This is a genomic window from Nesterenkonia salmonea (assembly GCF_005771525.1).
In the GTDB taxonomy this organism is placed as follows: Bacteria; Actinomycetota; Actinomycetes; order Actinomycetales; family Micrococcaceae; genus Nesterenkonia; species Nesterenkonia salmonea.
In genome coordinates this window covers 1-55897 of sequence record NZ_VAVZ01000016.1, presented here as the reverse complement: position 1 = coordinate 55897, position 55897 = coordinate 1, and the positions used below count along the sequence as shown (strand labels likewise).

At 62.2% G+C, this 55897-nt stretch carries 55 protein-coding genes, 2 tRNA genes and 2 riboswitches (1 of these 59 cut by a window edge); of the genes, 33 read left to right on the top strand and 24 right to left on the bottom strand.

Features of this window, described 5'->3' with window-relative positions; translation table 11 throughout:
- The 3 genes from FEF26_RS07255 to FEF26_RS07245 all read right to left on the bottom strand — a co-directional run.
- Nucleotides 1–456 carry the 5' portion of a winged helix-turn-helix domain-containing protein gene (locus tag FEF26_RS07255; protein WP_166432949.1) on the bottom strand. It extends 168 nt beyond the left edge of the window, so 456 of the gene's 624 nt are visible here — the first part of the coding sequence; the start codon lies at nucleotides 454–456; its stop codon lies off the left edge, out of view.
- 378 nt (nucleotides 457–834) lie between these two features.
- A complete protein-coding gene (locus tag FEF26_RS07250; protein ID WP_138252874.1) occupies nucleotides 835–1380 on the bottom strand; it encodes a dihydrofolate reductase family protein in 546 nt (181 codons plus the stop codon).
- Between the two features lie 2 nt (nucleotides 1381–1382).
- Nucleotides 1383–1712, bottom strand: a complete 330-nt coding sequence (locus FEF26_RS07245; protein WP_138252873.1) for a YciI family protein — start codon at nucleotides 1710–1712, stop codon at nucleotides 1383–1385.
- Nucleotides 1713–1819: 107 nt separating this feature from the next.
- Between FEF26_RS07245 and FEF26_RS07240 the strand changes: the two genes are divergently transcribed.
- The gene (locus FEF26_RS07240) at nucleotides 1820–2335 is read left to right on the top strand and encodes a winged helix-turn-helix transcriptional regulator (RefSeq protein WP_138252872.1); all 516 of its coding nucleotides are present in this window, start codon (nucleotides 1820–1822) and stop codon (nucleotides 2333–2335) included.
- Here FEF26_RS07240 and FEF26_RS07235 read toward each other — a convergent pair.
- From FEF26_RS07235 to FEF26_RS07225, 3 genes are all read right to left on the bottom strand, one after another.
- A complete protein-coding gene (locus tag FEF26_RS07235) occupies nucleotides 2293–3327 on the bottom strand; it encodes a Gfo/Idh/MocA family protein (RefSeq protein ID WP_138252871.1) in 1035 nt (344 codons plus the stop codon). The genes FEF26_RS07240 and FEF26_RS07235 overlap by 43 nt on opposite strands.
- Nucleotides 3328–3332: 5 nt before the next feature.
- Nucleotides 3333–3806: a GNAT family N-acetyltransferase gene (locus FEF26_RS07230; protein ID WP_138252870.1), complete on the bottom strand. Its 474-nt coding sequence runs from the start codon at nucleotides 3804–3806 to the stop codon at nucleotides 3333–3335.
- A gap of 141 nt (nucleotides 3807–3947) precedes the next feature.
- Nucleotides 3948–4244: a DUF4287 domain-containing protein gene (locus tag FEF26_RS07225; protein WP_138252869.1), complete on the bottom strand. Its 297-nt coding sequence runs from the start codon at nucleotides 4242–4244 to the stop codon at nucleotides 3948–3950.
- A gap of 112 nt (nucleotides 4245–4356) precedes the next feature.
- Here FEF26_RS07225 and FEF26_RS07220 point away from each other — a divergent pair, with 112 nt between their 5' ends.
- The gene (locus FEF26_RS07220) at nucleotides 4357–4971 is read left to right on the top strand and encodes a TetR/AcrR family transcriptional regulator (protein ID WP_138252868.1); all 615 of its coding nucleotides are present in this window, start codon (nucleotides 4357–4359) and stop codon (nucleotides 4969–4971) included.
- Nucleotides 4972–5019: 48 nt separating this feature from the next.
- Here the strand turns inward: FEF26_RS07220 and FEF26_RS07215 are convergent, their stop codons facing one another.
- Entirely contained in the window at nucleotides 5020–5481 is a 462-nt protein-coding gene (locus tag FEF26_RS07215) for a GyrI-like domain-containing protein (protein WP_138252867.1), read from the bottom strand.
- Nucleotides 5482–5595: 114 nt separating this feature from the next.
- On the opposite strand from FEF26_RS07215, the gene dxr reads away from it, so the two are divergent.
- The 10 genes from dxr (at nucleotide 5596) to FEF26_RS15705 (ending at nucleotide 14697) form a co-directional block, all read left to right on the top strand.
- The gene (gene dxr / locus FEF26_RS07210) at nucleotides 5596–6843 is read left to right on the top strand and encodes a 1-deoxy-D-xylulose-5-phosphate reductoisomerase (RefSeq protein ID WP_138252866.1); all 1248 of its coding nucleotides are present in this window, start codon (nucleotides 5596–5598) and stop codon (nucleotides 6841–6843) included.
- A complete protein-coding gene (locus FEF26_RS07205; protein ID WP_138252865.1) occupies nucleotides 6840–8324 on the top strand; it encodes a M50 family metallopeptidase in 1485 nt (494 codons plus the stop codon). The genes dxr and FEF26_RS07205 overlap by 4 nt, the downstream gene beginning before the upstream one ends.
- A 98-nt stretch (nucleotides 8325–8422) precedes the next feature.
- Nucleotides 8423–9577 carry a flavodoxin-dependent (E)-4-hydroxy-3-methylbut-2-enyl-diphosphate synthase gene (gene ispG / locus FEF26_RS07200; RefSeq protein ID WP_424991728.1) on the top strand — a complete coding sequence of 385 codons (1155 nt, stop codon included), beginning with the start codon at nucleotides 8423–8425 and terminating at the stop codon, nucleotides 9575–9577.
- Nucleotides 9552–10463, top strand: coding sequence for a GNAT family N-acetyltransferase (locus FEF26_RS07195; RefSeq protein ID WP_243730470.1), 912 nt, complete (start codon nucleotides 9552–9554; stop codon nucleotides 10461–10463). The genes ispG and FEF26_RS07195 overlap by 26 nt, the downstream gene beginning before the upstream one ends.
- Nucleotides 10464–10473: 10 nt before the next feature.
- Nucleotides 10474–11103: an RNA polymerase sigma factor gene (locus FEF26_RS07190; protein WP_166432948.1), complete on the top strand. Its 630-nt coding sequence runs from the start codon at nucleotides 10474–10476 to the stop codon at nucleotides 11101–11103.
- A complete protein-coding gene (locus FEF26_RS07185; protein ID WP_138252861.1) occupies nucleotides 11096–12331 on the top strand; it encodes a serine/threonine-protein kinase in 1236 nt (411 codons plus the stop codon). The genes FEF26_RS07190 and FEF26_RS07185 overlap by 8 nt, the downstream gene beginning before the upstream one ends.
- Before the next feature lie 82 nt (nucleotides 12332–12413).
- The gene (locus FEF26_RS15915; RefSeq protein ID WP_208012864.1) at nucleotides 12414–13280 is read left to right on the top strand and encodes a hypothetical protein; all 867 of its coding nucleotides are present in this window, start codon (nucleotides 12414–12416) and stop codon (nucleotides 13278–13280) included.
- Nucleotides 13264–13758, top strand: a complete 495-nt coding sequence (locus FEF26_RS07180) for an OmpA family protein (protein WP_208012863.1) — start codon at nucleotides 13264–13266, stop codon at nucleotides 13756–13758. Before FEF26_RS15915 ends, FEF26_RS07180 begins: the two co-directional genes overlap by 17 nt.
- 80 nt (nucleotides 13759–13838) lie before the next feature.
- Nucleotides 13839–14063 carry a hypothetical protein gene (locus FEF26_RS07175; protein ID WP_138252859.1) on the top strand — a complete coding sequence of 75 codons (225 nt, stop codon included), beginning with the start codon at nucleotides 13839–13841 and terminating at the stop codon, nucleotides 14061–14063.
- Entirely contained in the window at nucleotides 14029–14697 is a 669-nt protein-coding gene (locus FEF26_RS15705) for a hypothetical protein (RefSeq protein ID WP_166432947.1), read from the top strand. Before FEF26_RS07175 ends, FEF26_RS15705 begins: the two co-directional genes overlap by 35 nt.
- 132 nt (nucleotides 14698–14829) lie before the next feature.
- Here the strand turns inward: FEF26_RS15705 and FEF26_RS07165 are convergent, their stop codons facing one another.
- Together FEF26_RS07165 and FEF26_RS07160 are read right to left on the bottom strand one after the other, a co-directional pair.
- A complete protein-coding gene (locus FEF26_RS07165) occupies nucleotides 14830–15987 on the bottom strand; it encodes a hypothetical protein (protein WP_138252858.1) in 1158 nt (385 codons plus the stop codon).
- 188 nt (nucleotides 15988–16175) lie between these two features.
- Nucleotides 16176–18008 carry a proline--tRNA ligase gene (locus FEF26_RS07160; RefSeq protein WP_138252857.1) on the bottom strand — a complete coding sequence of 611 codons (1833 nt, stop codon included), beginning with the start codon at nucleotides 18006–18008 and terminating at the stop codon, nucleotides 16176–16178.
- A 51-nt stretch (nucleotides 18009–18059) separates the two neighbouring features.
- On the opposite strand from FEF26_RS07160, the gene FEF26_RS07155 reads away from it, so the two are divergent.
- The 16 genes from FEF26_RS07155 (at nucleotide 18060) to gcvT (ending at nucleotide 36905) form a co-directional block, all read left to right on the top strand.
- A complete protein-coding gene (locus FEF26_RS07155; RefSeq protein ID WP_138252856.1) occupies nucleotides 18060–18644 on the top strand; it encodes a ribosome maturation factor RimP in 585 nt (194 codons plus the stop codon).
- Between the two features lie 22 nt (nucleotides 18645–18666).
- Nucleotides 18667–19635: a transcription termination factor NusA gene (nusA, locus tag FEF26_RS07150; RefSeq protein ID WP_138252855.1), complete on the top strand. Its 969-nt coding sequence runs from the start codon at nucleotides 18667–18669 to the stop codon at nucleotides 19633–19635.
- A 40-nt stretch (nucleotides 19636–19675) separates the two neighbouring features.
- Entirely contained in the window at nucleotides 19676–19963 is a 288-nt protein-coding gene (locus FEF26_RS07145) for a YlxR family protein (protein WP_138252854.1), read from the top strand.
- A gap of 140 nt (nucleotides 19964–20103) precedes the next feature.
- Entirely contained in the window at nucleotides 20104–22896 is a 2793-nt protein-coding gene (gene infB, locus FEF26_RS07140; protein ID WP_138252853.1) for a translation initiation factor IF-2, read from the top strand.
- 92 nt (nucleotides 22897–22988) lie between these two features.
- Entirely contained in the window at nucleotides 22989–23459 is a 471-nt protein-coding gene (gene rbfA / locus FEF26_RS07135; protein WP_138252852.1) for a 30S ribosome-binding factor RbfA, read from the top strand.
- 18 nt (nucleotides 23460–23477) lie between these two features.
- Nucleotides 23478–24503: a tRNA pseudouridine(55) synthase TruB gene (gene truB / locus FEF26_RS07130; protein WP_138252851.1), complete on the top strand. Its 1026-nt coding sequence runs from the start codon at nucleotides 23478–23480 to the stop codon at nucleotides 24501–24503.
- 5 nt (nucleotides 24504–24508) lie between these two features.
- A complete protein-coding gene (locus FEF26_RS07125) occupies nucleotides 24509–24865 on the top strand; it encodes a hypothetical protein (RefSeq protein WP_138252888.1) in 357 nt (118 codons plus the stop codon).
- The gene (locus FEF26_RS07120) at nucleotides 24847–25305 is read left to right on the top strand and encodes a hypothetical protein (RefSeq protein ID WP_208012862.1); all 459 of its coding nucleotides are present in this window, start codon (nucleotides 24847–24849) and stop codon (nucleotides 25303–25305) included. Before FEF26_RS07125 ends, FEF26_RS07120 begins: the two co-directional genes overlap by 19 nt.
- Nucleotide 25306: 1 nt before the next feature.
- Complete coding sequence (locus FEF26_RS07115) at nucleotides 25307–26320, top strand: bifunctional riboflavin kinase/FAD synthetase (RefSeq protein WP_138252850.1); 1014 nt, start codon at nucleotides 25307–25309, stop codon at nucleotides 26318–26320.
- The gene (locus FEF26_RS07110; protein ID WP_138252849.1) at nucleotides 26317–27168 is read left to right on the top strand and encodes a class I SAM-dependent methyltransferase; all 852 of its coding nucleotides are present in this window, start codon (nucleotides 26317–26319) and stop codon (nucleotides 27166–27168) included. The genes FEF26_RS07115 and FEF26_RS07110 overlap by 4 nt, the downstream gene beginning before the upstream one ends.
- 95 nt (nucleotides 27169–27263) lie before the next feature.
- Nucleotides 27264–27530: a 30S ribosomal protein S15 gene (rpsO, locus tag FEF26_RS07105; protein WP_138252848.1), complete on the top strand. Its 267-nt coding sequence runs from the start codon at nucleotides 27264–27266 to the stop codon at nucleotides 27528–27530.
- A 322-nt stretch (nucleotides 27531–27852) separates the two neighbouring features.
- On the top strand, nucleotides 27853–30111 hold the full coding sequence (locus FEF26_RS07100) for a polyribonucleotide nucleotidyltransferase (RefSeq protein WP_138252847.1): 2259 nt from the start codon (nucleotides 27853–27855) through the stop codon (nucleotides 30109–30111).
- A 303-nt stretch (nucleotides 30112–30414) separates the two neighbouring features.
- Nucleotides 30415–30813: a cupin domain-containing protein gene (locus tag FEF26_RS07095; protein ID WP_138252846.1), complete on the top strand. Its 399-nt coding sequence runs from the start codon at nucleotides 30415–30417 to the stop codon at nucleotides 30811–30813.
- Nucleotides 30810–32660: a serine hydrolase gene (locus tag FEF26_RS07090; RefSeq protein ID WP_138252845.1), complete on the top strand. Its 1851-nt coding sequence runs from the start codon at nucleotides 30810–30812 to the stop codon at nucleotides 32658–32660. The genes FEF26_RS07095 and FEF26_RS07090 overlap by 4 nt, the downstream gene beginning before the upstream one ends.
- Nucleotides 32653–32761, top strand: a riboswitch (glycine riboswitch). (Overlaps the previous gene by 8 nt.)
- A 4-nt stretch (nucleotides 32762–32765) precedes the next feature.
- Nucleotides 32766–32851, top strand: a riboswitch (glycine riboswitch).
- A gap of 47 nt (nucleotides 32852–32898) precedes the next feature.
- Entirely contained in the window at nucleotides 32899–35769 is a 2871-nt protein-coding gene (gene gcvP / locus FEF26_RS07085) for an aminomethyl-transferring glycine dehydrogenase (RefSeq protein ID WP_138252844.1), read from the top strand.
- Nucleotides 35769–36905, top strand: a complete 1137-nt coding sequence (gene gcvT, locus FEF26_RS07080) for a glycine cleavage system aminomethyltransferase GcvT (RefSeq protein WP_138252843.1) — start codon at nucleotides 35769–35771, stop codon at nucleotides 36903–36905. Before gcvP ends, gcvT begins: the two co-directional genes overlap by 1 nt.
- An 8-nt stretch (nucleotides 36906–36913) precedes the next feature.
- Here the strand turns inward: gcvT and FEF26_RS07075 are convergent, their stop codons facing one another.
- Both FEF26_RS07075 and FEF26_RS07070 read right to left on the bottom strand, forming a co-directional pair.
- Nucleotides 36914–38152 (bottom strand): acyl-CoA dehydrogenase family protein, encoded by a 1239-nt coding sequence (locus tag FEF26_RS07075; RefSeq protein WP_138252842.1) that lies wholly within the window; start codon nucleotides 38150–38152, stop codon nucleotides 36914–36916.
- Between the two features lie 38 nt (nucleotides 38153–38190).
- Entirely contained in the window at nucleotides 38191–38922 is a 732-nt protein-coding gene (locus FEF26_RS07070; RefSeq protein ID WP_138252841.1) for a response regulator, read from the bottom strand.
- A gap of 94 nt (nucleotides 38923–39016) precedes the next feature.
- Here FEF26_RS07070 and FEF26_RS07065 point away from each other — a divergent pair, with 94 nt between their 5' ends.
- On the top strand, nucleotides 39017–40231 hold the full coding sequence (locus tag FEF26_RS07065; protein ID WP_138252840.1) for a sensor histidine kinase: 1215 nt from the start codon (nucleotides 39017–39019) through the stop codon (nucleotides 40229–40231).
- Nucleotides 40232–40428: 197 nt separating this feature from the next.
- On the opposite strand, the gene FEF26_RS07060 is transcribed toward FEF26_RS07065, so the two are convergent.
- The 11 genes from FEF26_RS07060 to FEF26_RS07010 all read right to left on the bottom strand — a co-directional run bounded on the left by FEF26_RS07060 (nucleotide 40429) and on the right by FEF26_RS07010 (nucleotide 52303).
- Nucleotides 40429–40911, bottom strand: a complete 483-nt coding sequence (locus FEF26_RS07060; RefSeq protein WP_138252839.1) for a hypothetical protein — start codon at nucleotides 40909–40911, stop codon at nucleotides 40429–40431.
- Between the two features lie 48 nt (nucleotides 40912–40959).
- On the bottom strand, nucleotides 40960–41499 hold the full coding sequence (locus FEF26_RS07055; RefSeq protein ID WP_138252838.1) for an NUDIX hydrolase family protein: 540 nt from the start codon (nucleotides 41497–41499) through the stop codon (nucleotides 40960–40962).
- Nucleotides 41500–41531: 32 nt separating this feature from the next.
- Nucleotides 41532–43490 (bottom strand): hypothetical protein, encoded by a 1959-nt coding sequence (locus FEF26_RS07050; RefSeq protein WP_138252837.1) that lies wholly within the window; start codon nucleotides 43488–43490, stop codon nucleotides 41532–41534.
- Nucleotides 43474–44100 (bottom strand): DedA family protein, encoded by a 627-nt coding sequence (locus tag FEF26_RS07045; RefSeq protein WP_138252836.1) that lies wholly within the window; start codon nucleotides 44098–44100, stop codon nucleotides 43474–43476. Before FEF26_RS07045 ends, FEF26_RS07050 begins: the two co-directional genes overlap by 17 nt.
- A gap of 19 nt (nucleotides 44101–44119) precedes the next feature.
- Nucleotides 44120–45163 (bottom strand): pseudouridine synthase, encoded by a 1044-nt coding sequence (locus FEF26_RS07040; protein WP_138252835.1) that lies wholly within the window; start codon nucleotides 45161–45163, stop codon nucleotides 44120–44122.
- 10 nt (nucleotides 45164–45173) lie between these two features.
- Nucleotides 45174–45746: a VOC family protein gene (locus FEF26_RS07035; RefSeq protein ID WP_138252886.1), complete on the bottom strand. Its 573-nt coding sequence runs from the start codon at nucleotides 45744–45746 to the stop codon at nucleotides 45174–45176.
- Between the two features lie 76 nt (nucleotides 45747–45822).
- Nucleotides 45823–50439, bottom strand: a complete 4617-nt coding sequence (locus tag FEF26_RS07030; protein WP_138252834.1) for an ATP-dependent helicase — start codon at nucleotides 50437–50439, stop codon at nucleotides 45823–45825.
- A 43-nt stretch (nucleotides 50440–50482) separates the two neighbouring features.
- A complete protein-coding gene (locus tag FEF26_RS07025) occupies nucleotides 50483–51154 on the bottom strand; it encodes an NADPH-dependent F420 reductase (RefSeq protein ID WP_138252833.1) in 672 nt (223 codons plus the stop codon).
- Nucleotides 51147–51605, bottom strand: coding sequence for a 23S rRNA (pseudouridine(1915)-N(3))-methyltransferase RlmH (locus FEF26_RS07020; RefSeq protein WP_138252832.1), 459 nt, complete (start codon nucleotides 51603–51605; stop codon nucleotides 51147–51149). Before FEF26_RS07020 ends, FEF26_RS07025 begins: the two co-directional genes overlap by 8 nt.
- 69 nt (nucleotides 51606–51674) lie before the next feature.
- Nucleotides 51675–51762 (bottom strand) — tRNA-Ser (locus tag FEF26_RS07015).
- Nucleotides 51763–51817: 55 nt separating this feature from the next.
- Complete coding sequence (locus FEF26_RS07010) at nucleotides 51818–52303, bottom strand: nucleoside deaminase (protein ID WP_424991727.1); 486 nt, start codon at nucleotides 52301–52303, stop codon at nucleotides 51818–51820.
- A gap of 34 nt (nucleotides 52304–52337) precedes the next feature.
- On the opposite strand from FEF26_RS07010, the gene upp reads away from it, so the two are divergent.
- The 4 genes from upp to FEF26_RS06990 all read left to right on the top strand — a co-directional run bounded on the left by upp (nucleotide 52338) and on the right by FEF26_RS06990 (nucleotide 54607).
- Nucleotides 52338–52973 (top strand): uracil phosphoribosyltransferase, encoded by a 636-nt coding sequence (upp, locus tag FEF26_RS07005; protein ID WP_138252831.1) that lies wholly within the window; start codon nucleotides 52338–52340, stop codon nucleotides 52971–52973.
- Nucleotides 52974–53114: 141 nt separating this feature from the next.
- Nucleotides 53115–53915 (top strand): winged helix-turn-helix domain-containing protein, encoded by an 801-nt coding sequence (locus tag FEF26_RS07000; RefSeq protein ID WP_138252830.1) that lies wholly within the window; start codon nucleotides 53115–53117, stop codon nucleotides 53913–53915.
- A 3-nt stretch (nucleotides 53916–53918) separates the two neighbouring features.
- Nucleotides 53919–54437 (top strand): SixA phosphatase family protein, encoded by a 519-nt coding sequence (locus tag FEF26_RS06995; protein WP_138252829.1) that lies wholly within the window; start codon nucleotides 53919–53921, stop codon nucleotides 54435–54437.
- Nucleotides 54438–54530: 93 nt separating this feature from the next.
- Nucleotides 54531–54607, top strand: a tRNA-Arg gene (locus FEF26_RS06990).
- A gap of 529 nt (nucleotides 54608–55136) precedes the next feature.
- On the opposite strand, the gene FEF26_RS06985 is transcribed toward FEF26_RS06990, so the two are convergent.
- Complete coding sequence (locus FEF26_RS06985; protein WP_138252828.1) at nucleotides 55137–55337, bottom strand: hypothetical protein; 201 nt, start codon at nucleotides 55335–55337, stop codon at nucleotides 55137–55139.
- 257 nt (nucleotides 55338–55594) lie between these two features.
- Nucleotides 55595–55789: a GlsB/YeaQ/YmgE family stress response membrane protein gene (locus FEF26_RS06980; RefSeq protein WP_208012861.1), complete on the bottom strand. Its 195-nt coding sequence runs from the start codon at nucleotides 55787–55789 to the stop codon at nucleotides 55595–55597.
- Between the last annotated feature and the right edge of the window lie 108 nt (nucleotides 55790–55897).

Sequence of the window (55897 nt, the reverse complement as noted above, 5' to 3'; positions counted from 1 at the left end):
CGTCAATAATGTGCTAATGGTGCTCATGGCGGAGGCTTCCACCCACTCGGTGTCCTCTTCCGCGAGCCGACCTTGGAAGGTGCTGAGCTTCTCGGCCCGCTCAGCAGTCTGACGCTGAGCTAAAGTGCGTAGCAAATGGGACTCTTGGGCGAGAGCCTGGGCGTCCTCTGGTGCCACATTGAGCCCCTTTGACCGCCACCAGCGCTCCCGGCCAGTTCCCTTGCCCTCTGCCTCTTCAACGAGTCCGAATTTCTCCAGCTGCCTCAAGTGGTACGAGGTCTGTCCCGTCGATTCATTCAGATGGCGGGCCAATGTCGTAGAAGTAGCCTCCTCACGGTCATTCAAGTATTCGAGAATCTGCATCCTCAAAGGATGGGCAAACGCTTTGAGGGTGCGGACATCCTTCACCTGGACACTATCGGCGAAGCGTTCGGCCGTACTACGCGATTCAGACATGTTGCAGAGAAACCTTTGCATAGGTATAGTTGCAGATTAGTACTTGCAAAGAAATCTCTGCAAGTGTTTCTTGGCACTAGTCTACGGAGAAGATCGTCATGGCGCACTTAGCCCATACCGCAACCGCTACCGTCTGCGAACTCAGCCTGATTCAACGCGCCGCCTTGGCGCTTTCAGAAGCTCTGGCTCAGTGGGCCGAGACGTCGGCGCAAAGTCGGCATGCCAGTGCCAATAATGAAGCAAAGGTGAATGCACGACGGCGCCGCCTTCAGGAAGCAGAGGATCGACGCGAGGAAGCCATCAGGCAGAGCTTCCTCATGCCACGTGCCTTCTAGGCAGGCATTATGGGGCGGCTCAATGCCACTGGCACCGCACGGTCTACTTCATGACTCGGAAGCGGCGAGTCATGCCTCCCGAAGGCGATTGATCAATCAGCTCAAGTGGGAACGAACCCTTGGACCCACGCAAAAGTGGAGTACCTCCGCCAAGAAGAATCGGAACCGTGCCGAGGAGAACCTCGTCTATGACACCGACCTGGAAACATTGGCGGGCGACGTCGGCGCCAAGGATGTGAACCATGCCTTGAGCTCCGGCGGCCTTGCGTGCAGTCTCGATCGCTTCCTCTAGGGTGTGAGTGATGGTGAAGCCCTTGGCTGCGGTGTCCACCGACCGGTGGGTCAAGACAATTTGAGGGCCCTTCCACTGGCCTTCAAATGCGCCTTCCTGTTCTGGGTCTCCGGCATTCGGGTCATCTCCGTCAAAAGTAGTCCGGCCCATCAGTAGCGCGGTCACCTGAGGAATCACCTGTTCGAACAGTCGGTCTGGTTCTCTCCCCATATAGGGCGCCAACCACTGCATATCTCCACCCGGGCCGGCAATATATCCATCCACGGAAGCTGTCGCTGAGTAGATGAAGGTTGTCATCACTACACCATGAGCTTCCGAATTTCGGTGGATCCGTATTCCAGATGCGGCATTCGAGCAGCGATGCTCTCAGCCTCAGTGTCGCTTGCGGCCGATAAGGCGTGAATGGCGAAAATCGTCTGTGATGTTGTGGGCTCCGCTGGTTTGCCAATGGTTGTGGAGGGGTCACTTAGTGCCCACCCGGACACTAGTTGGCCGGTGCTGCGCAGTTCTTTGTCAATCCTGTCCCATACCTCCATCTCGGCTTCCAGCTCGGGTGAGCCTTCCTGGGGTCCTGTTCCCGGGGTGTAGCGATGGATCAGAATATGGCTGGGTGTGCTCGCGGTGCTCATGTCGTCTCCTAGGTAAATTCCGGGTGCACTATGCAACCGGTATCCTCATGTGACCATAACTGCCTGTAGAATGCAAGCAGTTGAGGAAACTCTGAGGAAGGAGAGCCATGGCGCAGGCGGAGCAGCACCGTTCAGGCTGTCCTATCAATCTTTCACTCGAGGTGCTCGGTGACAGCTGGTCCCTGGTCGTGATTAGGGACATTATGTTCGGCAACCGGCGGTACTACCGTCAGTTGCTGGGGGAATCTGAGGAAGGCATTGCCTCAAACATTCTCAGCTCTCGCCTCAAGCAGCTCACAGATCAAGGGCTAGTGACTAAGCAGCAGGACCCTGCGCATAAACAGCGACAGCTCTACAGCTTGACCGAGCAGTCGATCCAGCTCGTTCCCGTCCTGGTCCAGCTCGGCTCATGGGGCAGAAAATTCTTACCCGTGAGCCCAGAGCTCAGTGTCCGCGCCAAGGTGCTGGAAGACGGCGGTCCGCTACTGTGGGAGCGGTTCATGGCAGAACTGCGTGTGGTGCATCTGGGCGTTCCCTCTTCTCAGAGCGGGCCGTCAGTTCATGACGATTTAGACCAGGCCTATCGGGAAGCAGTTGCCGCCGGCGAAGCGTCCTCGGGGTAGCGCACGTCGATCTGGCGGCGGATCTCATCAAGGGTTCCCATGATTGCGACTGAATCGTCCAAGGTCATCAGTTCGCCGGAGAGGGTTCCTGCTGAGATGTATTTCTCTGCGGCCAGCGCCTGAAGCTGCATCCCATGGCCTGGCACATCGGAGACGTACTTCTCCACCACGCTGCCTTCAGAGTCGTAATGGGTGAACGTAGCCGGAGTGAACCACATCCGGTCGATCTCAATCCGTCCCTCTGTGCCGACAATATGGGCGGTGTTCGACCCCGCCCCGCGTGAGGAAGCCGAGCAGGTCGACAGCGCACCTGAGGCATGCGTCATCAGCACACCGACTTCAGTGTCTGCCCCGGTCTCCCCGAGCCGTCCTGAAGCCTGAATGGTCTTCGGCGCACCGAGCATGTCCCAGGCGAATGAGACCGGATATACGCCCAGATCGAGCACCGCCCCACCGCCGAGCTCGAGCGCATTAATCCGATGTGCTGGATCTGTCGGCAGGCTTTGGGCATGATCGGCATGCAATGTCCGAATCTCACCAAGACCACCGGAGGTGATGATCTGCCGGATTCGCGCCATATGCGGCAGGTACCTGGTCCACATCGCTTCGCTGGCGTAGAGGCCTTTGGCAAGCGCCGTCTCACGCAGCATCTCAGCCTGCGCTTGGTTGAGGGTCAGCGGCTTTTCCACCAGCACATGCTTGCCGGCCTCAAGGACCGCCATGGCTGCGTCAAAATGGGCAGGGTGCGGTGTTGCCACATACACGATGTCCACGTTCGGGTCGGTGAGCAGCCCAGAGTAGGAACCATGGGCCCTCTCGATGCCAAACGAGTTCGCAAATTCTTGGGCGGACTCCGCCGACCGCGACCCAACTGCGTTGACATTCAGCCCGGCCAGCAGGGCATCGGCTGTGAAGCGGCGAGCGATCCAACCAGTGGCCAAGACGCCCCACCGCAGCGGCGCATGAGAGGTATGGAGTTTCTCGGAAGTCACAGTGCTCAATGCGCCAGTTCGAAGAGTTTCTCGGTGACGACCTGAGCGCGGGCATTAGAGAAGACCTGCTCCTCGCCGATCTCCTTGAAGTCGCGGGATTCCAAAATCTTCAGCGTGCCCATATTGTCAGTTACTACCCGGGCGCGCAGTGGCCGTTCAGTGAACTCTTCTAGGAACTGGTCAAATGCGGTGGTCGTGACACCATTTCCCCAGAATTGCTTATCGGTCCAGAACATCACTTCATGGATATCGCCGTCGCGGAACACCGCAATGGAGCCGGCGGCCTGCCCATCCACATCAATCGTGCGCACCAATGACTTCTTATCATTGAGCAGCTCACCCCAGTGGTGGTCGAAAATGGACCGATCCTTAGGGTTGGTCGGGGCAAACCCGGCCATATGAGCCGCGTCGGCGTCCTGCTGAAAGGCGAAGAACTGGTCCAAGTCCTCGGCCTGCACATCACGCAGAGTAATCTCCATGGAATGCTCCTTCACATCGGCTTGTGGCCGAAACGTCTAAGAGTGGGGTGCACCCAGCCTACCTGCTTGCCGTGTCCCGGCTCACGGGGATCGTCGAGCTTCGGCCCCCTCGGGCCTCAACTGTGCCCGGTGCCTCGGCCTTCACTGTGGAGTGGGCTTGGTAGCTGCCCCGTCTAACCAGAGTGTGGTGGACCCATCCCGGTGTGATCCAGTTGATCCAACATGTTTACTGTCGATCGTCGGTCCCTTCTTGATGACATGGACTACTGCCATGCCGTGACCCCGACCAAGTCCGTATTCACTTTTCAGCCATTCCAGGATTTCGCCCGCCTTGACCTCGGGGGAATCGTAGCCCCGCTCCTGGGCGCGCTGTACCAACTGGCGCGGCGTGAGCCCTGTCTTCTCTTCGACTTTGTCGAGATACGCCTGAAATGACATGAGGGCCTCCCTGGTGAGCATTCGGGTACTAAGTAGTACTGACGGGTACGGTGCCGTCTAGTGCGGTCGATACAAGGCCTCACCAGGTATCGAAGGGATTAGACGACCACATATGAGCAAACGCGACCACATACTTCAACAGGCGTGGGGCGTTTTCGTCACCCATGGATACGTCGGAACGTCTACTGACCAGTTGGCAGCCGCTGCCTCAGTCTCCAAACAGACGCTCTACCGAGAGTTCGGAGACAAGCAGGGGGTTTTCGCTGCCCTGATCGAGTACGCCTGCAACCAGGTCCAGGATCCTTTCGCTCCGCTGGTCCACAACATGCATGAACTGCGATCTGCGCAGAAAGCAGTGCATCTGCTCGCTGAACGTTTGATGCGGTCAATCATGAACCCTCAGGTTCAGCAGTTGCGGCGCCTGGTCATCGCTGAGGCCGGCCGTTTCCCCCATCTTGGTCAGCTCTACTGGGAACGCGGGTTCCTCCGCGTCATCGCTTCCATCAGCACTTCCCTCCAGGTGCTCCACGAAAGACAACTACTGCACGTGGCCGATACAGAATTGGCCGCCCACCACTTCGCAGGGCTGCTCCTTTGGATACCCAGCAATCAGGTGATGTTCACGGGTCAACTGCCTGTGCAGGAAGACGAGATTGCCCGCGTCATCGATTGTGGGGTTTCAGCTTTCATCCGCGCATACTCACCCCCGGACGCTCATGAGGTGTGAGGCGGCGGCAGAGATCGACTCAGAAGGTCACTCAGTCCGAACTCTGCACTAGGCGGTGCGGCGAACCGGCTGCTGAAGCTCCGTGACCCAATGGGACTGATCGGAGGACTCACTGCGAATGTAGAACTCACGGCACGGGCCGAACGGTTCATAGCCCAGGGCTCTGATCTCCTCATGCAGGGCCTGCCAGCTGAGGTGAATACGGCTCATGCTTCCGTGGTGCACGGTGGTCAGAGCCTCCTCCACCGCAGGGAGAGTGACAATCTCGAATTCCGGATGCGGCTCACCGACGTATTCGTAGCCGACAGTGACATGCGTGCCGTCATCGGCTAAGGCGTAGGCCGCGATCGGGGTATCCAACGCTCCCATGGTGCCTCCAAGAATTGAGGCAATCCGGTCAAACGCAGGCCCCACCACACTGGCCATGGTCCGCTGGTCACATACTGTGGCGGTAGCGGCGGCTAGCCGCACCTCAGGTAGGGGTTTGGCTACGATCTCAGCAGTTCCCATTGCGGTGCTCCGTCGCGTTGCAGCGGTGTGGTCTCACCACCTTGATCCTCTTGAGGCATTCCGTCAAGAGGAGAAGAGTTTGGTGCCCGTGGCCAAGCCGGGATAATGGAGCCCATGTCCACACCTCGCCGCGTCGCCATTTTGGGCTCCACCGGCTCCATCGGCATTCAAGCTCTTGAGGTCATCTCCGCGCATCCGGAGTCATTCCGCGTCGTCGCCCTCTGCGCCGGGACCAATGCTGCGCTTCTTGCGGAGCAGGCGCGCACCTTCCGCCCGGAACTGGTGGGTATCCGTGACGACGACGCCGCCAAGGGCCTGGCAGATCAGCTCAAGGGCCTGGGTGCCGAGGTGCTTTCAGGTGTTGAATCGGCTGAACACATTGCCGCACATTCCCAAGCTGACGTGGTGCTCAACGCCGTCACCGGTTCCATCGGGCTCAAACCAACGCTTGCGGCCCTGAGATCGGGTGCCACACTGGCTCTTGCGAATAAGGAGTCCCTGGTGGTCGGCGGTGCTCTTGTCCAACAGGCTGTCCAGCGGCCCGGACAGGTTGTGCCGGTGGACTCAGAGCACTCCGCGCTGGCCCAGGCCTTGGCGTCTGGCCGTCACCAAAAAGGCGTCTGCGCGGTGCCCCGTCCCGGTGAAGGCGAACTCACAGGTGAGACTGAGGTCGCCAAACTGATCCTCACCGCATCAGGCGGTCCGTTCCGTGGTTGGACCGCCCAGGATCTGGCCGCTGTCACCCCGGAGCAGGCGCTGAAACATCCGAACTTTGCCATGGGTGTCATGGTGACCACCAACTCCGCAACCATGGTCAATAAGGCGCTGGAAGTGGTGGAGGCGCATCTGCTCTTCGATGTCCCGCTCGAACGCATTGACACTGTGATCCACCCCCAGCAGTACATCCATTCACTGGTCGAGTTCCACGACGGCTCCACCATGGCCCAGGCTGGACCGCCGCGGATGCTGGTGCCGATCGCCCTGGGATTGAGTTGGCCGGACCGCCTGCACAAGGTCGACAGCCCCATCGACTGGACTCGCCCCATGAGCTGGGAGTTCGAACCCCTGGACCACGGCGCGTTCCCAGCGGTGCAGCTGGCCAAGCACGCGGCCGCAGCCTCCGCAACCCATATGGCGGTGTACAACGCGGCCAATGAGCAGGCGGTTGAGGCTTTCCACACCGGCCGGCTGGGCTTCACCGGCATCGTCGCCACGGTGGAGCAGGTCTTGGCGCAGCACACGGGAGTGTCTCAGTCAGCAGCGGACCTGGATACTGTGCTGGGCGCTGAAGAATGGGCCAGGCAGGCCGCGGAAGCGCTGATTGCTCGGACCACGCCAACAGTCTCAGGAGGGGCACGATGACCGCCCTATTGGTGACCGTCGGTGTCCTAATCATGGCGCTCGGCATCATCATCTCCATCGCCCTGCATGAGGTCGGCCACCTGCTGCCGGCCAAGCTCTTCAAAGTCCGTGTCACCCAGTACATGGTCGGCTTCGGACCCACCCTATGGTCCAAAACCAAGGGAGAGACCGAATACGGGGTCAAAGCCGTGCCGCTGGGCGGATACGTTGCCATGATCGGGATGTACCCACCCCCGGAGCAAAAGTCTGACGACGCCGCCACAACTGCTGACGAGGAGGCCTCAGGTCCAGCCGATCCCTACCTCCAGCAGGTGGGCGCCCAATATATTGCACCCCCAATTGAACGCAGTTCTGCGGCAGAACGAGTGCCCGATGAGCACAAAACCGTCACCTCGCACTCCACCGGGATATTCCAGCAGATGTCCCAGGAAGCACGGGAAGTAGCCTCCGAAGAGCTGCGCCCCGGCGATGAGGATCGGATGTTCTTCCGGCTAGCCACTTGGAAGAAAGTCATCATCATGCTCGGCGGCCCGGCGATGAACGGCCTGCTGGCCCTGCTCCTGACCGCAGGCACAGTTTCACTGCACGGAATGAATACGGCCACCACAGAGGTCGCCGATGTCTTCGAATGCATTACCACCGTGGAGGCCGAAGACGCAGCAGCATCGGTTGATGAGCGTGAGTGCACGGAGAGTGATCCGGCTGGACCCGCATTCGAGGCGGGACTGGAACCGGGAGACCAGATCGTCGCCTTCGGCGGAACAGAAATCGATGAGTGGGATGACCTCACCCCGCTGATCCGTGACGCCGCCGGGACCCCCAACGAATTGGTGTACCTCCGTGATGGTGAGGAGCGCACCACTGAGGTCACCCCAATCCTGACTGAACGCCCCGTGGAAGGACGCATGGGTGCCCCGGAACGCGATGCAGACGGCTCCCTTGTCACTGAACCTGTGGGTTTCATCGGTGTGCTCTCGCTGACTGAGGTCCAACGCCAGCCACCCTGGGAAGCCGGACCGATCGTCTACGAACAGACGCAGGCTGTGGGACAGGTGGTGCTGACCCTGCCGCAGCGCATGTATGACGTGGGTGTCTCAACGTTCACAGAGGTGGAGCGAGATCCGGACGGGCCGATGTCAGTGGTGGGTGTCGGCCGTGTGGCCGGTGAGATCTCCGCCCAGGACCAGATTCCCTGGGAATCACGGTTCGCCACGCTGATGTCGCTGGTCGCCGGGGTGAACATCGCCCTGATGGTGTTCAACCTGATACCGCTGCTCCCGTTGGACGGCGGACATGTGGCCGGGGCACTCTATGAGGCGCTGCGCAGGCGCTGGGCCAAGCTGCGCGGCAAACCCGACCCCGGTCCGTTCGACATTTCCAAGCTGCTGCCGCTGACCTACGTGGTGGCGGTGCTGCTGATCGGGATGGGTGTGATGTTGATCTTTGCCGACATCATCAACCCAATTCGCCTCTTCGAATAGCTGAGCCCAAGATCAGCCAAGGGTGAAGCGGGCCCGCGGAGGCGAGCAGGCGGCGTCGTCATCGGTACCATGGAGGGGTGAACGCGATTAATCTCGGTATGCCCACGGTAAAGGAAGAACCTCCCGTCCTGGCTCCTCGGCGCAAGACCCGCAATTTCATGGTCGGAGATGTCGGTGTGGGCAGTGACCACCGGGTATCGGTGCAGTCCATGACGACCACCAAAACCCATGACATCAACGCCACTCTCCAGCAGATCGCAGAACTGACTGCCTCAGGGTGTGACATTGTGCGAGTGGCCTGCCCCACCGACAAGGACGCGCAGGCGCTGCCGATCATTGCCATGAAATCCCAGATCCCCGTGATCGCAGACATCCACTTCCAGCCCAAATACGTCTACGCCGCGATCGAAGCTGGATGCGGCGCCGTCCGGGTGAACCCCGGCAACATTCGCAAATTTGACGACCAGGTCGGCGAGATCGCCAAAATGGCCAAAGACCACGGCGTGAGCCTGCGAATCGGCGTCAACGCCGGATCCTTGGACAAGCGCGTAATGGACAAATACGGCAAGGCGACCCCGGAGGCTCTCGTGGAGTCCGCCGTGTGGGAGGCCAGCCTCTTCGAGGAGCACGACTTCCACGACTTCAAGATCTCGGTCAAGCACAGCGACCCCGTCGTCATGGTGCAGGCCTACCAGATGCTCGCCGAGCGCGGTGACTGGCCTCTGCACCTCGGTGTGACAGAAGCCGGCCCAGCCTTCCAAGGCACCATCAAATCCGCGACCGCATTCGGTGCGCTGCTCTCCCAGGGCATTGGGGACACCATTCGGGTCTCCCTTTCCGCCCCGCCGGCCGAAGAAGTCAAAGTCGGTAACCAGCTGCTGGAGTCGCTGAACCTGCGGCCACGCAAGCTGGAAATCGTCTCCTGCCCCTCCTGCGGCCGTGCCCAGGTGGACGTCTACAAACTGGCCGACGATGTCACCGCCGGACTCGAAGGCATGGAGCACCCCCTGCGGGTCGCCGTCATGGGCTGCGTGGTCAACGGACCGGGTGAGGCACGCGATGCCGACCTGGGAGTCGCCTCCGGCAACGGCAAGGGCCAGATCTTCGTCAAGGGAGAGGTCATCAAGACCGTCCCCGAGGACCAGATCGTAGAGACTCTGATCGAGGAAGCCAACCGGCTCGCCGAACAGATGGACTTCGACGCTGAGGGAGAGGACGCCTCTTCCGGTGCCCCTGTGGTCTCCGTCAGCTAGCCCAGACGGCAAAGTCTCCCGCGCCACCGGTGGAAGAGTCCGTGTCCTCACCGGCGACGACACTCGTGCGCTCCACAAGCTTTTGGACGCTGACCCGGTCGGTAACACCTCCGTGGCCGCAGCCCTGCAGCAGCGCGGAACGGCCGCAGTCGGCAAGGGCCGGCAGAGTGCGCTCCTGCTGGGCATTGACGCCGCAGAGCCGCACAGCGGCGCCGACCGTCGGCTGATCTCCGCCTGCTGGTTGGGTTCCAACATCATCCCGGTGGGAGCCGATCCCACGACCGCAAAGCAGTTCGGCCGTGCCGCCCGTGCCCTGCGCCGCAGAGTCTCCTCCATATACGGGCGCTCCGAGGCCGTGCTTGCACTCTTTGAGGCAACCGGATGGTCCAACCACCGTGAGGTGCGGGCCCACCAGCCACTGATGGTGATGTACCAGGAGCCTGAGATGAGGCCGCTTCCAGGGGTGCGGCCCTCCAAACCCGAAGAGTTCAGCGCGGTCGAACAGGCCTGCGCGGCCATGTTTACCGAAGAGCTGGGATTCTCCCCATATGACCACGGGGCAAGCCAGTACCGCGACCGAATCCGCGGACTGATCCAAGCCGGACACTCACTTATTGCAGTGGACCCAGAGTCCCGCCAGATCACCTTCAAGGCAGAGTTCGGGTCCGTCACCGAACAAGCGGTCCAGGTACAGGGAGTCTGGGTCAACCCGCTCTGGCGCGGCCGCGGAATGGCGGCCCCAGGCATGGCCGCAGTCGTTAACTATGGGCTGAGGCTCGCGCCACGGGTGAGCCTCTACGTCAATGGGTACAACACCCCAGCGATCCGCGCCTACGAACGTGTGGGCTTCCAACACGCCGGAGCATACTCCACCGTCTTGTTCTAAACTCAACGTGATGACAGCCGCAGAGCTAGGCCGGGCCTTGCGCGAGGAGAACCTCACGGGTGCACGACGCATGGTTGCCGAGACCAAAACACAGGGACAGTACGACGACGCCCTGTCACTTTTGGCCCAGCACGCACCCACATCGCCGGCCATCACCGAGCTGCTCATCGAAACCCTCGACGCTTCAGGGGTGGTGCATCGGTTCGCCGCCGCGGCCCTGCTGGACAAGACCGCAGTGGACGACGTCGCCCAGGACTCACTGATCTCCATCGCAGAGTCCATCAGTTCCTACGATGGGCGCAGCAAAGTCACCACCTGGCTGCATAGCATCGTTCGCCGGCGCGTAGTCGACCACCTGCGGCGTGCCCGTGAGGTGCCCGAACTGACGGAAGGACTCGGGCCAGCGGACCGGATGAGTTCCGCGATCGCGACACGCACTGCCGTGCGCCAGGCACTGGCGGAACTCCCGGAAATCTACCGGATACCTGTGACCCTGCGCGATATCAACCAGGCGCCTTATGCCGAGATCGCCGAGCAGCTCGGACTCCCTGTAGGTACGGTGAAGTCGCAGGTAAGTCGTGGCCGGGCCATGGTCGCCGCGAGGCTCAGCGGACCAGACGGGCAGGGCACGGGTGACTGAGCGTCTGGGCCACTACCTCCTCGGCGACGTCATTGGTGTGGGGTCCTTTGCGACGGTCTACCGTGCGACCGACGAACGGCTCGACGATGAGGTTGTCGTCAAAGTCCTCGCCGAGAACCACAGCCTCAACCCTGAGATCCGCGAACGCTTCATCGGCGAGGGCAGGAGCCTGCGCCGGGTGGAAGGCTCCCATGTGGTCACGATCTACGACATCGGCGAGTCAGACCGGCAACAACCCTATTTGGTCCTTGAACACGCTGACCGCGGCACAGTGCGCGAACGCGTCGCTGCACTTCGGCGATCCGGATGGCGAGCCAGCCGGGAAGACATCCTCGCATTCGCCAGGCCACTGGCCGCAGCCGTGGATGCGGTCCACCGCGCGCAGCTGGTCCACCGTGACCTCAGCCCAGGCAACATGCTGCTCAGCACCAAGCCCTCGGAGCTCATCGGGGATGAGGCCTCCAACCTTCACTCATGGGTGGTCCGCTCCGATGAGCGGCTGCTGATTGCTGACCTCGGAATGTGTAAAGACCTGGCGATGAACTCCGGGCTGACCGTCTCCGGCGGCACCGCCGGTTTCCGCCCGCCTGAGCAGGACAGCCCCGGTGTGGTGGACACCCGCGCTGATATCTACGCAATATCCGCGGTGCTGAACTGGCTGGCGCAGGACGCCGACCTCCCTGGAGGCGCTCACAAAGTAATTCGGCGCGGCCTGTCCGCAAAACCCCAGCGTCGCCAACCGAACGCCTCCGCCTGGCTGGGTGAGCTTGAAGATGCCTTAGCCCCGCCCGAACCACCCCCAGGTACCGAACCCACCCCGGAAATTTCCCAGGAAGCGTCCCTACCCACCCGAGGCGGGCTGCTGAGGCGGCGGTCCGTCGTCGTTCTCACTCTTTGTGCCTTTGTGGCTGGCGCCCTGCTGGGCGGATTCGTCCTAGGTCAGTGGCTTTCAGCGGGACAGAACCAACCCGTGGCCCAGGCACAGGGCATCTCCATTGGAATCCAGGGCCCTGAAGAAGTCACCGTGGGGGAGTCTGCCGTGTTCACCGCTGAGGTGCCGGGCTTAGATTCCTGGGTGTGGACTCTTCCCTCAGGTCGGAACCTCGCCGATGAACCAGATGTGACCCTGACTCCCACCGCACCCGGGACGGCGGAGATCATTCTGCGTGCGCGGCTGCCCGACGGCCAAGATCTTGAAGCGCGGCACACCGTGCGCGTCAGGGAGTGAAAATCTTTTTTCGAATCCGTGCAACCTTTTGGGCGCCGGCTGCGACTCACGATGAGAACCACACCTCACGAAAGGACAGGCTATGAATACCGCAGGACGTTCCATAATCAGGGGTGGGATCGGACTTATCGCTGTGGCGGCTCTGGGGCTGACAGGTTGCTCACCGTCTGAGGAGGCCGCCGAGTTCGAAGACACCGAGCTTGAAGACACCGAGCTTGAAGACACCGAGGCGGCTTCTACCGAGGAAGCGGCCCCGGGGGAGGACATCCCCACTGATGATGAGGCTGACAGTGAGACAACGGATGATGCGGAGGGGACTGATGACGCCGACGCTGGGGATGAGACTTCTGAGGGCTCAGCGGTCCAAACCTCCGAAGGGATGATCGACCCTGACGACGCCATTCATACGGTGGAGTACAACATTCCCAGCTCCAATATCGAAGGCACGATGACCCTCGGCTTGCACTACCTCCAGGTCAGAGACAACACGCTGGAGCTGCTGCTGACCTTCACCCCCGAGTTCGATCAGCATGACACCCACACGCTCTACGCTCTGCACGGCAACAATGGGGCGTTGGCAAGGCCTGCCCTCTTCGACCGTGAAAACTTGAAGCAGTACTCTCCCTTACGCAGCGACCGAGGTGTCGCCTGGGAGACTGACGTCGTCGGCCCTCATGTGGCGTCCGGTGAGACTCTGGTGTTCTGGGCAAACTTTGCCGTGCCCGAAGACGATATCGACACCATCAACGTTGGAACCCCCGCAGCCCCCGAATTCGAAGATGTGGAAATCGACTGGGGCGAGGCTGAACCCGCTGAGGCCGAGGGGGGGACGAATGAGCTCGACGGCCGCCATAAGGACGATCGCCGGTGTGGCGCTGACCGCCTCCTTCATGTTCGCACTCAGTCCGGCTCTAGCGGATGTGGACCAGGAGGTGCAGGAGAAACCTGAGCCGCCCAGCGACGTCACATCCGGCATGCTCGCGGAATCCGTGACGCGCTTCAATCCCGTCATCACCCCGTTCACGACTGAAGGCACAGTCGAGGAACTCGGAGGAGGTGAGGCTGAGGAGGAGGACGTCCTAGTGCTGGAAGCTGACCTGCTCTTCCGCTCCAACGAATGGGAGCTTCCCGCCAACGCCATACAGCCGATAGCTGAGCTGGCTGAAGTCGTGCCAGAAGGAGCGTCGGTCGATGTCCACGGACACACCGACTCCCTCCCTGTGGATGAAACCCAGTTCGACTTCGACAACCGGGAACTGTCGGAAAACCGCGCCCAGGCCGTTGCCGACGCACTCGCGGAAGAGCGTCCCGACCTGACACTGAATGTCGAAGGTTTCGGCGATGAGCAGCCCGCAGTCAGAGAAGACCCGGATGACTCCAGCACATTCGCGGCGAACCGACGGGTAGAACTCCGCTACGGCGACTGAGCCGTGGCGCACAAGGCAGAGGCCCGAATCTCGGCGCGTGCAGCCGGGCAGAGAACAGCTCTATGGCGATACTGGACGTGATGAAATATGCCCGTATCTGGATATCTCTGCCGCTAGCTGCTCTCGCGCTCACCGGCTGCGAAGACGACCCTGAGGCTGAGGGGTCTCCACTCGGCGGAGGCTCACTCGATAGCTCTGTTGCCGAGGCGCAGGTCGCCGCCCCGGAACCGCAAGGCCAGCAGGTATCGCACGAGGACATGGTGGAGGCCCTTGAGGACACGCTGGGGTTCAGCGACCATCACTGACACTGACGACTGGTGGCCGAACCTGCGCGATCTCAACCGCGAGCTGCAGCGCTTGGAGGTCCAACCGGTCGACTGTAAGCCGTTCGTCACCGCCTCAGCCCTGCCCGTACCCACTGGTGCCCTGGGCGCGCTCGCTGAGTCCGGCGATTCTCAGACGGTGATCTACACCTTCGAAGACTCCGCCGCCGCTGCCGAATATGTGGACTCAGAGCGCCTGGGCGTAGAGCGGTGCGAGGAACACACGGTCATCCGAGACCTGGGAGAAGACGAGGCGCGGGCGGAGACCACACTGACTGAGTTGCAGGTGCGTACCGGTGCGGAGGACGGCCTGGCAGTCGGCAGGCTGATGGACGCCTCCGACGCTACCCAGCGTGACCTCACCGTCCTTCTGCGCCAGGGCCCTCACACGGTTCTCGCCGCTGAACAGGAAGACCCGGATGCGGAGCAGGAGGAGGCAATAGCCGAACTTGAAGCTCGCGCTGCTGAAATCCTCTCCGCTGTGGCCGGTGAGGAGATCGTTGCTCCAGAACCTGAGCCTGAACCGGAGGAAGAGTCAGAAGATGAGCCGGAGGGCGATTCTGAGGGCGATTCTGAGTCGGAAGATGACGAAGAACCTGAGGAGGAAACCGACTGACACTGGGTCTCATGCCCTCGGCCGTTTTACCCAGGCTTGTGCACATGACACTGCGCTATAGCGCCATGTGAAGTTGACAAGCCAAGGTCAAACCGGGGATGCCCTGGCACGTGACCCTCGCCCAGTCCGCGTTCAAGCTGGTTTCCCCTGAACGGCGCGTGGGACGCCATAGTCGCTGAGTATGTTCCGCAGCCGCTCTGGTGAGCGCAGATCGTTCCAATCCCAGCGCACAACCCTGTAGCCCTGCTGTTCGATACGCCGCTCGCGCGTCTTCTCCTTGACCACCACGTCCGCTGCCGCCAACCCTGCGAGGGTTCTGGCACGGGTGTACTTCATAATGCCATCGAACTCGCCGATAACCCCGGCGTCCTTCCAAAAGAAGTCCGTCCGGTACCGCGTACCGTCTGCAACCGTGATCTCCTGCTGCAGCGTGGGAACCTCGAAACCCAACTGGGAGATGCGCAGGCGTGACAATGACTCTCCCGGAGATTCGGAAAGTGGGTCTGCGAACTCCAGTGCGCGTTGCCACCTGGCATGCGCGCGCTGACTAGGGATGGACTGCAGCCACGGATTGAACGCGTTGCGCTCCATGCTGCGGCCAGTATGGCGGCCTGCGAGCACAGCATCGAGAATGACAACCCCAGCCGACATGTCTGAACGGCACACCGTATCCACCACGCACAACGGCAGAGGCTCAGTGCGGAGATGGATACCCTGCGGGTCAAAGAACTCACCGGGCGGGGGTGTGAGATGCTGCAACGCGCCGGAGTAGTCGACTGCGATCCGCGGGTCCAGCCCTCGCCGCAGACTTTCCCGAAACTTCAGCGGGTACTGGACTCTCTTGGTGTCCACGCCTGTGAAGCGGCGAAGCCAGGCTCCACCGCTGGGTTGCTCTCCGAATGCTTGGTGCCATGTTCTGGCCAGCGACGACCTCGGTGCAGCTCCGGTGATGGCAGCGCGACCACGCCGCCCACTCTGGCCATTGTTGTTTGTCCTGACGTGCACAGCCTGGGGCGTCTTCAGAAGCGGAACCCCGTACAGGGCAAGTGCGGTTTCACGGCAGAAGATTTCCTGCCGCCGAACCAACCCGGTAGCCACCGTCGCGATGAGGTGCCGGTCCCAAGGAGGGCTGCGCAGCCAATCGGAGGCGGAGAAATAACAGCCGCGCCGAATCCTAACGAGCTCCGCACGGTTGACGCGGTGACGGAGCCGGTGCGCTGCATTGTCATCCTCCGCGCCGCACACCTGCAGCAGAGTGCTACGCGTCGACGCTCTTATCACTGTGGCCATAGATACAGAATGACTCAATTTGGTTGTGTTTAGTGAAGTTCATCGCAATGTGTGGATAAGTTGAAAGCCCACGCCGCTTTTACCCTGCCTTATCAGGAAAACCTCGCGCGATAGCGCCTTGTCATTCCAGCAAGGCAGGGTAAAACGGCAGGAGGGTGGGGAGAGGTGGAAGGGGTGACGCCCGCCCCTCAGCTCAGGGTGCGGGCCCGTTCCACGAGGTGCGGCACGACTGCCGTCAGGTCGATGTTCTCCGCTTCGCCGGTGCGGCGATCCTTGACCTCTATCTTGCCCTCCGCCAAACCGCGGCCGACCACCACGATCGTGGGAACGCCCACCAACTCAGCATCGCCGAACTTCACCCCGGGGGAGACCTTAGGACGGTCATCGTAGATCACCGACAAGCCTGCAGCCTCCAGCTCTTCAGCCAACGTCTCCGCAGCTTCGAAGACCTCAGAGCCTTTGCCAGTGGCCACCAGGTGGATATCCGCCGGTGCTATTGCTGCCGGCCAGATGATGCCCCGGCCGTCATGATTCGCCTCCACCAGGGCCGCCAATGCGCGGGTGACCCCGAAACCGTAAGAACCCATCGCCACGGTGGTCTGCTTGCCGTTCTCATCGAGGACATTCAGGCCCAGCACTTCAGAGAAGTAACGCCCCAACATGAAGATGTGGCCCAGCTCGATGCCGCGCCGGGTGGTCAGCGGGCCGGAACCGTCAGGAGCAGGGTCCCCGTCACGGACCACCACTGATTCGATGGTGTCATCCCAGGTGAAGTCTCGTCCGGCCACCAGGCCGAAGACGTGCTGATCAGGCTCGTTGGCGCCGGTGATCCACCGGGTGCCGGTCACGATTCGCGGATCCGCAAGGTACGGGATGCCGGTAGATGAATCTTTGCCAAGGTGGGGGGCATCCAGACTCAGACCAGGGCCGATGTAGCCGCGCACCAGGCCCGGATGTTTCGCGAAGTCGCCCGGCTCGGCTGCCTCAACGGACACCTCACCGTCGATCCCCAGGGTGCTGCCGATAGTCGCCTCCGCACGCTTGAAGTCAACATCGCGGTCACCCGGTACGGCGATGACTGCCACCTTGCGCTCCCCGTCAGGGGTGATGACCGCAACGACGACGTTCTTCAGCGTGTCTGCAGCAGTCCACTGCCGATCATCACGTGGCTGGTGGGTGTTCGCTGCGTCCACCAGAGTCTGAATCGTGTCGGTGCCGGGGGTGTGGTGCACCACTGCGGCGGGGGCGTCGTCGTAATCCTGAGGCGCAGGGGGCACACTGGTGACGGCCTCCACATTGGCCCGGTAGCCGCCCGGGGATTCCACAAAAGTGTCCTCCCCGATATCGCATGGGAAGAGGAACTCCTCAGACGCCGAGCCGCCCATGGTCCCGTTGTCGGCGGAGACCGGCACAGCGGCGAGGCCGAGCCGTTCAAAGATGCGCACATACGCGGCACGGTGGGCATCATAGGCTGCGCGCTGGTCCTCGTCGGTGACGCAGAAGGAGTAGGAGTCCTTCATCACAAACTCACGCCCACGCAGCAGCCCAGCCCGGGGGCGCGCCTCATCGCGGTACTTGGTCTGAATCTGGTAGAGGTTCACCGGAAGGTCCTTATAGGAGCTGTAGAGATCCTTCACCAGCAGCGTGAACATCTCCTCATGGGTGGGCGCCAACAGGTAGTTGGGCCTACGTACCCTGGGTTCGATCTCCTCAGACTTTCGGTCTCCGAGCACAAAGATGCCGTCGCCGTAGGTCTTCCACCGGCCAGAGATTTCGTAGGGTTCCTTGGGCAGGAGTGCGGGAAAGTGCACCTCCTGCGCCCCAATGGCGTCCATCTCCTCGCGCACAATCTGTTCGAGCCTGCGCAGCACGCTCACCCCCAGCGGCAGCCAGGAGTAGATCCCCGGAGCCGCACGCCGGATATAGCCGGCGCGGACCAAAAGGCGGTGGCTGGCAACCTCGGCATCAACAGGATTGTCGCGCAATGTGCGCAGGAAAAGATGAGACAGGCGTGTGGTCATGAGGACGAGTCTAGTCGGGCGGAGCTGGCATTGTTTGGCAGAATGGAACACATGGCAGTCCCACCACGCCCCGCTGAAGACCAACGGTTTCAAGACGCCCGGGCCAAGAAGCTCGCTGCTCTGATCGAACCCACTGTGGCCGCCCATGGGCTCCACGTGGACGAGGTTGCGGTGACCACCACTGGCCAGCGCACTGTGCTTCAAGTGTCTGTCGATTACCAGGAGGGCACAGAGAATGTGGACCTGGACACCATCGCAGGGGTCTCCGAGGCGCTTTCCGTCGTCCTGGATCAGGGTGAGCAGAACGACGACGCCGCCGCGCCCTTGGCAGCCCTGGAGACCTACGATCTTGAAGTCAGCACCCCCGGTGCCACGCGTCCTCTGACTGAGCCCCGACACTTCCGCAGAAACGTGGGTCGACTGCTGGAGATCGACAGAACTGCTGATGAGCGCTCTGGAGGTGCAGCAGCGCTGACTGCTCGTCTCAATGACGTTGATGATGAGGGCATCGTGGTCGCAGAGATCAAGCCCCCACCCAAGAAGGGCATGAAACCAAAAATCGGACCAGACACCCACATCAGCTTCGGATCCATCGCCCGGGCCCGTGTCCAGGTAGAGTTTTCACATAAAGACTGAAGAAGGTTGACCGGAGGCACAAGTGGATATCGATATGAGCGCCCTGCGCATGCTGGTCCAAGAGCGTGACATACCCCTCGAACGGCTGATGCCTGCTATTGAACAGGCTCTGGTGCTCGCTTACCACAAGAGCCCGGGAGCACTGCAGCACGCCCGAGCAGAGATTGATGAGAAAAACGGGCACGTGACGATCTTGGCCAAAGAAATGGACGAAAACGGCCAGGTGATCGGCGAGTTTGACGACACCCCCAAGAACTTCGGACGCGTTGCGGCGTCCACTGCACGGCAAGTCATCATGCAACGCATCCGGGATGCGGAGGATGAGGGCGTACTTGGCGAGTTCAAGTCCAAAGAAGGGGAGCTGGTCTCTGGAATTGTCCAGCAGGACCGCAATCCGCACACTGTGAAAGTGGATATCGGCGGGGTCGAGGCTGACTTGCCTGCCCAGGAACACGTGCCGGGTGAGTCCTATGTGCACGGCTCGCGTCTGCGTGCCTTCGTGGTGGATGTCCACCGGGGCTTCAAGGGCCCGCAGATCACTCTGTCGCGGTCGCACCCCGGATTGGTCAAGAAACTGTTCTCCCATGAGGTCCCCGAAATCGCGGATGGTTCGGTCGAGATCACCTCGATCGCACGTGAAGCCGGGCATCGCACCAAAATTGCTGTCCGCGCCACCCAGTCCGGGATCAATGCCAAGGGTGCCTGCATTGGCGCTATGGGGTCCCGGGTGCGTGCGGTGATGAGCGAACTCAATGACGAAAAGATCGACATCATCGATCACAGCGACGAGCCCTCACGTCTGATCGCCAATGCACTCTCCCCAGCCAAAGTGAGTTCCGTCACTGTTCTGGATGAGGCCACCCGCTCAGCACGAGTCGTGGTCCCTGAGTATCAGCTGTCGTTGGCCATTGGAAAAGAGGGGCAGAACGCCCGCCTGGCAGCAAAGCTGACCGGCTGGCGGATCGACATCGTCTCGGATGCAGGGGCCTGAGGCTCAGGCCGCAGGTTCTTGACCTCACTGATAGACTCTTATGGTCCCAATCAGGACGTGTGTCGGCTGCCGATCGCAGACTGAGCAGGACAGTGCCGTACGTTTCGTGCTCGACGGCGATCAGGTTGTCCTGGATGCCGAGCGGAAAATGCCAGGCCGAGGCGCCTGGCTGCACCGCAGTCGACAATGTTTCGAGGCCGCGCTGAAACAAAGGTCCTTCAACCGGGCCTTCCGGAAGCCGGTCGCCACAGCACAGCTAGCGTTCGAAGACATCGAACAATTGACCACAGCGACGAAGGCGGGTTGGAAAGAGATGAACACCCGATGAGCACCGACGGATGAGCTCCCTATCATGAGCGCCATTCACCGTTCGGAAATCAATCATGCTAAACGGCCTGATTCGATGAGCCGCTAACGTCAAGCCCCGCTTGGCTGGCGGGGCATCGCGCGGGCCAGACAAGGAGAACAGTGGCCAAGGCCCGCGTACATGAGATTGCCAAAGATATTGGCGTCTCATCAAAAGAAGCATTAGCAAAGCTCCAGGAGATGGGCGAGTTCGTCAAGTCTCCGTCATCAACTGTTGAGCCCCCCGTAGCCAAAAAGCTACGTGCTGCATTTCCCCAGGCCGAACCGCCTGCAGAGAAGCCTGCCGCAAAACCCGCGCCCAAGAAACCTGGGGTTCCCGGTGGAGCTAAGCCAGGTGGAGCCAAGCCAGGTCCAGCGCCCAAGCCCGAAGCGGCTAAGCCTGAACCCGCAAAGGAAGAGCCGGCGCAGCCCGAACCTTCCAAGCCCACACCTGCAGCTGAACCTGCAGAGCCCGCCGCTGAGAAGCCACAGACATCCGAGCAGACTTCGGCTACTCCCAAGCCAGGTGGGCCCAAGCCTCCGGCACCCGGACCCAAGCCCGGTGGTCCCAAACCACCCGCAGCCAAACCTGTTGGGGCCAAGCCGCGTAGTGGCGGCAACAATCCATTCGGACTGGCATCAGAGCGTGAAAACGCCCGCACCAGTGGACCCCGCCAAAGTGGCGGAGGCCCACGTCCCGGTGGTCCGCGACCCGGCAACAACCCCTTCGCACCCCGGCAGGGGATGCGCGGTGGAGAACGTGGCGGGGATCGTGGCGCAGCAGGACCGCGCCCAGGTGCACGGCCAGGTGCCCCGCGCCCTGCCGGCGCTGAAGGTGGCCGCCCAGCGGCACCACGTCCGGGAACGCCCAAGCCGTCTATGATGCCGGGCCAGTCGCCCGCACCAAGCCGCGGAAACGCACCAGGAGGTCCTCCAGCAGGTGGACCCCCGCGTGGACGAAGCGGCGGTCGTGGCCGCGGTGGAGCAGCCGGAGCGTTCGGTCGAGGCGGCTCCAAGTCCAAGGCACGCAAGTCCAAGCGCGCAAAGCGTCAGGAGCTTGAGCAGAAGCACACTCGCGAAATTGGTGGCGTGCGCGTCCCCAAGGGTGACGGCAGCACGATCGTGAAGCTGCGCCGCGGTTCATCCCTGGGTGACTTCGCAGAGAAGATCAACGCCGAGCCGGCAGCACTCATCACAGTGATGATGAAGCTCGGAGAAATGGCCACCGCCAACCAGTCCCTGGATGAGGAGACATTCCATCTGCTGGGCGAAGAGCTCGGCTACAAGGTAGAGATCGTCTCCCCAGAGGATGAGGATCGCGAGCTGCTGGAGTCCTTCGACATCAACTTGGATGACGAGGAAGCTGAAGAATCCGCTGAGGACCTGGAAGCCCGCGCCCCAGTGGTGACCGTCATGGGTCACGTTGACCACGGTAAGACACGACTGCTGGACGCAATCCGGTCCTCCAAGGTGACCGAGGGTGAGGCCGGAGGCATCACCCAGCACATCGGCGCCTACCAGGTGAACGTTCCACATGAAGGCCAGCAACGTTCGTTGACATTTATCGACACCCCCGGCCATGAGGCGTTCACCGCCATGCGTGCTCGTGGTGCGAAAGTCACCGATATTGCCGTGCTTGTAGTCGCAGCTGATGACGGTGTCATGCCGCAGACAGTGGAGGCCCTCAACCACGCCAAGGCAGCAAACGTGCCTGTGGTCGTGGCAGTGAACAAGATTGATAAGGAAGGCGCAGCCCCGGATAAGATCCGTGGCCAGCTCACCGAATACGAACTGATCCCCGAAGAGTACGGCGGCGATGTCATGTTCGTGGACGTCTCGGCGATCCAGAACATCAACATCGACGAGCTCTTGGAAGCTGTCCTGCTGACCGCAGACGCAGCCCTCGAACTCACTGCCAACCCTTCGAAGGCAGCTCGTGGTGTGGCCATTGAAGCCAACCTCGACAAGGGCCGCGGCGCCGTCGCGACCGTCCTGGTGCAGTCCGGAACACTGCGTGTCGGTGACAATATGGTGGCAGGCACAGGCTTCGGCCGCGTCCGCGCTATGTTCGATGACACAGGTGAAGCTGTGGAAGAGGCAACTCCTTCCCGTCCGGTCCAGGTGCTCGGCCTGTCCACGGTCCCGAGGGCCGGCGACAGCTTCCTGGTCACCAGCGATGACCGCACTGCACGCCAGATCGCTGAGAAGCGTGAAGCAGCCGAGCGTAACGCCCTGCTGGCCAAGCGCCGTAAGCGCATCACCCTGGAAGATTTCGACCAGGCTGTGGCCGACGGCAAGATCGACACACTGAACCTGATCCTCAAGGGAGACGTCTCGGGTGCGGTCGAGGCTCTGGAAGATGCTCTGTTGAAGATCGATGTTGGAGCCGATGTGCAGTTGCGGGTTATTCACCGCGGTGTTGGCGCGATCACTCAAAACGACGTCAACCTCGCCACAGTGGACAACGCGGTCATCATCGGCTTCAACGTCCGCCCTGCGGAGCGCGTCACCAGCCTGGCTGACCGTGAAGGCGTAGATATGCGCTTCTACTCGGTGATCTACGCAGCGATCGACGACATTGAGTCGGCCCTGAAGGGCATGCTCAAGCCGGAGTACGAGGAGGTGCAGCTGGGCAGCGCAGAAGTCCGCGAGGTCTTCCGTTCCTCCAAGTTCGGCAACATCGCGGGGTCGATTGTTCGTTCCGGCATCATCCGCCGCAACGCCAAGGCGCGACTTGTTCGCGACGGCAATGTGGTCGGCGACAACCTCACCATCGAGTCGCTGCGCCGCTTCAAGGACGACGCCACTGAGGTCCGTGACGGATTCGAATGTGGTATCGGCCTGGGCAGCTTCAACGATGTCCGAGATGGCGACATCATCGAAACCTGGGAGATGCGCGAAATTCCGCGCACATAATATGAGAAGTCGTGAGTTTTTCGGCCGGCCGCAGGATCACCATCCTGTTGGCCGGCCGAAGGCCTCACGACAGCAGAGCTGAGGAGGCATCTATGGCAGATCCAGCACGCGCATCGCGTCTGGCGTCCCGCATTAAAGTGATCGTGGCCGAGGCCCTGCGCACCCGTGTGAAGGACGACAGGGCGGAGATGATCACCATCACCGACGCCCGTGTCACAAACGACCTGCAGCACGCCACGCTGTACTACACAGTCCTCGCTGAGGACGATGAGGCCAAGCAGGCCGCCGTCGAACTGTTGTGGGCAAGCCGTGGGGTTCTGCGCCATGAGGTGGGCCGGCAGCTGAGCATCCGGTTGACTCCCACCCTGGAGTTCACCGCAGACGAGATCCCTGAGTCAGCGGCCCATTTGGAAGATCTCCTCCGGAAGGCCCGCGAGCAGGACGAACAGGTCCGGGCCCTGCGCGAAGGCGCCCAGCCGGTGAACGAGTCTCCGTACCGTTCCGATGCTGACGCCGGGGAGGCTAACGCCGAAGGCGACCGCCCCGCACCGGAAGACCGCTAAGGCGAGTCAGCTCCGACTGTGGCAAAGAAACAACGCCCTGAAGAACTGGAAGTCGGCTCCGGTCTTGTCCTCGTGGACAAGCCGGCCGGCTGGACCAGCCACGACGTCGTCGGACGCATCCGCAAACTTGCAGGGACCCGCAAAGTCGGCCACGCCGGCACCCTGGACCCCATGGCTACCGGTGTGCTGGTTGTAGGCATCAACCGTGCTACTCGTCTGCTGACCCACATTGTGGGGGTCAGCAAGACCTACACAGCCACTATCCGGCTGGGGCAGAACACCACCACCGACGACGCCGAGGGCGAGGTCCTCTCCACACGCTTCGCCAACGCACTCACCCGCGAACAGATTGAGCAGGCCGTGGCCAGGCTCACCGGTGAGATTATGCAGGTGCCGAGCACCGTCAGCGCTATCAAGGTCGACGGTCGGCGGGCCTATGACAGAGCCCGCTCGGAAGAAGACGTCGAACTCGACGCCCGCCCCGTCACCGTCCACGAGTTCACAATCGGCGACTTGAGACGGATCGACGGCGGCAAACTGACAGACCTAGATGTCACCGTCTCCGTATCCTCCGGCACCTACGTGCGTGCCCTCGCCCGCGATCTCGGCGAGCTGTTAGACACTGGTGGCCACCTCACCGCGCTTCGACGCACAGCTGTCGGCCCCTATCGAGTGGACCAGTGCCTCACCATTGAACAGCTGGCCGAAGATTTCGGGTACATCGGTTTGGCCGAGGCGGCCGGGCAACTCTTTCCGGCCCGGCAGGTGACCGCCGAGGAAGCCGAGCACCTGCGGCACGGCCGACGCATCACCGCCAGCGCCTCCCCAGAGCTCACAGCCGCGGATACCGCTGAAGAACCTCAGATCATCACCCCCACACGTGAGAGGCTCACCGCAGCCTTCGCGCCTGATGGGGAGCTGGTCGCCCTGCTCCAGGACATCCCAGCCAAGCCGGGGGCGTCGTCGTCGCCTGATGCTGCCCAAGTTGCCACGGCTGGACCGCAAGCTCTCCAAGCCAAACCAGAGCTAGTATTTGCGCTGTGACCGCAATGTTCATCCTGGGCACCGTGGTCTGTGCCCTCTCCACACTGATCTGTTGGGCCATGACAGCCGTACGCGCTCATCCAGCGGATTCGTCCATCATCAGCCTGGCCGCCATTGAGCTCTATCTGATCGTGTACGGCGTCTACGCGGGTGTGCGGCAGGCCATGGGGGCCTCCATCACCGGTGAGGCGTGGGAATTCTGGGGATACATTCTGACCGCCCTGATGCTGCCGGTGGGTGTTTTCATCTGGGCGATGGTGGACAAGACACGCTGGTCTAATCTTGTGATGAGCTTTGTAGGGCTCGTGGTGTTTGTCATGGTGTACCGCATGGAGGAGATCTGGTGGGGAAGCGCACTGTAGTACCTGGTGGTGCAGCAGAATCGGCACCAGCCAAAAGCCCCCGCAACCGGGGAGTCGGGATGCTGATCATCACCGCCTACGGCATCTTCGCCGTCAGTGCATTTGCTCGCGCCTTCTACCAAATCACGCCCTTCCCACAGGAAGGCAAGGTGCAGTTCGTTGACGCGCCACTGGCACTGACACTCTCCGCGTTCGCCGCCGCAGTCTATGTGGTGGCTACCCTTGCCTTGGCGCGCACCTCGGCTACAGCCTGGAGGGTCGCACTGGTGGCTGTGCTGATCGAAATGGTCGGGGTGATCGGGGTGGGCGCCTGGACGCTGATCCAACCTGAGCTGTTCGAGGTCGCCACCGTGTGGGGAGGCTTCGGGCGTGACTATGGGTTCATTCCCCTGATCCTGCCGTTCGTCGGGCTTTTCTGGCTCTTCCGCCACCGGCCTTAGGATGGACGCCGTGCATATCTACTACGGGCTCGATGACGTCCCCGCCGACCTGGGGCCCACTGTGCTCACCATCGGCAATTTCGACGGCGTGCACCGGGGCCACCAGCAGGTTCTGGCGAAGCTGAACGAGGCGGCCCGCCGCCGCAACGCAGCCGCCGTGGCGTTGACGTTTGATCCCCATCCCGCATTGATCCACCGTCCAGAGTCGGCCCCTGAGCTTCTGACTGGGCTGGGTGAGAAGCTGGCTCGTCTCCAATCCAGCGGTGTGGACGCCTCCCTGGTCCTTCACTACAACGCAGAGCTGGCCGGCCACACAGCTGAGGATTTCGTGCGCCGCTACTTTGTGGATGCGCTGAATCCGGTGGCAGTGGTGATCGGGCATGACGTGCGCTTCGGACGCCAGAACGAGGGCGACTTCACCACGATGGTCCAGCTGGGAGAGACCTTCGGATTCGAGGTCATTGGAGTCGATGACTTCCCTGTGGAGGATCCAACAGGCGAGGAGCCCGCGCAACGGTGCTCCTCCACCGCGATCAGGCACGCCCTTGAACAGGGAGATGTGGCCTCCGCTGCCCGGATGCTCGGCCGCCAGCACGCGGTCGTCGGAGAGGTTGTTCACGGTGAGGCCCGGGGCCGGGAGCTTGGATTCCCCACCGCAAACCTCTCCCAGGACGCTGAAGGGATGGTCCCGGCCGACGGCGTCTACGCGGGGTGGGTGACTGATAATCACCACCACCGGTGGCCGGCCGCCATCTCCGTTGGCTCAAACCCAACATTCGACGGACTCATCCGCGTGGTGGAAGCACATGTGTTGGACAGACCGGATGAGCAGGTGGAGGACTTTGATCTCTACGGTCAGCGCCTCCGCGTGGAATTCGTGGGCCGGTTGCGCGGTATGGTCGCCTACGAAGGCGCGGAGAAGCTCATTGAGCAGATGCACAAGGACGTCCAGGACGCCCGGGAAGTGCTCAACGCCTCCCGCAGCTCTGCCGCCACCGCCCTCCGCGCGGAATGACACCACCGAACCTTCCCAGACGGCGCTCTGACGAGCAGCCGCAGATTGTTTCCGAGCAGCGCCGCAAACACCTTGGCGACTCCTTTGCCAAGAGTCAGTCCGCAGCTGAGGCGGCGGAGTACGACGCCGTCCGCCCCCGATACCCAGAGCAGGCCGTGACAGATGCCCTCGACCTGGTCCGATTCAGGGCGCAAGACACACCTGAAGCTCTGCCCACAGTGGTCGAGTTCGGGGCGGGGACCGGCATCTTCACCCGGCAAATGCTGGCAGCAGGTGCTCATATGCATGCCGTGGAGCCCAGTGCGCCCATGCTCAAGATGCTGTTGGAGACCTCCCGCGAATACGGCGGCGGCTCAACAGTCCAGGGGCACTGTGCGTCCTATGAAAACACCGACCTGGCCGATAACTGCGCTGATCTGGTGGTCGCAGCTCAAGCATGGCACTGGTTCGACCCTGCTGCCGCGCAGGCCGAGGCTGCCCGGCTGCTGAAGCCCCACGGTGTTCTGGGACTGATGTGGAACTACTTGGACACTTCTGATCCCACTGTGCACCGGCTGACCCGGATTATGCGCGCCGGTGATGTTTACCGTCCCGGCTGGCGGCCCAGACTTGACCCGGAGTACTTCTCACCGGCGAGCAGTCTGGAGTACCGCTGGTCGCGGACCCTGAAGGTCACAGAGATTTTCCGCTACGCGACCACTTTGAGTTCATGGCTCTCCGCCGACGACGCCGAACGAGCCAGACGCCGAACCAACCTGGAGGACTTTCTCCTGAGGGAGCGTGGACTGGCTCCAGAAGATTCTGTGATGCTCCCGCAGATCACTGCGCTGCATATGTCCACCCAGTGAGGTAGTCTGGTGAGTCGCCGAGCTGCAGTCCGCGGTGGCTGGCACCGGGTAAGACCGGATTCCTGAACGCGGCACAACACACAAGGAGCTTTTCCATGGCTTTAGATCCCGCTGTCAAGCAGCAGATCATCGAAGAGTACGCCACCCACGAGGGCGATACCGGTTCACCTGAGGTTCAGGTCGCAGTTCTGACCCGTCGGATCTCCGACCTCACTGAACACCTCAAGGAGCACAAGCAGGATCACCACACCCGCCGCGGTCTGATGATCCTGGTCGGCCGTCGTCGCCGTCTGCTGAAGTACCTCGAGCGCAAGGACATCACGCGGTTCCGTGACCTCAAGAAGCGTCTCGGCATCCGCTGATTTTCGGTCAAGCACCGGCACCAAGCACACTGATGGGCGGCTCCTTTCGGGGCCGTCCATCGTTGTATGAGACACTGTGATAAGCCAATACAGCTGATGAACCGACGACGACGCATGGTCCGGTCTTCGGTAGTGGCTTACGGGAGTGCGTGAGTGCACCCGCACCCGTGGGCTTCGATCGATGACCGCCTTGCTCCGGTTCGGCTCGTATGGCACTGAAGTTCCTTCAGTGCGCTGTGTTGGCACACCTATGGGAGTTCTGCTCCCACGCCAGCAAGAGGGAACAACTCCCTTATAGCAATACGAAAGGAAACCCCACCCTATGCAGGGACCTGAGGTTCACACTGCCGAAGCCGTAATTGACAACGGCAAGTACGGCACATCAACTATCCAGTTCGAGACCGGACGGTTGGCCAAGCAGGCCGCCGGTTCGGCACTTGTCACATTGGACGAAGAGACCACGATTCTCTCGGCCACATCAGTCGGCAAATCCCCCCGTGAGGGTTTCGACTTCTTCCCTCTGACGGTGGACGTCGAAGAGCGCATGTACGCTGCCGGCCGCATCCCCGGAAGCTTCTTCCGCCGTGAAGGACGTCCTTCCACAGACGCGATCTTGGCCTGCCGACTGATCGACCGCCCGCTGCGCCCCGCCTTCACCAAGGGCATCCGCAACGAGGTCCAGGTCGTAGAGACCGTTCTCTCCATCAACCCTGACGACTTGTACGACGTCGTCGCCATCAACGCGGCATCCATGTCCACGCAGCTCTCCGGGCTGCCGTTCTCCGGTCCCATCGGTGGTGTCCGAGTGGCACTGATCGACGATGGCGACGGCGCCCAGTGGGTTGCTTTCCCCAAGCACTCCCAGCTGCAGACCGCCGTGTTCGACATGGTCGTCGCCGGCCGCATCGTCGGTGATGACATCGCCGTGATGATGGTCGAGGCTGAGGCCACCGACGACTCATGGAAGCTCATCAAGGAGCAGGGTCGCACAGCTCCGACCGAGGAGATCGTTGCTGAGGGCCTGGAGGCTGCCAAGCCGTTCATCAAGGTCCTCTGCGAGGCCCAGGCCGATCTGGCCGCACGCGCCGGCAAAGAGCCCGTCGAGGTTCCGATCTTCGAGGACTACCAGGACGACGTCCTCCAGGCGGTCAAGTCCGCAGCAGAGGAGAAGCTCTCCAGTATTTACCAGATCGCTGACAAGCAGCAGCGTGAGACCGCCGACGGCGAGCTCAAGGCTGAACTGGTTGAGCAGCTGGCCGGCGAGGGCAAGGAGTTCGAAGGCCGCGCAGGCGAGGTCGGCAAGGCACTGTCCTCACTGACCAAGCAGGTCATCCGTCAGCGCATCCTTCGCGACCAGGTGCGCATCGACGGACGCGGCCTGGCGGACATCCGCCAGCTCACCGCTGAGGTTGAGGTCCTCCCCCGGGTCCACGGCTCCGCGATCTTCGAGCGGGGGGAGACCCAGATCATGGGTGTCACCACGCTGAACATGCTGAAGCTGGAGCAGAGCATCGACAGCCTGTCTCCAGAGACCAAGAAGCGTTACATGCACAACTACAACTTCCCGCCCTACTCCGTGGGTGAGACCGGACGCGTGGGTTCACCCAAGCGCCGCGAGATCGGACACGGCGCCCTCGCAGAGCGCGCCATGGTCCCGGTGCTCCCGTCACGCGAAGAGTTCCCCTACGCCATCCGGCAGGTCTCGGAGGCGCTGGGGTCCAACGGGTCCACCTCCATGGGGTCGGTCTGCGCGTCCACGCTCAGCCTGCTCAACGCCGGTGTGCCGCTGCGCGCACCAGTGGCTGGCATCGCTATGGGCCTGGTCTCCGACGAGGTTGACGGTGAGACTCGCTACGCCGCACTGACGGACATCCTGGGTGCTGAGGACGCTTTCGGTGACATGGACTTCAAGGTCGCCGGCACCTCAGAGTTCATCACCGCCATCCAGCTGGACACCAAGCTGGACGGGATCCCCGCCAGCGTGCTGACCGCCGCACTGAAGCAGGCACGTGAGGCGCGGCTGCACATCCTTGGAGTCATCGGCGCCGCAATCGATGCTCCGGATGAGATGAGCCAGTTCGCGCCCCGCATCATCAGCGTCAGCGTCCCGGTGGACAAGATCGGTGAGGTCATCGGCCCGAAGGGCAAGATGATCAACCAGATCCAGGAGGACACCGGCGCAGACATCTCCATCGAAGATGACGGCACTGTGCTCATCGGCGCCACCACCGGCGAGGCTGCTGATGCTGCCCGTGCGGCGATCAATGCCATCGCCAACCCGACTGTCCCCGAGGTCGGCGAACGCTACCTCGGCACTGTGGTGAAGCTGACCACCTTCGGTGCGTTCATCAGCCTGACCCCAGGCAAGGACGGGCTGCTGCACATCTCCGAGCTGCGCAAGCTCAATGAGGGCAAGCGCGTCAACGATGTCGAGGACGTCCTCGGTGTGGGTCAGAAGATCCAGGTCGAGCTATCCAAGATTGACGACCGCGGCAAGCTCAGCCTCATCCCAGTGGTCGAGGAGACCGACTCCGGCGATGACAAGCAGAGCGTCAACCAGGTCATCACTGAGGACGCATAAGCGCGCGCCAGTCAGCTGACCTGACTGGCTTCACACGAAGGGCCGGCAGCGCCCCCAAAACGGGGGAGGCTGCCGGCTTAGTGCGTATGGTCCGCCTCTTGGGCGCCCAACTTACGGGTTGCAGCATGCGGGAGTCTCGATGGGACTCGCGGAGCGCTGGCATGCGTCGTCCCATCTGGTTGCCTGCCGAGCCCTCTTTTTCAGTAATTGGCGGCAGTCTTGATAGGACTTTCTGTCTTTTGGCCGCTGAAGTCCCACCGAAGCTCCCCAATTCACGGGTGGAGGCCCCTGTAGCGTAGGAGAATGACTCAGACTCCCCACGGCAGCAGCGCACCGCAGCACTCCCCAGCTCTGACATCTGTCGACGTCCTGGCCCAGGCGCCCCCGGCCGCTTCTGATCGGTCGTCCCCAGTGGCCAAGCGTCTCATCCAGGCCGATGGTGGAAACATCATCGCGTTCACCTTTGCCCCCGGCCAGTCCATGCCCGAACATCAGGCCGCGCACCCGATCACGGTTCAGTGCCTGAGCGGTCAGCTGTCATTCACCGCGGGTGAGGAGACAGTGTCCCTGCAGCCCGGTGTGGTGGTCCACGTCCCCGCCCGGCTGCGCCACGCGGTCATCTGCCCGGCAGAGACCGCCGGGTCCAGTGTCCTGCTGCTGACCATGCTCACCGGTCCCACCCACCACGCACAGCAGACGTGAGTGCTGAGCTGAGCCGGCTCAACACACAGGTGCGCCAGCTCGCGGAACACCAGCCCTTTCGGGTCCACTGGCAGATCAGCCGCGTAGGTGCCGGTGATCAGCAGTGCACCAGCATCGGCCAGGGCGAGCACACCCAGCTGGCGTCCTTCAGCACCCGCAAAGTGAGCCTGCTGCTGGCCTGCCTCGCTCTGGTCCACCGCGGGGACCTTGCACTTGACCAGCGTCTTGTCATCACGGAGGCGCTGAAGGACGGGGTCCAGGCCGGCATCATGAAGGACCTCGCACCCGGTATCGCACTTAGCCTGGAGGATCACCTGCGGCAGATGATGATCACCTCGGACAACATCTGTACACAGTTGGTGTTCCACGCGATCAACCAAGCTACCGGGGATGCATTGCAGTGGGTCAATGACTACTGCTCCTGGGTGGGTCTCGACGCCACCATCCACCGGGAGATCTTTCCCCGCAGCGGTGACCTGGACTGGCACCACAGCATCGAACACATGACGGTGACCACCGCCGCCGACCAGGCGAAGCTGCTGCAGCTGCTCGGCCGAGCCACTCATGACGAACGGGCTGCGGACTCCCTCTTCATGAGCCAGGACCTGTGCAGGTTCGCCATCAGGCTGATGACAAAGATCTACACCCCACTGCTGGGAGCGAGCACTTCCACCATGAGCTTCGCGGAGAAGAATGGGCGGGGACTACGCGGGCTTTCCCAAATCGGACTGGCACTGGACTCCGACGGAGCGCCTGCCGCGGCGGTAGCGGTTTTCGCTGAGCAAATCTCGACTCAGCTTCCCTCCGGCACACCAGGCCGTTTGGCGGCCTACGAGCTCTTCGCCTCAATAGGCCAGGCTGTGGAAACCTGGCACCTTCAGACACAACCGCCGGCTCCCGGAAAGGCGCAGGCGACACGGCCGAAGCAAGCAGCGTTTTTCTCAGCCACGCTGAAAGACAGCACGACGACGCCGCAGCAGACCCGGGAGCCCACCACACGGCACCCCTTGGCTGGAGTAGGCAAGCTCTTCGCCGCACTTGCCATTGTGGATGCCGCCACTGAGAACCCACAGCTGCTCGATGCGGCTGTGACCATCACCGGTGCACACAGAAGACAAGCGCTGGTGGGCCCATTGAGAACCCTCACCGGCGAACTCACAATGAGCCTGGGGGACGCTGTGGGACTGATTATCAGCACCGGCGATGCCGCTGTTTCCTTGGCGCTGCGCGACTCGCTGGTGCAGCGCAGCTACGATCTCCTGGGCGAGTCCCGCAGGTTTGTCGAGAAGCTGTCCCTCTGTGCACCGGGGCTCGACCAGACGGTCATCACCGGTCAGGAAAAGCCCCAGAACGCCACCGGCGATCTGCTCGAAGGCCTCACCTCACCCCAGGATTTGGCGCGGCTGCTGGCTGGACTCGCCCAAGCCGGTGGGCTCACAGGCCCCCAGGCGTCGTCGTGCTCATCAGGAGAGGACCGGCGCTCACTGGGCATCAGCCGCGCAGCGGCGCAACGGGTTCTTGGGTGGATGTCCCATGTGTTCGAACCCTCCGGCCTCGCATACGGGCTGCCCGGATTTGGCCCAATGAAAGTTCCGCAGTGGAGCGTCTCAGGAATGGAACTACGTGTGCGCGCGCCCGAGCATGGGTGGGCCTCTGTGCTGATCACTCGCCCGGAGGCCGAAGATTCGGGCGCAGAGCTGGCCGTCGCAGCAGCATTCCTACCCCGCGGACGCGAGGCCGGACCTGCACCTGCTGGAAGGCCCGCCCAGACCCTGGGAGCGCTCGGGCTGGCCGCTTACCAGGCGTGTGGCAAAATAGGGTCAACTGAATATAGGCCACGTCCCTGATGCGGGAGAGTTCGAACAGTCGCTGACCGTTCGGCGCCGAAGGAGCAAGGAACCCCCTCCGAATCTCTCAGGCCAGTCCACTGAAGGACCGCAACGGGGTGGCAACTCTGGAAAGCAGAGGAGGGTGCACCTCCTCTCACCGAAGGTGCAAGCCGGCAGATACGGCGAATCTCTCAGGTCCGATCACAGAGCGAGGGGTACTGACCGCTAGCGCACCCCTGCCCGTAAGGTTGAGCCTATGACATATTCGATTCCCTCCGGATTTGCTTCCCGGCATATGGGTCCCACTGATGATTCAGCGGCGACCATGCTGAACGCCCTCGGCTACGAGTCCATGGAAGAGCTCGTCGACTCCGCCGTTCCCGGGGGGATCCGGCAGCCTGAACCGCTGAACCTGCCGCCTGCGCTCTCAGAGCCGGAGGCTCTCGCCGCGCTCCGCCGGTACGCGGGACAGAACCAGGTGAAGACCCAGATGATCGGCCAGGGCTACTACGGCACCCACACACCCAGCGTGGTGCTGCGCAATGTCCTGGAGAACCCCGCCTGGTACACCGCGTACACCCCTTATCAGCCAGAAATCAGCCAGGGCCGTTTGGAAGCTCTGCTGAACTTCCAAACGATGGTCGCCGACCTCACCGGTCTGGACATCGCCAATGCCTCGCTGCTGGATGAGGCCTCAGCCGTGGCCGAAGCGATCCTGCTGATGCGCAGGTCCAATAAGAAGCTCGCCGCCGCGAAGATCGTGGTGGACGCTGACGTCTTCCCGCAGACCCGCGCCGTCATTGCCGGACGGGCGGAAGCAGTCGGTATTGAGCTTGAATTCACCGACCTCCGGCAAGGTCTGCCAGAAGGTGACATCTGCGGGCTGGTCCTCCAGCAGCCCGGCAATTCCGGGTCAGTGATGGACCACAGTGAGGTGATAGCCCAGGCCAAGGAACGCGGAGCCCTCGTGACGGTTGCCGCCGATCTGCTCGCCCTGACCCTCATCACCGCACCAGGAGAGCAAGGTGCCGACATTGCCGTGGGAAGCTCCCAGCGTTTTGGTGTGCCCCTGTTCTTCGGCGGCCCACACGCCGCGTATATGGCGGTGAAGTCCGGGCTTCAGCGCCAACTGCCAGGACGGTTGGTGGGCGTCTCAATGGACGCCGAGGAGCGACCCGCGTACCGCCTGGCTCTGCAGACACGCGAACAGCACATCCGCCGGGAGAAGGCCACCTCCAATATCTGCACCGCCCAGGCGCTTCTGGCCGTAGCCGCCTCCATGTATGGGGTCTACCACGGCCCTGAAGGCCTCACCCGCATCGCTGAGCGAGCCCATACGCAAGCTCGGGCCCTTGCTGAGGTGCTGCGCAGCGCCGGATGGCACCTGGTGAGCGAATCGTTCTTCGACACCGTCCAGGTCCACTGTGAATCAGCTGAGCAGGCTCAGGACGTGCTGGCCAAGGCCGAATCGGCCGGCATCAACCTCCGCCGGGTCAATGAGACAACGGTCGGTGTGAGCACTGATGAGACCACCACAACCCGTGAGATGTACCTGCTCGCCTATGCGTTCGGCCTGGTGGAGAAACCCAGCCAGGCTGCCGAGCTCTACGACGGGGTGGAGTTCGAAGGCGATTACGCATTCGACGATTCCTTGGTGCGCAGCACGGAGTTTATGACGCACCCCGTCTTCCACTCCATCCGGTCTGAGACGCAGATGATGCGCTATCTGCGGCGACTGGCGGACCGGGATCTTGCCCTGGACAGGACGATGATCCCGCTGGGCTCCTGCACGATGAAGCTCAACGCCGCCACCGAGATGGAGGCCATCTCCTGGCCGGAGTTCGCTGGAATCCACCCCTACGCCCCGGAGCACCAGACTGAGGGATGGCGGGGACTGATTGCCGATCTGGAGCAGCGGCTCACTGAGATCACCGGATACGCAGGGGTCTCCATCCAGCCCAACGCTGGCTCCCAGGGTGAATATGCAGGGCTGCTCGCCATCAGGCAATATCACCTCTCCAACGACGACGCCGCCCGCGACATCTGCCTCATACCCGCCTCAGCACACGGCACCAACGCTTCCTCAGCAGTCTTGGCCGGACTGCAGGTGGCGGTGGTGGCCACCGCCGAAGACGGCACAATCGACCTGGCGGATCTTGACGCCAAGATCGAGCAGTACCCGGACCGGATCGCCGCGATCATGATCACCTACCCCTCCACCCACGGTGTCTATGAGGCAGATGTGCGGGAAGTGTGCCAGAAGGTCCACCAGGCCGGCGGCCAGGTCTACGTCGACGGTGCCAACCTCAATGCGCTGGTCGGACTGGCTCAGCCCGGCGAATTCGGCGGTGACGTCTCCCACCTGAACCTGCACAAGACGTTCTGCATCCCCCATGGGGGCGGCGGACCGGGGGTCGGTCCAGTGGCGGTGGCTGAGCACCTGCTTCCCTTCCTGCCGGGCAGCCCGCATGAGGCTTCAGGGCCCGCGCCGGTCACGGCCACAGCCTACGGCTCCGCCGGTGTTCTGCCGATCAGCTGGGCTTACCTGGCCATGATGGGCGGCGAGGGGCTCACCAGCGCCACAGCGCACGCCCTACTTGGTGCCAACTACATCTCACGGCGGCTCGCAGACCACTACCCGACGCTCTACACCGGTGAGAACGGGCTGATCGCTCATGAGTGCATCTTGGACCTGCGTGAACTCACCAAGGCCAGCGGCATCACCGCTGAGGATGTGTGCAAACGCCTCATCGACTACGGCTTCCACGCTCCCACCTTGGCTTTCCCTGTTGCGGGCACGCTCATGGTGGAACCCACCGAGTCGGAGGATCTTGAGGAGATCGAACGCTTCATCGAAGCCATGATCGCAGTACGCGCTGAGATCCAGCAGGTGATTGACGGTGAGCACGACGCCGCCGACTCGCCTCTGCGCCACGCACCCCACCCGGCTGCTGTGGTCGCCGCCGATGAATGGGACCGGGTGTACACCCGGCAGCGGGGTGCTTTCCCCGTGCCGGCTCTGCGTCAGGACAAGTACTTCCCGCCGGTGAGCCGAATTGATGGGGCTCACGGTGACCGCAATCTGGTCTGTTCCTGCCCACCACCTGAAGCCTTTGAGGTGAACTGATGCCTGACCTGAAAGAGACCGCGCTCGCGGCCGAACACGAGGCGCTTGGTGCGTCCTTTACGGACTTCGGCGGCTGGCGGATGCCGCTGAAGTACTCTTCGGAATTGGAAGAGCACCGGGCAGTGCGCAGCGCCGCCGGCATGTTCGACCTGTCCCATATGGGGGAGGTGCGGGTGATCGGGGCTGAGGCCGCCACCTTCCTTAACACTGCTCTGGTCGGCAATCTGGCCAAGATCGAACCCGGAAAAGCCAAGTATTCACTCATCTGCACTGCAGATGGGGGCATCATCGATGACCTGATCACCTACCGCATCGGTGAGCAGGAATACCTGGTCATTCCGAATGCTGCCAACAGAGAAGTGGTGGCAGCTGCGCTGACCGAACGGGCTGCTGACTTCGATGTGGAGATCTGGGACGAATCCGAGGGCATCAGCCTGATCGCCGTGCAGGGTCCTGCCAGTGCGGCGATCGTGTCTTCCTTGGTGCGCGCCCATGAGATCGACCTGGTGGAGAACCTGTCCTACTACGCCCACACCACGGTCACCATTGGTGGACAAGAGATCCTTCTGGCTCGTACCGGGTACACCGGGGAGGACGGTTTTGAGCTGTACCTGCCTCACGACAAGGCCGGGGCCCTATGGCGGGCGCTGCTTGAGGGTGGGTCCGATTTCGGATTGACTCCGTGCGGTCTTGCCTGTCGGGATTCGTTGCGCTTAGAGGCTGGCATGCCGCTCTACGGCAATGAACTCACCACCTCGCGCAAGCCTCAAGAGGCCGGGCTGCCGGTGGTGGCCTTCTCCAAAGAGGAGGACTTCATCGGCCGGGCTGCCCTGGAGCAGGCGAAGGCAGCCGGAGTGGGAAAGACCACGGGGCAACGCTTGGTCGGATTGAAGGCTTCGGGGAAGCGAGCTGCCCGGAAGGGCCATGTCATCCAGAATCTGGAAGGCGCTCCCATCGGTGAGATCACCTCTGGTGTTCCGAGTCCGACTCTGGGTCACGCCATCGCAATGGGATATGTGGATGTGGCCTACGTGGAGCCAGGTACCGAGCTCCACGTAGACGTTCGGGGCAAGCCCATCCCGTTTGAGGTCACCAAACCCCCCTTCTACAGGCGGGAGCAGGCCAGCGGCACCTGAGGCGCCAGCTACGCGAAGGCGGAGAACCCGGTGAGGTCGCGGCCAATGATCAGGGACTGCACTGATTCGGTGCCCTCATAGGTGTGTGCAGACTCAATATCTGCCATATGCCGGGCCACCTTGTTGCTCAGCAGGATCCCATTGCCGCCCAGCATGTCACGGGCCACCTGGGCAATCTGCCGGGCCTTGCGAGTGTTGTGAAGCTTGGACATCGAAGCCTGCGGTCCTGAGAGCTTTCCGGCGGCGTCGAGCTCTGTGACCTGTTTGGCATGCAGCTGCATACTGGTCAGCTCAGAGACCATAAAGGCCAGCCGTTCCTGCACCAGCTGGTGGGCGCCGATGGGCTTGGAGAACTGCCTGCGCTGCTTGGAGTAGTTCAGAGCAGCTTCCACACAGGCAGCCGCATGGCCTACCGCGGACCAGGCGACCCCGAGCCGGGTGGCGAACAGCACAGTCGCTGCGTCTTTAAACGTCTTCGACAGCGGAAGGACTGCCTCGGCCGGCAGTTCGACGTTCTCATACTGAATCAACGCCTGGTGGATGGCACGCAGTGACGCTTTGTGCTGGATGACTTCAGAGCGGTAGCCCGGGGTCTCCTGAGGCACCAGGAAGCAGCGCACATTGCCGTCGTGCTCTCCGCCGACCACACGTGCCCAGGTGAACGTGATTCCGCCGGAGGCTCCGTTGCCGATCCACTTCTTGGCTCCATTGATGATGTAGCGGCCGGTCTCCTCGTCACCTTGGAGTTCAGCGGTGGTCTCGAGGGACACCGAATCGGAACCGTGGGTGGGTTCGGTCAGTGCGAAGGCGCCAAGGGTTTCACAGGAGACCAGCTTAGCCAGGTGCTCAGCCTTCTGAGCCTCAGAGCCGAACAGCGCCAGGGTCCGTACAGCCAGGCCCCCCTGGACTGCCAGTGCGGTGTTCAACGATCCATCAATGCGGGAGGTCTCCATGTTCACGAGCCCAGCCGCCATGGGGGAGAGTGTTTCCATGCCGAGCTCTGAGACATCAACCCCATCCGTGAAGAGTCCCATGGTGCCGGCCTTGCGCACCAGGTCGGTCGGGTACTCGGCCTTCTCCCAATGCTCGGTCATCCGGGGCTCGAGCCCTTCGCCGAAACTTCTGGCAGCGGCCCACCACCGTTTATCGGCCTCAGGGATGTCGGCGAAGACTCCGTAGTAATCCAGGTCAAGGGGGGTGGCGACGTCGTACTCAGGATCAATCACAGAATCAGGCTCATGTGTCATACAGCACATGTTACCGGATAGTCACTAACGTAGGGGAATCAGTTCAGTGAGGGCTCCACCAGGCCCAGCTCAACCCCTCGGATGAGCAGTTGAATACGGTCTCGGACGTCGAGGCGTTTCATAATGCGCCCCATATAGACCTTCACCGTCGCTTCTGAGACCATCATCTTCTCGGCGATCTCCGCGTTGGAGCGCCCGGTGGCCAACAGTTGGAGTCCCTCCAACTCGCGAGCTGGGATATGGGGGACCTCAGGGAAGCGTTCCAGGGCCGTGGCGACTTGTGCGGGTTCATTCTTCACCGCAATCATCAGCTGCCGCGCCACCGTGGGGGAGAAGACCGCCGAGCCTTCATGGACTTCTCGGATGGCGTCAATGATTTGCTCAGGTTCTGCGTCTTTGAGGAAGTAACCACCGGCCCCAGCTCGGAGAGCAGGAATCACATAGAGTTCGGTGGAAAATGTGGTCACGGCAAGAACAGCGATGTCTGGGTATTGCTGCCGGATGGCCCGGGTGGCTTCTATGCCGCCCATGGATGGCATGTGCAGGTCCATAAGGACCACGTCCGGATGAAGTTCGCCGCACATGTCAACGGCGGTCTCTCCGTCCCGGGCTTCTCCGACACATTCCAGTCCTGAGGCAGAGTCGACGTAGGTGCGCAGGGCGGTGGACATCATAGGATGATCGTCGGAGATCAGGACCCGCACCGTGCCGTTGGTAGGCGGCTGAGCGCCCGGAGAATCAGTGCCAGAGCCCTCGGAGGAGATGGTCATGATTTCCATCCTATGCCACCGTGATCAGGGGGCCTGAGCGCCGCCTGATCAGGAGCCGGGAGACCTTGGGCTGAAGGTCTCTAGACTGGCGTGCATGCCTGAATCCGCCAAAAGACGTACCCAGACCATTGTGGAAGAGTTCGAATCCGGTGGCTACTGGTCCCACCGGGCCCTGGACAAGGGACTGCTGGTGGTCGCCACCCTTGGTTTCGGAGTCACTCTGGGTGTTGAGGTGCTCTACGATGTGGTCGCCAGTGAGGAGTTCTCGCCGGGGCCAGCCATCGCAGGTCTTGTGGCTGTGGGATGCGTGATTCTGCTGTCGATGAGCGTGACCATTGGGGTCACTGCAGGCCTTGCGGTTCTCGCCATGGCGCTTTTTGTTGAGGATGGGGCGTACTCCGTTGTGCTGGCCCTGCTGCTGACCGGCCTGGCTGCCTTGGCGACGACCAAACCTTTCCGCCGAGGAGTGCTGGCGGTGATGCTGCTGTGGGGTGGGGCCTACTCGTCGAACTTCGAGGACCTGGCCGCGGCTGCCGTGGCTTTTGGTGGACTTACCGGAGGGCTTCTTGTGGCCTACGGCGTCGGGTCTTCCTTCCGTCGCGCCACTGATGTGAGCCTGCAGTCGGCCCGCGACCTTCAGGAAGTGGAACAACGTCACCAGCTGGCAGCCACCGCTGAGCGACGGTCGATCGCTCGCGATCTCCACGACATCGTCGCCCATGACATCACCATCATCGCTATGCAGTCCCGTGCCGCGCAGGTCAAAGATACCGATGAGGCCTACCGTGAGGCGGTAGAGGTCATTGGAAACTCCTCCAGGGTCGCGCTCAATGACCTCCGAAGGATGCTCGCGGTGCTCAAGGATGACAACACCTCTGATGACAGTGTCAGCCCGCTGACTTCAGCCAGCGAGCTTGATGTCCGAATAGGTGCTGAGGCCTTCGCCGAAGAGTTGGAGAGTCTAGGCATCACCGTGGACCTGAGTATCAACGGGGATCTAAGCTCGCTCACTCGGTCGGTGAGTGCGGCTCTCTACCGGATGTTGCAGGAGTGCACTACTAATACGGCGAAGTTCGCAGGCCGCGGGGCACAGTGTTGGATCGAGATCGACGTCGTCGAGGAACAGGTGAGCATGTGCGTGACAAATACTGTGCTCGTCCCGGAGCACGGGGCACCAGGCTGGGGCATTTCAGGAGCCGGTCTGAAAGGTGTGCAGGACCGCGCCGAAGCATTCGGTGGGGTGATGACCAGTGGCTATGACGATCACGACCGATGGGAAGTCTGCGTGCGAGATATCAAAAAGTCCTGAAGCACGCGTCCTCATCTTTAGACGAAAGTTGACTAGTCAGGATCCTCTTCAGCTACCAGACTCGATGGGTGCGGTGCGCCCAGGTGCGCCCACATCAGGTGGGATTCGAGCACCTGGAGTACCGGTGCAACGGCTCCAGAATTGGCTCATCCGACCTGTGGCTCGGGCGGTGAGAACGGCACCGCCCGAGCCCTCACTCATTCAGTCGTCTGATCTGCAGGCTGGTCAACACTCGCAAGTGGTTGGGCGATCCATCGGCCGATGCCCAGCAGCACTCCTGCAGGAAAACCCACAATAGGTATCAGCATAGGCACGAGTCCTCCGGCGCCAGCGAATAGGACCACAGGCCCGTAGAGCAGGCCCACCAGCACATAGCCCAGCACATGCGCCACGGGGTTCAGGTGGTGCCGCAGCAGCCAGCTCACCAGGAGGGTGCCGGGAATGCCCACCACGACCGCAGCGGCCGCCAGGAGCGGAATCAGGGGAGTGAGATAGCCTTCGCCGTCCAGACCTGGAACGAACGACATTCCGAGGAGGATTGCACCCATCAGCGCGGTGGGAACGAGCCATGAAACCGTCCACCCGACGGCACCCAACCTGAGTCGAGGCCGAGGGGAGTCTGATGAGGTGGTTCTGCCGCGTCGTCGTCCTGCGGACTTTTCCGGAGCTGGGGTGGTCATGACGTGTCTTCAGCCTTTCGCCGCGTATGCGCGGCTGGAGTGGTCAGTTCACTGAGTGTGGCCCACATGGGCCAGGGCTTGGCGGATCAGCTTCTCCCGACCGCCAATGAACTCAGCCTGCACCTCGGCGGTCAGCGCCTGCTCGGGGGAGAGCCAGGACAGCTCAAGAGCGTCCTGACGGGCTGAGCATTCACCGTTGACTGGGACGATGTATGCCAAGGACACGGCGTGCTGGCGGTCATCCACCAGGCCGGTCTCCGAGGGGTAGGGAAAGTACTCAGCGACGGTCAGTGGCGAGGGGGATGCGGGCAGTTGAGGCATGGCCATAGGCCCGAGGTCCTTCTCAATATGCCGGATCAGCGCAGCACGAATGGTCTCGCGGTAGAGCACCCGACCGGAGACCACTGTGCGGTACACCCGCCCGTCATCGTCAGCGGTGTAGAGCAGGCCGACTTCAGTGACATAGCCCAGTGAGTCGAGCCGGACCGGAATAGCTTCGACGTAGACCATGGGCAAGCGCCGTCGGGCCTCGTAGAGGTCGTCTTCGTTGAGCCAGCCAGGGTGGGGATCGGGAGTGCGGACAGACATGTCACTATGTTCTCATGAGCTCGCCGGGTTGATCAGATGATGTCTTCAAGCGGGCGGCCCATTGCGGCCCGGCGTTCGGCGTGGTTGATCCGGTAGCGGCGGGACTGGGTGCACAGGATGACAATGAAGGCGCCCATTGCCGCGCCGATCGCTATCCACACGCTGGTCACTTCACCGAGAATGCGGGGGAAGATGAGCCAGAACAGGCCCCAGGCCAGCCCCAGCGCAATGGTGATCCGTCCACGTTCGGTCATGGAGTAGAACGCGGCGGTCCACACGCACACCAGGAGGCCGATGCCGGCCCAGAGCAGTGCGGGTATACCGGGGATATGCCACCCCTGGTGAGTCAGCCACACCGACAGGGCACTCATGACCTGCACCAGGGCGAATCCGTAGAACAGGCCGAGGATGTCGTCGGTGAGTTGACGTTCGGTATCAGTGCGGGCGGTGTAGAGGTTGAACTGCCGAATAGCCTGAGTCAGTGCCCCGGCGATGATCGCCGAGCTGAGCAGGGTCAGGGTGAATGTCCCGGCGTAGAGCGAGGCGGTGACGACCAGCATCAGTATCGAGGCAGTGCCCACGAACCAGCCCGAATGCTGCTGCCGAGGTGTGGAGTGCTGGGAGGGTCTCCACTGGTAGCAGGCATGGATGATGAGTCCGACGGTTATCACCGGCCAGATCCAATACCAGTTGTAGTCGGGAGAAAGCAGTGCGTGATCTCCTGAAAACCATCCTTCGGAGTAGACCTCGTAGAGGCCGCGCTGGCCCAGAATGGCAGGGTCGTCTTCTCCGGAGCTGAACCATCCGAACATCCAGAGCGTTGAGATGATGGCCGCTACAGCTCCTAGGCTGACGAATATCCGCCGCGCAAGATCCCATTGGGTCGGTTCCGGGTCGGGACTGCGGGAGGGCAGGCTGTAGGGAGGAATGTAGGTGAAGAGGTCTTCTTCATCGTCGGCGAACTCCGCCGACTGCTCTCGGTACTGCTCACCGATGTAGCCTGAGCCGCCATAGGGACGGGGCGAGAACTCACCGGTTGCCTTTTCAATGGCAGCGGCTTTCTGCGCAATAACTGTCCTTTGACGCTGCTCATCAAGTTCGCGGCGTGGCGCGGGCGCCGGTGGCTCATCCTGGGCGTCTCGGTAGGCGGGCAGCACGGTCGTCTCATCTGCGGATGCGTCATTGGATCCCGGATGTTCAGGATCCTGCGCATCCGTAGGCGTGTCGGAGGAGACGATCGGGATGGCGTCGGTGAACAGCTGATGCTCTGGTCGCTGGTCCGCAGGGGGAGGCTTGGGCAACGAAACCTGCGGCGCAGCGGAAGAAGCCTCTGCATATGTGCCGGGTTCTGGCAGGTGGCCACCACTGCGGCGTGCTCGGCGTGCCACGGGCCCAGTCGGCTGCGCGGCAGCGGTTTCGGGCTTTCCTTGTGCCGAGCTGTCCGATTCCTGCTCCGCTGCGGCCTTGGCTGTCTTGGCGGCCTCAACACGGCGTCGCGCTTGACGTACTTTCCGGGTGGACCACCAGTTCTTGGCGCGTTCATCCAGGGTGTCGAAGAAGCCGCCCAATCCAGTGTCCGGCCCGGAGGGGGTGGCTACCCTGGGCGCCACGCCGGTGCGGACCGCCGGTTCGGCGGAGACTTCCTCATCAGAGGGCACCTCATCAGGAGAATCCTGATCAGGACGGTCCTCCACGGAGGTCTCCTCTGCAGGAGAGTCTGTTTCCGAATCCTCGCTGGCGTCCTCGTCGGCAGGGTCCGCTACGGATTCGCCGCTGGAGTCCTCATCAGCCGGCTCCTCAACAGTGGTGTCCTCATCATCGGGTTCTTCAGGGCTATGGGGCTGGCTGTCCAGACGCTCTTCCGTCGCCACACCGGCCTTGGACTCGTCGTCAGGACGTGCGGAGGCGTCTGGGCTCGTCGGCTCGGACAACTGCTGCCTCCCTCGGGGGATCATGTATGCTTCGCGCACATTATTAGGGGTGTTGGTCAACTTTCGATGCTCTCACTGAAGTCTGGCTGTGAGCACGACGCCGCCTCGTGACCAGCAAAGCAATGACCAACCCCACTAGCGTACCGATACCAATGGCGGTCAGGGTGCTCGCCCACGGGGGTAGGCCGGTAGTTGTTCCCGTAATGTAACCTAAGCCGATCAACCATCCGCTCCAGATCACAGCACCGAGGACCGCTAGTGCGGCAACTTGGCGCCAGGGTAGGCGCATCATTCCTGCGGAGGCCATCGATGCGGCCCTGCCTCCGGGTATCCAGCGGATCAGCAGCAGCCCGGCCCAGGTGGTGGCGCTGCCGGCCCGAATCGAGGCTCGCACCATGACCCGGTGCAACCGCCGGCCCCATCGCCACCGGTAGAGCAGCCTGATGAGCTGATACCGGAAGAGGGCGTAGAGAAGGAGGTCGCCGGAGAGGCAGCCCAATGTGGTGGCAATCATGACCCATGTCAGCGATAGGTGCCCAGCAGAGGCCATCGCCCCAGAAGCGATCACCATCACCTCTGCCGGGAACGGGGGAACGAGAGCTGTGAGGGCCACAAATAATGCCTGCAGCGGCAAGAACCATGCACCCCATGCGTCGATGAGCTCGACCATTTATCCCCTTTTGCTGTTGCTAGGCCTCCGCGTCCCTCCTGACCGGGGCCTCATCAAGTCTACGTGTCGAGGTGAAGACGCGGGGTTCTCCGGATAGCGGATCGGTGAAGCTTAAGCTGCGATCCAACAGCTGAAGCGGGGCCTCGAAGTCGTCGGGCGCGTCGTCCCAGAGATCTGGGTAGAACCGGTCGTGCAGGATGCCGAGCCCGAGCATGGCCATGTGGATCCGCAACTGATGGGTCTTTCCCGTCAGGGGCGTCAACCGGAAGAGGCCCACCACTGGTCCTTGGCTACCGCGTGGGGACGGCCCGTGTCTGAGGAGCTCTACGCGCGATGACGAGTTAGCGCCGGGGATCGGATCGGTACGGCGCCGTCCTTTGACTCTGTGCCAACTGTCATGCGGGCGCCGTCCAGAGTCCGCTGTGTCGTAGCTCATCAGCTGGCTGACCACCACGCCTTTGACCTTCTCAATCCGGTTCCGGACCGTCAGGGGGAATCGCGCGGAAAGGTTTTCTGGGACATCATTGAGTGCGCTGACGCACTCGTAGGTTTTGCTGACTCTCCGGTTCTCGAACAGCAACTGGTAGGCCCCTCGGGTCTCCGGGTTCTTGGCGAAGATCACGACCCCGGCTGTGCCGCGGTCCAGCCGGTGGATGGGCACCAGGTCAGGCAAGTTGAGCCGGTGGCGCAGCCTGACCAGGAGGGATTCTTGTACGTACCGTCCGGCGGGCGTGGTCGGCAGAAAGTGGGGCTTATCGACCGCCAGGAGGTGTTCGTCCTCGTGTAAGACTTCTTCCTGCACTGGCAGTGGGGGTTCTTCTGGCAGCGAGCGGTAGTACCAGATGAACTCGGCAGCATCCAGCGGGCTGTCGGTGCTCAACGCGTTGCCGGCGGCGTCGACTACTTCGCCGTTGTGGAACCGTGAGGTGATACCGGCGGGGTCGATATGCCCGAAGGTTTCCAGCACGTATTCGTGGATGGTGCGCCACGGGCCAGTGTGGGGGATCCGCAGTCTGGTGGCGTTGACACCGTTGCGGACCGGCAGTGGAGACTTCTGCGCCACGTTGCGGGAGTCAGCTCCACTCAGGGGCTTTGGCCTGGGCGGCGTTGGCTGCGGAGTCGGCGTCCTCGGGGTTGGGGGCCCCGCGCGGGTGGTTGATCTGCCAGGTCATGCCGAATCGGTCTTTGACCCATGCGAAGTTTTGGGCGAAATCGTAGTCGCCAGGTTCCATGAGGTATTCGCCCTGGTCCACAAGGGAAGTGGTGATCTGATGGAACTCTTCCTCGGTGTCCACGACCACGGCCATGGACATGGACGGTGTGAAGTCGAAGGCGTGTTTGACCAGGGAGTCCTGGATCATGAGGATCTGTCCGCCTATCTGCAGCTGGGCAGTGGCCACGAGGGTCTTGTCCCAGTCGACCACGGTTTCCATTGCGGCGGTGTCGTCCGGGGAGGCTGCTGGCGAGTGATCTGCCGTTTCGGAACTGGTGCCGCCACCATTGGACGCTTCGGGGTCGAAGATCTCTGTGCCTTCCGGGTGATGCATGATCTCCAGGAGCTTGGCGTCGGGAAACGTGGAGAGGTACAGGTCGATGGCTTCCTGGGCGCGGCCCTGGAACATCATGAATGGCAGACACAGAATCATGCGCCCAGGTTAGCTCATGGGGATGTGTACTGAGTGGGAATTACCCGGAGAGCGTGAGACTCGCAGGCGCATCGCCTCAGGGAGAGAGCCTCAGCCCTGAGGGTGTCGAGTGGAAGCCTGCGGTCCGCAGGGCTTGACCGAACGGATGCTGCAGGACCGGTTCGCCGTTGATCCGCTCCACAGCTAGTTTGGAGGATCTTGCCCGGATCAGCGCGTTTACCAGGGCCTGGGCTGCCGCGTCACGGATATCTTGGTTCTGCGTATACAGCAGCATGGTACGTCCGCCGCGCTCCATGTACAGCACCAGTTCACCGCCACAGATAACGACGACGGCGCCCGCTTTCCTGCCCGGACGGGCTTTGGTGGCGGGCTCTCCTTCTGCTGTGGGTATGGCGGGCCAGTCGAGGGCCGCGCCGAAGGGGTTGGCTGGGTCAGTGGCGGCCAAAGCTACCGGTGTGGGCCGGTGGTTTGAGTAGGGGTCCTCGTGGCGTTCTAACTGTTCGGATATTTCTCTGAGTCGGTCAATGGTGGAGCTGACTGTGAATTGGGCGGCCCCGAGGTGTTCGATGAAGTAGCCGCGGCGCACACGGCCGGCTTCCTCCGCAGCGGCGAGAACCTTGTACACCCCGGTGAAGCCTCCGGGAGTCTGTTCGGCAACGACCGAGCCTCGGGTGAGTACCCCGTACCGGTCCAGGAGGATCTCAGCCCTGGCGTGGGCGATTTCTGTGGCGGGAGCCTCGGGTGCGTGGACTATCTGCCAGCGTCCTCCGGAGGCTGTTGAGCTGGGTCCGCGCGCGGCGCTGACTGCTTGCCGCAGTGCTGTCCGGCGGGAGACTCTGCGGCTTTTGGTGGTGGGTTTGGACTTATGCGCTGTGGAACCGCTGGACATGAAGGTCCGCACAGGTGTGTAGCTGTCTGGGTGCACACGCCCGGCCCAAAACAGCTCCCATAGGGCTTGTTGGCAGCTCAGGGAGGAGACGTTCTCCAGCTGCGCTGCGATCGCTTCGGGGAACCACGCGCCTCCGCGTTCCAGCACCTGGAGTACCTCCCCCGCTAGCCCTTCGGCAGGTGGGATGTCCCGACCGGCGCCGATGAGCGCGGTCTCCTCGGCCGGGTAGAACGCAAGCCAGCCGTCATGACCGCTGAGCGCCCCGTGGCCGGTGGTCACGAACTCGCCACTAGCCAGGAGGGAGTCGAGCATCGTGGAGGAGTAGTCGCTGACTCGGGAGGGGAGGATGAACGATTCCCAAGCGCTCGCGGGTGCGGGTAGTCCGGCAAGTTGCGCCAGCACCTCAGCAAGGCCGGACTGTCCGTTGACCCTGGTGGAGCCAGTGGTCAGCTGCCATTCGCCCAGCAGCTGGGCGTAGGCGCGTGGGGGTACCGGTTCGACTGCGGCCCGCAGTGCAGCCAGTGACCGGCGGCGGATCCGCCGCAGCATCTCAGCGTCTACGTATTCGGCATCGGCCCCGGCCTCAGGCGTGAAGAGGCCCTCCACGATGCGGGATTCCTGGATGAGCCTGCGCAGCACATCAACGACCACTGCGACAGGCAACCCCAAATCACCACTGACCTGGTCGGGAGTGAAGGGCCCGTGGGTTCGGGCGAAACGCCCAATCAGATCACCGAGCGGATCATCCAGCGGGTCCAGAAAAGTGTGCGGGACTCCCGGAGGAATGTTGACCCCGAGTCCGTCACGCAGCCGAGCAGCGTCTTCCACGGCGGCGAACCGGTGCTCGCTCTGAAACATCACCGGAATGGCACGTTGGGCGCTGACCAGCTGTTCCGCGAAGCCCTGGGCGTCGTCAGCGGTGACTGGTGCGGCGTCGTCGTGCTCGCTGGAGCGAAGCCTCAGGGCCAGCTGCTCGGCGCTGAGCGGGCCCAGCAGCCGCAGGAGGTCTGCGACGCTCTCTGCTCCGCGTCCGTCCCCAGTGGGCAGCCGCCGTTCGGGTGTCAGCCGCTGCGCGTAGGCCTCAGCGTGAATGATGACTTCCGCGTCCAGGAACTCGCGCAGCTCCACCCGGCCCAGCAGCTCATTGAGCAGCGTGGGGTCTACGCTCAGAGCGGCGGCGCGGCGCTCGGCAAGCGGGGAGTCCCCCTCGTAGAGGTACTGGGCGATGTAGCCGAAAACGATTGATTGTGCGAAGGGTGAGGGTGTTGGGGTGGTTGCTTCCACCATCCGCACGGAGCGCTGAGCAATCTTGCGGGTCAGCGAGTCCAGGGCGGGAAGGTCGTAGACGTCCTGGAGGACTTCACGCATGGTCTCCATGATCATGGGGAAGTCCGAATATTGGTGAGCGACTTCCAGCAGCTGGGAGGACCGCTGGCGCTGCTGCCACAGGGGGGTGCGCTGCCCTGGCCGGGTTTTTGGCAGCAGCAGTGCCCGAGCGGCGGATTCACGGAATCGTCCGGCGAATAGTGCTGAGCTGGACACCCGGCGGATCACCAGGTCCTCCAACTCCTCGGGCTCGAATGTGAACAGTTCGGCACCGGGTGGTTCATCATCCATCATGGGGACCCGCAGCACGATTCCGTCATCTGAGGCGAACGCGGCGCCGTCCAGACCGTAGCGTTCGTGCAGGCGTTCCCCGACAGCCAGCGCCCAGGGCGCGTGGATCTGCATTCCGTAGGGCGAGTGCAGGATGATCCGCCAGTCTCCGAGTTCATCCTTGGTCTGCTCCAGCACCAGGGTTTGGTCTGAAGGTATCGCGCCGACTGCGTCATGCTGGTCAGACAGGTACCGCACCAGGTTCTCCTGAGCCCACTGGTCCAGCCCAAGCGCGGTGAGCCGTTCAGCGGCCTTCTTGGCGGTGGCGGCGTGTATTTCGCGGGTGAACGCACCGAGGGCTTCACCGAGTTCGGCCGGCCGGCCGATTCCATCTCCGCGCCAGAACGGCAAGCTCGCCGGTTGTCCGAAGGCGGGGGAGACCAGGACTCGGTCGAAGGTGATCTCCTCAATCCGCCAACTGGTGGCGCCGAGCGCAAAGACGTCTCCGATCCGCGATTCGTAGACCATCTCCTCATCAAGTTCACCCACCCGGCGCCCTCCGGTGCGCGTATTCTCAGCGCCGACTAGGTAGACCCCGAAGAGCCCTCGGTCGGGGATTGTCCCGCCGGAGGTGACCGCAAGGCGCTGGGCGCCGGGCCGTCCGGTGATGGTTCCGGCGTCACGGTCCCAGACAATGCGCGGTCGCAGATCCGCAAACCGATCCGAGGGGTATTTTCCGGCCAGGAGGTCCAGGGTGGACTCATAGGCGGAGCGGGGCAGGGAAACGAACGGTGCGGATCTTCGCAGAACGTCGAACCAATGCTCCACATCCAGGGTGTCCATGGCGGCTGCGGCGATGGTCTGTTGGGCCAGAATGTCCAGCGGGCTGCGCGGGATCTTGAGGGCTTCGATCTTTCCTGAGAGCATCCGTTCCACGACGACGCTTGAGCTGAGCAGATCACCGCGATGTTTGGGGAAGAACCACCCCACGGAGACCTCACCGACTTGGTGCCCTGCCCGGCCCAGCCGCTGGAGTCCGGAGGACACCGCGTGGGGGGCCTCCACTTGGATGACAAGGTCCACCGCGCCCATGTCGATTCCCAGTTCCAGGGAGCTTGTGGCCACCACGCAGCGCAGCCGGCCCGATTTCAGATCCCCTTCAATATGTTTGCGCTGCTCTTTGGAGACCGATCCGTGGTGAGCTTTGGCCAACGCCGGAGGTGCCCCCTCTTCCCCCTCATGGGTCGGGTCAGGGGGCGAATCTGCAGCGCCGCGTTCTGCGTTGATTTCGTTGATCCGGCCGGTAAGCTTTTCGGCCAGTCGCCGGGAGTTCACAAAAACGATCGTGGAGCGGTTCTCACAGATGAGGTCAACGACTCGGTGCTCCACATGAGGCCAGATCGAGGGCTGCAGCGGTGAGCCATCGTCCCTGTCGGTCGGCTCAACAGTGGGAGAAGCCATATCCGGCACCGGCACTGAGACGGTGATGTCCCACTTCTTCTCTGAGGGCGGGGCGATCACCTCCACTGGTTGGTGGCCGCCGAGGAACCGGGCGACCTCCTGCCGTGGCTCCACGGTGGCGGAAAGCCCGATGCGCTGGGCTCTCTCACCTGCCTCCTGACTGGCCTGCAGCTCATCCAACCGTTCCAGGGAGACAGCTAGGTGAGCCCCCCGCTTGGTGCCCGCCAGAGCGTGAATCTCATCGACAATCACCGTGTTGACGGTGCTCAGAGTCCGCCGCGCCTGTGAGGTGAGCATCAAATACAGCGACTCCGGAGTGGTGATCAGAATATCCGGCGGATTCCGCACCAGGTCCCGGCGATCCTTGGAGCTGGTGTCTCCGGTGCGCACCCCAACGGTGACTTCTCGGGGCGTGACACCCAGGCGCCTAGCCGTGTGGCCAATACCGACCAATGGGCTGCGCAGGTTGCGTTCGATGTCCGCACCGAGTGCCTTCAAAGGTGAGATGTAGAGAACTGTGGTGCCAGCAGCGGTGGCGTTGGCGGCGTCGTTATCCTGCTGACTCATCAGACGGTCGATGGACCAGAGGAACGCGGAAAGCGTCTTACCCGATCCGGTGGGCGCGACCACTAAGGCGTTCTTGCCCTTGGCCACGGCATCCCAAGCGCCGGACTGCGCAGCTGTTGGCGCGCCGAAGGATGCGGAGAACCACGTCCGGGTCGCCTCCGAGAACTGGTCAAGGGCCATGGAGTCCACTGTAGAACCAGCTACCGACACGCTCGGTGGCGCTTCACCGGGCAAAGCGGAGGATATCCTCGCGCCGCAGCGGACGGTCGAAGAGCGGACCGTCAGGCTCTATGGGATGACTGGCGCAGAGCCCGCCGAGGGACACTGGGTCGAAACCGATCAGCATCAAAAGGTTCATGACCCTGCCCCGGGCTTGGCCGTCGTCACCTGCCAGGGCTACTGCGCGGCGTTGTTCAAGCGGCAGGTCAGGGTTCGCCGCGGCTTCAATATCGTGATGCGAAATGTGGTTGAGCGCTTTGACCACTTTGGTGCGGCTGAACCTTCCTGCGATGCCGTAGGAGGATGGCAGCTGCTCATCAATGGGAGCCTGCAACCAGCCGGGCAGCTCTTCGTCGTGCCAGGTGTTGGTCGCGTCCACAAGGACCAAGTCCGCGCTGCCAGCGTTGTTGACCCAGCCCGGGTCCACCTCATCCAGCTCCTCCTGGGGTACCGCGAGGATGACGATGCCGGGCCCATGTGTGGATGTTCTGGCCGCTACCTGCCACGGCCAGACCGGCACGGCTCCGGGTGCATAGATCTTAAGGTGGTGCTGCAGCGCCTTGGGGGGACGGGTGGAGCACATATCCACACCAATTCCCGCCCGGAGCATCACTCTGGCGAATGCCGTTCCGGCCCGACCGGAGCCCAGGATGCCGACCACCTGCTGCTCAGACATGGTGATACGCCCGCCCTGCACTGATCTCTTGGGCCCGGTAGAGCTGCTCAGCCAGCATCAACCGCACTAGCTGATGCGGGAAGACCAGATTGCTCAGCGACCACACAAAATCCGCCCGGCGGTGCAGTTCCGCGTTGACCCCATATGCGCCGCCAATAACCAGAACGACGTCGCCGCCTGAGTCGAACTGCCGCTGCAGGTGGGTTGCCAGCTGTGGTGAGGAGATATTGGTGCCGCGTTCGTCCAGGAGGATCACGTGCTGCTGGGCTTTGACCGTGCTGAGGATCTTGGCAGATTCCTCGTCGCGGGCGGCGTCGTGCTCTTTGGATGAGTGTGGAAGCAGACGCCACGTGAGGTCATAGGGTTTGCGCAGCCGCTTGGTGTAGCGCTCGATGCCGTCAGCAACCCACGGTTCATGCTTCTTGCCTATCGCAAGAACAGCTGTGCTCATTGCTGGCCTCTTTCGCAGAACATGAGCGACGGCCCCGAGACTACCGGGGTCTGCGGGGCCGTCAGAACGCGGTAGCGGTGGGATTTGAACCCACGGTAGGGGGTTACCCTACACAGCATTTCGAGTGCTGCACCTTCGGCCGCTCGGACACGCTACCTTGCGCACGAAATCGCGCCTCGCCATGCTACCAGTTTGCGCAGGCCTAAGCGGCGTCAGTGGCGATGTTCAGCGAAGAATGCCTTCAACAGGGCGCCGCACTCATCGGATCTGACGCCCGGCTGGATCTCTACCCAGTGGTTCAGTCTGGGTTCACGTAGGACATCGAAGACGCTTCCAGCTCCGCCGGCCTTCTTGTCCCAGGCGCCAAAGATGACGGTGGCGATCCGGGATTGACTAATGGCCCCGGCACACATGACACATGGTTCCAAGGTGACCACCAAAGTGCAGCCATCGAGCCGCCAGGCGCCCATGGCCTTGGCTGCGGCACGTAGGGCATTGAGCTCAGCGTGCCCGGAAGGGTCAGAATCGCGCTCGCGGGTGTTGTGGCCCGCACCCAAGACCACCCCATCGGCGCTCAAGACCACGGCGCCAACGGGTACGTCGTCTGTGGCTGGTGCTGCGTTTGCCAGTTCCAGACACTGGCCCATCAGCCTGTGCTGGGTCTGCGGGTCCCTGGGGGAGAAGCTCACCTCTGACACGATACTGTGACGCGCGCGCTGGTACCTTGATGCCATGCGAACTCACGCCGTCTCTCACCCTCTGATCGACCATAAACTCACTCAGCTGCGTCGGAGGGAAACCCCGTCCAATACGTTCCGTGATCTGACACGGGAGCTGGTGTCGCTGCTGGCTTATGAGGCGTCGAGCTCGCTTCCCACTGAGGATGCTGAAATCCGTACGCCAGTCACGGAGATGGTCGGTACCCGGTTGGCGGGGCCGAAGCCGCTGGTGGTGCCCATTCTCCGCGCTGGGCTGGGCATGCTTGATGGGATGACAGCCATGATCCCGACGGCTGAGGTGGGTTTCCTGGGGATGGCCCGGGATGAGGAGACGTTGAACATCGTCACCTATGCTGAGCGGCTTCCTGATGACCTGACTGGGCGTCAGGTATTTGTGCTTGATCCCATGCTCGCCACGGGAGGAACGCTGGTGGAGGCGATTCGCTTCTTGGAGCGTGCGGGGGCGGCCAAGATCACGTGTATCTGCCTCTTGGCGGCACCGGAGGGCATCAAGCGTTTGGAAGAAGAAGTCGGAAACTTGGACATTGAGCTCTTCGTTGCTGCGATTGATGAGAAGCTCAATGAGAAGGCGTACATCGTCCCAGGTCTTGGTGACGCAGGGGACAGGCTGTACGGCCTGGCGGAATAATACGTGTGCTGCATCACTCCAGAGCTGCCAAATCTCACTATGTGGAATTTTGGGGCTTATGTTACTTGCGTATCCGAAATATTACGGCCATCCTGAGAGTGCCCACTACCCGGCAACCAGCCAGGAAGAGTCACGATTCATATGTCCGCACCGCTCAGTAAGGCCCAAAATCCAGGGTACGTTCACGTTTCAGTGAGGAATGCTGCCCGCCGTGCTGAGCTGGCCCGCAAGATGCGCAACGGAGCCCCCGGCAGTCCCGGTCAACCGCGCACGGCGCCCATCCCGGTGCTGGCCCCGCACAACGGCACAAATGGGGCACAGGTGGTCCACCCGGACGTCGTTGCCCGCGGATTCGTGGTCTACGTCGGGCTCGATGAGGACACCGCCAAGGCAGAGGGAACGTCTCTGCACCGGATCGCCACAGAGCTTCGTGACTACGTGGAGCACATTGCACCGGAATCACAGGTGCACATTGCTATGGCTATGGCATCCCCCACCGCAGAAGGCGCTGACCTTGAGGTGGTGCGCCAAGCACTGGGAGATCCGACGGTCGCGGCACGGGGGCAGGCTGACCAGCCCACTGCCCCGAGCGCGCCACCTTCATCATTGTCTACCTCTGGGGTGCTGATCGACCTGGCCCGCCGCGAAGTCCAGCTCGACGGCGAAAGTCTGAATCTGACGTACAAAGAATTTGAACTGCTCAACTACCTCGTGGAGAACTCATCCCGGACCGTTGGTCGCGAGGAGTTGCTGCAGCGGCTGTGGCGCCATGTGGATGTCGACCAGATGCCCAATGAGCGGACCATTGATGTGCATATCCGCCGGCTCCGTTCCAAGCTGGGGCGCCTAGCCAACACGGTTCGCACTGTGCGGGGTCAGGGTTACCGCTTCTATGAGCATCCTGAAGTCACAGTTTGGGCAGCGCCCGAATACAGCATCTGAGCAATGTCCAAGACGCTGTTGGTGCTCCGCCATGCTGAAGCGGGGCATAGCTTTTCCGGTGACGATCACTCCCGCACGCTGACTGAGTATGGCCAAACCCAGGCTCGCAAGATCGGCCAGTGGTTGCTGCAGTCACGCTACTGGCCAGAGGTCACGATCGTGTCCTCCGCTATGCGAACCCGCCAGACCAGCATCTGGGTGGCTCATGAGCTCGGGGAGAAGGCTCCGACTGCTCAATTGGATGATCGGATGTACCTGGGATCATCGCGTCAGCTCTGCTCGGTGATCAATGAGACACCTGAGACGGTGGACAACCTCTTGGTTATCGCGCACATGCCAGGAGTCCAGGAACTCAGTATGGAGCTGACAAGTGCCGAGTCGGATGAGGAAGCCTCGCTAGAGATGGCCTCACAGTGGCCGCCGGCTGGGCTTGCTCGCTTTGATGTCACTAACGCCTGGGCTGAGCTTGACGGGCGCGACGCCGTCCTCGCCGAGTTCGTCACCACTGGGTTGCGGGGATGAGCCATCCGTGGTGAGAGCAGATTTGGTTCAGCCGGATAAGCACGTGTAGTATCGTCAAGGTTCAACTCGCGGTATCGTGAGATTTAGAGCATTGCGCCTATAGCTCAGCTGGATAGAGCGTCGGTCTACGGAACCGAAGGTCTGGGGTTCGAATCCCTATGGGCGCACCACAACAAAATACAGTGAAATCCCTGGTCAAACGGCTACACAGCCTGAAGATCAGGGATTTTGTTTCGCACAGACGCTCTAGGTGCCCTCGAAAATGGTTGGTTAATCGCATTGCAGTGGCGAAGAACAGGAACAGCAGTCCTCTGAGTGGCGTGAGCATAATGGGCACAAGCAGGAATGTCGCATCCGGCCACGAAGCGCCTACCGGCTCTTCAGCCTGCAGCCCCAACACAACGCGAATGCCAACATGAGGAATATGCTGCCGGACGCCAAGGACGCCCTGAGCGCCAAATCATAGAACTCGTAAAGGGCCTCCATGACCTAACGCTACGCCTGAAACACGCTGGTAGCCCTGCACATCCGGCTTTCGTAACCGAACAGCAACTATAGGCTCGCGGGCACTTGCGAGGCGGTTCTCTCATGCACAGCAAGAGAGTGAGATAGGGGCCATATTCCCGAGACTCGTTTCTGCATCTAGACGGCATCTCTAGCGGTGGCGGCGCAGACGGCGGTAAGTCTAAGCAGGGACTGTCAGCGCTTGCTGAGCTGCTGGTTGTACCCCACCAGGTAGCAGACCACCGCTGCCATGAGTGGGCCGCCGATGCCCAAATACAGAGACGGTAGTGGGCACAGTTCTGGTTGGTGGAGTCTCGAGACAGCCACCACCAACCCACCCGCAGTGACAGCGAAGAAGAACCCCGCCGCTATATGCCACGCTCGCGATGTTTTCATGGACGATGTCCCCCCGTTGTAACTGATCCCGGCAGTGAGGATGGCCTTGTGCTGCCTGTGCCAGAGATAGTGATCACTATTTTTACACTCCCCGAAGGAAATTCAGAAGTTCGCAATGGTCCGCAAGAGCTGTAGGTATGACGACGTCGTACCACACGGGGACCTGACCGAAGGCTAGGTGGACTGGTCTAGCTGGGGTGGACGAAGATCGGGCCCCCACCGTGTGGTGGAGGCCCGATCTGTCTTGAATCCTGTGGTTATGCCGCTCGTCTGCCAGCGATGGCACTCCAAATAAAGGAGACGATGAGGCCACCAAGGATGGCGAAGCCCCAGGTCGGGAGATCGAAAAAGGCATCGTTGACGTTGATGCCGAACAGTGCGGACGCGATCCAGCCGCCCAGCAGCGCACCGAGGATACCGGTGAGCAGGAGGGTCACCGTGTCAGTCGACATGCAAAGGTCCCCGGCAGAGAGTGACGATCTCTCTGCCAGGGACCTAGTGGTGTGTCTCGTAAATAGTTAGGCCGTCTGGGGATAGAATGGAGTATGTCTGCTCCAGCG

Bases quoted from the DNA above. Each gene is read 5' to 3' on its own strand.
- FEF26_RS07250 (WP_138252874.1), bottom strand. From the start codon at position 1,380: ATGACAACCTTCATCTACTCAGCGACAGCTTCCGTGGATGGATATATT.
- FEF26_RS07245 (WP_138252873.1), bottom strand. From the start codon at position 1,712: ATGAGCACCGCGAGCACACCCAGCCATATTCTGATCCATCGCTACACC.
- FEF26_RS07240 (WP_138252872.1), top strand. From the start codon at position 1,820: ATGGCGCAGGCGGAGCAGCACCGTTCAGGCTGTCCTATCAATCTTTCA.
- FEF26_RS07230 (WP_138252870.1), bottom strand. From the start codon at position 3,806: ATGGAGATTACTCTGCGTGATGTGCAGGCCGAGGACTTGGACCAGTTC.
- FEF26_RS07225 (WP_138252869.1), bottom strand. From the start codon at position 4,244: ATGTCATTTCAGGCGTATCTCGACAAAGTCGAAGAGAAGACAGGGCTC.
- FEF26_RS07220 (WP_138252868.1), top strand. From the start codon at position 4,357: ATGAGCAAACGCGACCACATACTTCAACAGGCGTGGGGCGTTTTCGTC.
- FEF26_RS07215 (WP_138252867.1), bottom strand. From the start codon at position 5,481: ATGGGAACTGCTGAGATCGTAGCCAAACCCCTACCTGAGGTGCGGCTA.
- dxr (WP_138252866.1), top strand. From the start codon at position 5,596: ATGTCCACACCTCGCCGCGTCGCCATTTTGGGCTCCACCGGCTCCATC.
- FEF26_RS07205 (WP_138252865.1), top strand. From the start codon at position 6,840: ATGACCGCCCTATTGGTGACCGTCGGTGTCCTAATCATGGCGCTCGGC.
- ispG (WP_424991728.1), top strand. From the start codon at position 8,423: ATGCCCACGGTAAAGGAAGAACCTCCCGTCCTGGCTCCTCGGCGCAAG.
- FEF26_RS07190 (WP_166432948.1), top strand. From the start codon at position 10,474: ATGACAGCCGCAGAGCTAGGCCGGGCCTTGCGCGAGGAGAACCTCACG.
- FEF26_RS15915 (WP_208012864.1), top strand. From the start codon at position 12,414: ATGAATACCGCAGGACGTTCCATAATCAGGGGTGGGATCGGACTTATC.
- FEF26_RS07175 (WP_138252859.1), top strand. From the start codon at position 13,839: ATGAAATATGCCCGTATCTGGATATCTCTGCCGCTAGCTGCTCTCGCG.
- FEF26_RS07165 (WP_138252858.1), bottom strand. From the start codon at position 15,987: ATGGCCACAGTGATAAGAGCGTCGACGCGTAGCACTCTGCTGCAGGTG.
- FEF26_RS07160 (WP_138252857.1), bottom strand. From the start codon at position 18,008: ATGACCACACGCCTGTCTCATCTTTTCCTGCGCACATTGCGCGACAAT.
- FEF26_RS07155 (WP_138252856.1), top strand. From the start codon at position 18,060: ATGGCAGTCCCACCACGCCCCGCTGAAGACCAACGGTTTCAAGACGCC.
- FEF26_RS07145 (WP_138252854.1), top strand. From the start codon at position 19,676: ATGGTCCCAATCAGGACGTGTGTCGGCTGCCGATCGCAGACTGAGCAG.
- rbfA (WP_138252852.1), top strand. From the start codon at position 22,989: ATGGCAGATCCAGCACGCGCATCGCGTCTGGCGTCCCGCATTAAAGTG.
- FEF26_RS07125 (WP_138252888.1), top strand. From the start codon at position 24,509: ATGTTCATCCTGGGCACCGTGGTCTGTGCCCTCTCCACACTGATCTGT.
- FEF26_RS07115 (WP_138252850.1), top strand. From the start codon at position 25,307: ATGGACGCCGTGCATATCTACTACGGGCTCGATGACGTCCCCGCCGAC.
- FEF26_RS07110 (WP_138252849.1), top strand. From the start codon at position 26,317: ATGACACCACCGAACCTTCCCAGACGGCGCTCTGACGAGCAGCCGCAG.
- rpsO (WP_138252848.1), top strand. From the start codon at position 27,264: ATGGCTTTAGATCCCGCTGTCAAGCAGCAGATCATCGAAGAGTACGCC.
- FEF26_RS07100 (WP_138252847.1), top strand. From the start codon at position 27,853: ATGCAGGGACCTGAGGTTCACACTGCCGAAGCCGTAATTGACAACGGC.
- FEF26_RS07095 (WP_138252846.1), top strand. From the start codon at position 30,415: ATGACTCAGACTCCCCACGGCAGCAGCGCACCGCAGCACTCCCCAGCT.
- gcvP (WP_138252844.1), top strand. From the start codon at position 32,899: ATGACATATTCGATTCCCTCCGGATTTGCTTCCCGGCATATGGGTCCC.
- gcvT (WP_138252843.1), top strand. From the start codon at position 35,769: ATGCCTGACCTGAAAGAGACCGCGCTCGCGGCCGAACACGAGGCGCTT.
- FEF26_RS07075 (WP_138252842.1), bottom strand. From the start codon at position 38,152: ATGACACATGAGCCTGATTCTGTGATTGATCCTGAGTACGACGTCGCC.
- FEF26_RS07070 (WP_138252841.1), bottom strand. From the start codon at position 38,922: ATGACCATCTCCTCCGAGGGCTCTGGCACTGATTCTCCGGGCGCTCAG.
- FEF26_RS07065 (WP_138252840.1), top strand. From the start codon at position 39,017: ATGCCTGAATCCGCCAAAAGACGTACCCAGACCATTGTGGAAGAGTTC.
- FEF26_RS07060 (WP_138252839.1), bottom strand. From the start codon at position 40,911: ATGACCACCCCAGCTCCGGAAAAGTCCGCAGGACGACGACGCGGCAGA.
- FEF26_RS07055 (WP_138252838.1), bottom strand. From the start codon at position 41,499: ATGTCTGTCCGCACTCCCGATCCCCACCCTGGCTGGCTCAACGAAGAC.
- FEF26_RS07045 (WP_138252836.1), bottom strand. From the start codon at position 44,100: ATGGTCGAGCTCATCGACGCATGGGGTGCATGGTTCTTGCCGCTGCAG.
- FEF26_RS07035 (WP_138252886.1), bottom strand. From the start codon at position 45,746: ATGATTCTGTGTCTGCCATTCATGATGTTCCAGGGCCGCGCCCAGGAA.
- FEF26_RS07030 (WP_138252834.1), bottom strand. From the start codon at position 50,439: ATGGCCCTTGACCAGTTCTCGGAGGCGACCCGGACGTGGTTCTCCGCA.
- FEF26_RS07025 (WP_138252833.1), bottom strand. From the start codon at position 51,154: ATGTCTGAGCAGCAGGTGGTCGGCATCCTGGGCTCCGGTCGGGCCGGA.
- FEF26_RS07020 (WP_138252832.1), bottom strand. From the start codon at position 51,605: ATGAGCACAGCTGTTCTTGCGATAGGCAAGAAGCATGAACCGTGGGTT.
- upp (WP_138252831.1), top strand. From the start codon at position 52,338: ATGCGAACTCACGCCGTCTCTCACCCTCTGATCGACCATAAACTCACT.
- FEF26_RS07000 (WP_138252830.1), top strand. From the start codon at position 53,115: ATGTCCGCACCGCTCAGTAAGGCCCAAAATCCAGGGTACGTTCACGTT.
- FEF26_RS06995 (WP_138252829.1), top strand. From the start codon at position 53,919: ATGTCCAAGACGCTGTTGGTGCTCCGCCATGCTGAAGCGGGGCATAGC.
- FEF26_RS06985 (WP_138252828.1), bottom strand. From the start codon at position 55,337: ATGAAAACATCGCGAGCGTGGCATATAGCGGCGGGGTTCTTCTTCGCT.
- FEF26_RS06980 (WP_208012861.1), bottom strand. From the start codon at position 55,789: ATGTCGACTGACACGGTGACCCTCCTGCTCACCGGTATCCTCGGTGCG.